Annotated in this window: 54 protein-coding genes (1 of these 54 cut by a window edge); 17 read left to right on the plus strand and 37 right to left on the minus strand. The window is 56.6% G+C overall.

Annotation, left to right across the window (positions count from 1 at the left end; all coding sequences use genetic code 11):
* Positions 1–48 precede the first annotated feature (48 nt).
* From ACR0BI_RS11955 to ACR0BI_RS11990, 8 genes are all read right to left on the minus strand, one after another.
* The gene (locus tag ACR0BI_RS11955; protein WP_480562488.1) at positions 49–1,260 is read right to left on the minus strand and encodes a saccharopine dehydrogenase family protein; all 1,212 of its coding nucleotides are present in this window, start codon (positions 1,258–1,260) and stop codon (positions 49–51) included.
* Between the two features lie 22 nt (positions 1,261–1,282).
* On the minus strand, positions 1,283–3,172 hold the full coding sequence (gene speA / locus ACR0BI_RS11960; protein WP_480562487.1) for a biosynthetic arginine decarboxylase: 1,890 nt from the start codon (positions 3,170–3,172) through the stop codon (positions 1,283–1,285).
* Between the two features lie 102 nt (positions 3,173–3,274).
* Positions 3,275–4,360, minus strand: a complete 1,086-nt coding sequence (locus ACR0BI_RS11965; protein ID WP_480562486.1) for a DUF1513 domain-containing protein — start codon at positions 4,358–4,360, stop codon at positions 3,275–3,277.
* 3 nt (positions 4,361–4,363) lie between these two features.
* Complete coding sequence (locus ACR0BI_RS11970; RefSeq protein ID WP_170392568.1) at positions 4,364–5,374, minus strand: imelysin family protein; 1,011 nt, start codon at positions 5,372–5,374, stop codon at positions 4,364–4,366.
* A 3-nt stretch (positions 5,375–5,377) separates the two neighbouring features.
* On the minus strand, positions 5,378–6,868 hold the full coding sequence (locus tag ACR0BI_RS11975) for a di-heme oxidoreductase family protein (RefSeq protein ID WP_480878719.1): 1,491 nt from the start codon (positions 6,866–6,868) through the stop codon (positions 5,378–5,380).
* A gap of 16 nt (positions 6,869–6,884) precedes the next feature.
* Positions 6,885–7,370: a bacterioferritin gene (gene bfr / locus ACR0BI_RS11980; protein WP_170392566.1), complete on the minus strand. Its 486-nt coding sequence runs from the start codon at positions 7,368–7,370 to the stop codon at positions 6,885–6,887.
* On the minus strand, positions 7,318–7,611 hold the full coding sequence (locus ACR0BI_RS11985) for a (2Fe-2S)-binding protein (protein ID WP_170625132.1): 294 nt from the start codon (positions 7,609–7,611) through the stop codon (positions 7,318–7,320). The genes bfr and ACR0BI_RS11985 overlap by 53 nt, the downstream gene beginning before the upstream one ends.
* 128 nt (positions 7,612–7,739) lie before the next feature.
* Positions 7,740–9,008, minus strand: coding sequence for an imelysin family protein (locus tag ACR0BI_RS11990; RefSeq protein WP_170392564.1), 1,269 nt, complete (start codon positions 9,006–9,008; stop codon positions 7,740–7,742).
* Positions 9,009–9,239: 231 nt separating this feature from the next.
* Here ACR0BI_RS11990 and ACR0BI_RS11995 point away from each other — a divergent pair, with 231 nt between their 5' ends.
* Positions 9,240–9,779 carry a ZrgA family zinc uptake protein gene (locus tag ACR0BI_RS11995; protein ID WP_170392563.1) on the plus strand — a complete coding sequence of 180 codons (540 nt, stop codon included), beginning with the start codon at positions 9,240–9,242 and terminating at the stop codon, positions 9,777–9,779.
* Between the two features lie 34 nt (positions 9,780–9,813).
* On the opposite strand, the gene ACR0BI_RS12000 is transcribed toward ACR0BI_RS11995, so the two are convergent.
* Positions 9,814–11,133: a GH1 family beta-glucosidase gene (locus ACR0BI_RS12000; RefSeq protein ID WP_480562484.1), complete on the minus strand. Its 1,320-nt coding sequence runs from the start codon at positions 11,131–11,133 to the stop codon at positions 9,814–9,816.
* Position 11,134: 1 nt separating this feature from the next.
* On the minus strand, positions 11,135–12,166 hold the full coding sequence (locus ACR0BI_RS12005) for a substrate-binding domain-containing protein (RefSeq protein ID WP_170392561.1): 1,032 nt from the start codon (positions 12,164–12,166) through the stop codon (positions 11,135–11,137).
* A 214-nt stretch (positions 12,167–12,380) separates the two neighbouring features.
* Between ACR0BI_RS12005 and ACR0BI_RS12010 the strand changes: the two genes are divergently transcribed.
* The 5 genes from ACR0BI_RS12010 (at position 12,381) to ACR0BI_RS12030 (ending at position 18,721) form a co-directional block, all read left to right on the plus strand.
* Positions 12,381–13,736 (plus strand): ABC transporter substrate-binding protein, encoded by a 1,356-nt coding sequence (locus ACR0BI_RS12010; RefSeq protein ID WP_170733081.1) that lies wholly within the window; start codon positions 12,381–12,383, stop codon positions 13,734–13,736.
* A gap of 65 nt (positions 13,737–13,801) precedes the next feature.
* Positions 13,802–14,809, plus strand: a complete 1,008-nt coding sequence (locus ACR0BI_RS12015) for a carbohydrate ABC transporter permease (protein WP_170402173.1) — start codon at positions 13,802–13,804, stop codon at positions 14,807–14,809.
* 12 nt (positions 14,810–14,821) lie between these two features.
* Positions 14,822–15,970 (plus strand): carbohydrate ABC transporter permease, encoded by a 1,149-nt coding sequence (locus ACR0BI_RS12020; RefSeq protein ID WP_170392558.1) that lies wholly within the window; start codon positions 14,822–14,824, stop codon positions 15,968–15,970.
* A 9-nt stretch (positions 15,971–15,979) separates the two neighbouring features.
* A complete protein-coding gene (locus tag ACR0BI_RS12025; protein ID WP_480562483.1) occupies positions 15,980–17,635 on the plus strand; it encodes an alpha-glucosidase in 1,656 nt (551 codons plus the stop codon).
* Positions 17,636–17,638: 3 nt separating this feature from the next.
* A complete protein-coding gene (locus ACR0BI_RS12030) occupies positions 17,639–18,721 on the plus strand; it encodes a sn-glycerol-3-phosphate ABC transporter ATP-binding protein UgpC (RefSeq protein WP_170636789.1) in 1,083 nt (360 codons plus the stop codon).
* On the opposite strand, the gene ACR0BI_RS12035 is transcribed toward ACR0BI_RS12030, so the two are convergent.
* From ACR0BI_RS12035 to ACR0BI_RS12050, 4 genes are all read right to left on the minus strand, one after another.
* Positions 18,718–19,839: an aminotransferase gene (locus ACR0BI_RS12035; RefSeq protein ID WP_480562482.1), complete on the minus strand. Its 1,122-nt coding sequence runs from the start codon at positions 19,837–19,839 to the stop codon at positions 18,718–18,720. The genes ACR0BI_RS12030 and ACR0BI_RS12035 overlap by 4 nt on opposite strands.
* Before the next feature lie 107 nt (positions 19,840–19,946).
* The gene (locus tag ACR0BI_RS12040) at positions 19,947–21,053 is read right to left on the minus strand and encodes a mandelate racemase/muconate lactonizing enzyme family protein (protein WP_480562481.1); all 1,107 of its coding nucleotides are present in this window, start codon (positions 21,051–21,053) and stop codon (positions 19,947–19,949) included.
* Between the two features lie 25 nt (positions 21,054–21,078).
* On the minus strand, positions 21,079–21,657 hold the full coding sequence (locus tag ACR0BI_RS12045; protein ID WP_170802069.1) for a dimethylsulfonioproprionate lyase family protein: 579 nt from the start codon (positions 21,655–21,657) through the stop codon (positions 21,079–21,081).
* Positions 21,654–22,736: an alcohol dehydrogenase family protein gene (locus ACR0BI_RS12050; RefSeq protein ID WP_480562480.1), complete on the minus strand. Its 1,083-nt coding sequence runs from the start codon at positions 22,734–22,736 to the stop codon at positions 21,654–21,656. The genes ACR0BI_RS12045 and ACR0BI_RS12050 overlap by 4 nt, the downstream gene beginning before the upstream one ends.
* A gap of 130 nt (positions 22,737–22,866) precedes the next feature.
* Here ACR0BI_RS12050 and ACR0BI_RS12055 point away from each other — a divergent pair, with 130 nt between their 5' ends.
* Positions 22,867–23,754: a MurR/RpiR family transcriptional regulator gene (locus ACR0BI_RS12055; RefSeq protein ID WP_170392553.1), complete on the plus strand. Its 888-nt coding sequence runs from the start codon at positions 22,867–22,869 to the stop codon at positions 23,752–23,754.
* Positions 23,755–23,782: 28 nt separating this feature from the next.
* Here ACR0BI_RS12055 and ACR0BI_RS12060 read toward each other — a convergent pair whose 3' ends face one another.
* Both ACR0BI_RS12060 and ACR0BI_RS12065 read right to left on the minus strand, forming a co-directional pair.
* Positions 23,783–24,523 carry an SDR family oxidoreductase gene (locus ACR0BI_RS12060; RefSeq protein ID WP_480562479.1) on the minus strand — a complete coding sequence of 247 codons (741 nt, stop codon included), beginning with the start codon at positions 24,521–24,523 and terminating at the stop codon, positions 23,783–23,785.
* A gap of 37 nt (positions 24,524–24,560) precedes the next feature.
* Positions 24,561–25,556 (minus strand): zinc-binding dehydrogenase, encoded by a 996-nt coding sequence (locus ACR0BI_RS12065; protein WP_170420453.1) that lies wholly within the window; start codon positions 25,554–25,556, stop codon positions 24,561–24,563.
* Between the two features lie 91 nt (positions 25,557–25,647).
* On the opposite strand from ACR0BI_RS12065, the gene ACR0BI_RS12070 reads away from it, so the two are divergent.
* Positions 25,648–26,484, plus strand: coding sequence for a LysR family transcriptional regulator (locus ACR0BI_RS12070; RefSeq protein ID WP_170420455.1), 837 nt, complete (start codon positions 25,648–25,650; stop codon positions 26,482–26,484).
* Between the two features lie 3 nt (positions 26,485–26,487).
* Here the strand turns inward: ACR0BI_RS12070 and ACR0BI_RS12075 are convergent, their stop codons facing one another.
* The 15 genes from ACR0BI_RS12075 to ACR0BI_RS12145 form a co-directional block, all read right to left on the minus strand.
* A complete protein-coding gene (locus ACR0BI_RS12075) occupies positions 26,488–27,180 on the minus strand; it encodes an SDR family NAD(P)-dependent oxidoreductase (RefSeq protein WP_480562478.1) in 693 nt (230 codons plus the stop codon).
* 111 nt (positions 27,181–27,291) lie between these two features.
* Positions 27,292–27,798, minus strand: a complete 507-nt coding sequence (locus ACR0BI_RS12080) for a nuclear transport factor 2 family protein (protein ID WP_170392548.1) — start codon at positions 27,796–27,798, stop codon at positions 27,292–27,294.
* A gap of 53 nt (positions 27,799–27,851) precedes the next feature.
* Complete coding sequence (locus tag ACR0BI_RS12085) at positions 27,852–28,346, minus strand: nuclear transport factor 2 family protein (protein WP_480439098.1); 495 nt, start codon at positions 28,344–28,346, stop codon at positions 27,852–27,854.
* Positions 28,347–28,404: 58 nt separating this feature from the next.
* The gene (locus ACR0BI_RS12090) at positions 28,405–29,358 is read right to left on the minus strand and encodes an alpha/beta hydrolase (protein WP_480562477.1); all 954 of its coding nucleotides are present in this window, start codon (positions 29,356–29,358) and stop codon (positions 28,405–28,407) included.
* 113 nt (positions 29,359–29,471) lie between these two features.
* Positions 29,472–30,359, minus strand: a complete 888-nt coding sequence (locus ACR0BI_RS12095; RefSeq protein WP_170609667.1) for a helix-turn-helix transcriptional regulator — start codon at positions 30,357–30,359, stop codon at positions 29,472–29,474.
* A gap of 155 nt (positions 30,360–30,514) precedes the next feature.
* A complete protein-coding gene (locus ACR0BI_RS12100; RefSeq protein WP_170402133.1) occupies positions 30,515–30,931 on the minus strand; it encodes a universal stress protein in 417 nt (138 codons plus the stop codon).
* Between the two features lie 208 nt (positions 30,932–31,139).
* Positions 31,140–32,318, minus strand: a complete 1,179-nt coding sequence (locus ACR0BI_RS12105; RefSeq protein WP_170392544.1) for a UxaA family hydrolase — start codon at positions 32,316–32,318, stop codon at positions 31,140–31,142.
* Positions 32,319–32,330: 12 nt separating this feature from the next.
* Positions 32,331–32,636, minus strand: coding sequence for a UxaA family hydrolase (locus ACR0BI_RS12110; protein ID WP_170392543.1), 306 nt, complete (start codon positions 32,634–32,636; stop codon positions 32,331–32,333).
* 18 nt (positions 32,637–32,654) lie between these two features.
* Positions 32,655–33,617 carry an alcohol dehydrogenase catalytic domain-containing protein gene (locus tag ACR0BI_RS12115; RefSeq protein WP_480562476.1) on the minus strand — a complete coding sequence of 321 codons (963 nt, stop codon included), beginning with the start codon at positions 33,615–33,617 and terminating at the stop codon, positions 32,655–32,657.
* The gene (locus ACR0BI_RS12120) at positions 33,614–34,351 is read right to left on the minus strand and encodes an SDR family oxidoreductase (protein ID WP_170392541.1); all 738 of its coding nucleotides are present in this window, start codon (positions 34,349–34,351) and stop codon (positions 33,614–33,616) included. Before ACR0BI_RS12120 ends, ACR0BI_RS12115 begins: the two co-directional genes overlap by 4 nt.
* Before the next feature lie 8 nt (positions 34,352–34,359).
* Positions 34,360–35,667: a histidinol dehydrogenase gene (gene hisD / locus ACR0BI_RS12125; RefSeq protein ID WP_480562475.1), complete on the minus strand. Its 1,308-nt coding sequence runs from the start codon at positions 35,665–35,667 to the stop codon at positions 34,360–34,362.
* A 36-nt stretch (positions 35,668–35,703) separates the two neighbouring features.
* A complete protein-coding gene (locus tag ACR0BI_RS12130) occupies positions 35,704–37,035 on the minus strand; it encodes a TRAP transporter large permease (protein ID WP_170402124.1) in 1,332 nt (443 codons plus the stop codon).
* A 15-nt stretch (positions 37,036–37,050) separates the two neighbouring features.
* The gene (locus tag ACR0BI_RS12135) at positions 37,051–37,566 is read right to left on the minus strand and encodes a TRAP transporter small permease (RefSeq protein ID WP_170392538.1); all 516 of its coding nucleotides are present in this window, start codon (positions 37,564–37,566) and stop codon (positions 37,051–37,053) included.
* A 102-nt stretch (positions 37,567–37,668) separates the two neighbouring features.
* Positions 37,669–38,814, minus strand: a complete 1,146-nt coding sequence (locus ACR0BI_RS12140) for a TRAP transporter substrate-binding protein (RefSeq protein ID WP_170392537.1) — start codon at positions 38,812–38,814, stop codon at positions 37,669–37,671.
* A gap of 31 nt (positions 38,815–38,845) precedes the next feature.
* On the minus strand, positions 38,846–39,037 hold the full coding sequence (locus tag ACR0BI_RS12145) for a hypothetical protein (protein WP_170392536.1): 192 nt from the start codon (positions 39,035–39,037) through the stop codon (positions 38,846–38,848).
* A 171-nt stretch (positions 39,038–39,208) separates the two neighbouring features.
* On the opposite strand from ACR0BI_RS12145, the gene ACR0BI_RS12150 reads away from it, so the two are divergent.
* Entirely contained in the window at positions 39,209–40,246 is a 1,038-nt protein-coding gene (locus tag ACR0BI_RS12150) for a LacI family DNA-binding transcriptional regulator (RefSeq protein ID WP_170392925.1), read from the plus strand.
* A gap of 271 nt (positions 40,247–40,517) precedes the next feature.
* Here the strand turns inward: ACR0BI_RS12150 and ACR0BI_RS12155 are convergent, their stop codons facing one another.
* The 4 genes from ACR0BI_RS12155 to ACR0BI_RS12170 all read right to left on the minus strand — a co-directional run bounded on the left by ACR0BI_RS12155 (position 40,518) and on the right by ACR0BI_RS12170 (position 44,637).
* Positions 40,518–41,297, minus strand: coding sequence for an IclR family transcriptional regulator (locus ACR0BI_RS12155; protein ID WP_170661686.1), 780 nt, complete (start codon positions 41,295–41,297; stop codon positions 40,518–40,520).
* Positions 41,298–41,308: 11 nt separating this feature from the next.
* The gene (locus ACR0BI_RS12160) at positions 41,309–42,667 is read right to left on the minus strand and encodes a TRAP transporter large permease (protein WP_170594355.1); all 1,359 of its coding nucleotides are present in this window, start codon (positions 42,665–42,667) and stop codon (positions 41,309–41,311) included.
* Entirely contained in the window at positions 42,667–43,332 is a 666-nt protein-coding gene (locus ACR0BI_RS12165; protein ID WP_170392533.1) for a TRAP transporter small permease, read from the minus strand. The genes ACR0BI_RS12160 and ACR0BI_RS12165 overlap by 1 nt, the downstream gene beginning before the upstream one ends.
* 66 nt (positions 43,333–43,398) lie before the next feature.
* A complete protein-coding gene (locus tag ACR0BI_RS12170) occupies positions 43,399–44,637 on the minus strand; it encodes a TRAP transporter substrate-binding protein (protein WP_170402109.1) in 1,239 nt (412 codons plus the stop codon).
* A 109-nt stretch (positions 44,638–44,746) separates the two neighbouring features.
* Here ACR0BI_RS12170 and ACR0BI_RS12175 point away from each other — a divergent pair, with 109 nt between their 5' ends.
* Positions 44,747–46,342: a GMC family oxidoreductase N-terminal domain-containing protein gene (locus tag ACR0BI_RS12175; protein WP_170564322.1), complete on the plus strand. Its 1,596-nt coding sequence runs from the start codon at positions 44,747–44,749 to the stop codon at positions 46,340–46,342.
* Positions 46,343–46,669: 327 nt separating this feature from the next.
* Here the strand turns inward: ACR0BI_RS12175 and ACR0BI_RS12180 are convergent, their stop codons facing one another.
* Positions 46,670–47,287 carry a TetR/AcrR family transcriptional regulator gene (locus ACR0BI_RS12180; RefSeq protein WP_170420473.1) on the minus strand — a complete coding sequence of 206 codons (618 nt, stop codon included), beginning with the start codon at positions 47,285–47,287 and terminating at the stop codon, positions 46,670–46,672.
* Between the two features lie 101 nt (positions 47,288–47,388).
* Between ACR0BI_RS12180 and ACR0BI_RS12185 the strand changes: the two genes are divergently transcribed.
* Genes ACR0BI_RS12185 through ACR0BI_RS12200 form a run of 4 tightly spaced genes read left to right on the plus strand, consistent with a single transcriptional unit; the run spans position 47,389 to position 52,940 of the window.
* A complete protein-coding gene (locus ACR0BI_RS12185; RefSeq protein ID WP_480562474.1) occupies positions 47,389–48,537 on the plus strand; it encodes an efflux RND transporter periplasmic adaptor subunit in 1,149 nt (382 codons plus the stop codon).
* Positions 48,538–48,540: 3 nt separating this feature from the next.
* The gene (locus ACR0BI_RS12190) at positions 48,541–51,669 is read left to right on the plus strand and encodes an efflux RND transporter permease subunit (protein ID WP_480562473.1); all 3,129 of its coding nucleotides are present in this window, start codon (positions 48,541–48,543) and stop codon (positions 51,667–51,669) included.
* On the plus strand, positions 51,666–52,085 hold the full coding sequence (locus ACR0BI_RS12195) for a DUF2141 domain-containing protein (protein WP_170512800.1): 420 nt from the start codon (positions 51,666–51,668) through the stop codon (positions 52,083–52,085). The genes ACR0BI_RS12190 and ACR0BI_RS12195 overlap by 4 nt, the downstream gene beginning before the upstream one ends.
* Before the next feature lie 6 nt (positions 52,086–52,091).
* Complete coding sequence (locus tag ACR0BI_RS12200) at positions 52,092–52,940, plus strand: ABC transporter six-transmembrane domain-containing protein (RefSeq protein ID WP_480562472.1); 849 nt, start codon at positions 52,092–52,094, stop codon at positions 52,938–52,940.
* Between the two features lie 127 nt (positions 52,941–53,067).
* Here the strand turns inward: ACR0BI_RS12200 and ACR0BI_RS12205 are convergent, their stop codons facing one another.
* Entirely contained in the window at positions 53,068–54,345 is a 1,278-nt protein-coding gene (locus tag ACR0BI_RS12205; RefSeq protein WP_480562471.1) for a tetratricopeptide repeat protein, read from the minus strand.
* A gap of 241 nt (positions 54,346–54,586) precedes the next feature.
* On the opposite strand from ACR0BI_RS12205, the gene ACR0BI_RS12210 reads away from it, so the two are divergent.
* The 3 genes from ACR0BI_RS12210 to ACR0BI_RS12220 form a co-directional block, all read left to right on the plus strand.
* The gene (locus ACR0BI_RS12210; protein WP_170392524.1) at positions 54,587–54,931 is read left to right on the plus strand and encodes an adenylate/guanylate cyclase domain-containing protein; all 345 of its coding nucleotides are present in this window, start codon (positions 54,587–54,589) and stop codon (positions 54,929–54,931) included.
* 285 nt (positions 54,932–55,216) lie between these two features.
* Positions 55,217–56,332, plus strand: coding sequence for an MHYT domain-containing protein (locus ACR0BI_RS12215; RefSeq protein WP_170420487.1), 1,116 nt, complete (start codon positions 55,217–55,219; stop codon positions 56,330–56,332).
* A 111-nt stretch (positions 56,333–56,443) separates the two neighbouring features.
* A protein-coding gene (locus ACR0BI_RS12220) for an FAD binding domain-containing protein (RefSeq protein WP_480562470.1) crosses the window boundary here: on the plus strand, positions 56,444–57,133 show its 5' portion. It continues 165 nt past the right edge of the window; only the first 690 of its 855 coding nucleotides appear in the window; its start codon is at positions 56,444–56,446; its stop codon lies off the right edge, out of view.

Here is a 57,133-nt window from a genome sequence, read left to right on the forward strand (position 1 = left end):
CCCTCCGGACCCCCCGAGATATTTATAGCCAGATGAAGCTGATGCGGATCAGAAATCGACGGGGCCGTCGAGTTCGTGGACCTGCCACGGCAGGCCGTGGGTGTTCAGCATGTCCATGAAGTCGTCCGGGTCGAGCTGTTCCATGTTCCACACGCCCGGCTGGGTCCAGTTGCCCTTTAGCACCTGCGCCGCACCGATCATGGCGGGGACGCCGGTGGTGTAGCTGACGGCTTGGCTGCCGACCTCACGGTAGCATTCCTCGTGATCGCAGATGTTGTAGATATAATAGGTCTTTTCGCCCGAGCCGTCCTTGGCCTGACCTGTGGCGATGTCACCGATGCAGGCTTTGCCCTTGGTCTCCGCGCCCAGATCGCCGGGATCGGGCAGCAGGGTTTTCAGGAACTGAATCGGGATGATTTCCTTGCCGTCATGCATCACCGGGTCAATGCGAGTCATACCGACGTTTTCCAGCACCTTGGCGTGGGTGATGTAGGCGTCACCGAAGGTCATCCAGAAGCGGGCGCGCTCAATCTCGGGGAAATGGGTGCTGAGCGACTCCAGTTCCTCGTGATACATCAGGTACATGTTCTTGGGGCCGATGGCGGGGAAGTCGAACTCGACCTTGTGGGTCATCGCCGGGCTGTGCTGCCATGCGCCGTTTTCCCAATGGCGCACCTCGGCCAGCACTTCGCGCAGGTTGATTTCCGGGTTGAAGTTGGTGGCGAATTCTTGATCGTTGCTGCCGCCATTCGCGTCCAGCACATCGATCTGACGGATCGTATCCAACTTGTGCTTCTTCAGCCATTTGGCGAAGACGGATGTAACACCCGGATCGAAGCCCGAGCCGAGGATGGCAGTCAAACCAGCCTCTTTGAACCGCTCTTGATAGGCCCATTGCCAGTGGTATTCGAACTTGGCCTCGTCCTCGGGCTCATAGTTCGCGGTGTCGAGATAGTGGATGCCGGCCTCAAGACACGCGTCCATCAGAACCAGATCCTGATACGGCAGGGCCAGGTTTACGAGGATTTCTGCACCCGTTTCTTTGATCAGTTTGACTGTATCTTCAACCTTGTAGGCGTCCAACTCGGCAGTCGCGATGTCCACACCGACGCGGTCCTTAACGGCCGCTGCGATGGCGTCGCATTTCGATTTCGTGCGGCTGGCCAGCGTGATCTCGGTAAAGATGTCCGAATTCATCGCCATTTTGTGCACGGTTGCGTGGGACACGCCGCCCGCGCCGACAACCAGTGTTTTGCCCATGGGATAGTCTCCTCTCAAGGGGTTATTCGTAATAGGTGTAGCCGTTGATCGAGTCGCGATAGGCGCTCATCAGGGTTTTTCGGTCCTTGGCTTGCAGAGTACCGGTCGAAATCGCCTCGTCCACCATTTTGCGGAACGCGGCGACACAGTCTTGCGGGTCGAATTCCACATAAGACAAGACTTGAGAAATTGTGTCGCCCTCTTGTTCATGCAGCAAGTCGAAGCCACCGTCGGTGCGCAGGTCGATGGTGACAACATTGGTGTCGCCGAACAGATTGTGTAGGTCGCCAAGTGTTTCCTGATAGGCGCCAACGAAGAAGACGCCCATGAAATACTCGCCTTCTTCGGGCAGCGAATGCACCGGCAGGCTGGGGGACACGCCGTGGGCCAAAATGAACCGGTCAATCTTACCGTCGCTGTCGCAGGTAATGTCGGACAGGACCGCGCGGCGGTCTGGTGTTTCATTCAAGCTTTGCAGCGGCACGATCGGGTGTAATTGGTCGATGGCCCAGACATCGGGGAGGGATTGGAACAGCGAGAAGTTGCAATGGTAGATGTCTGCGACCTTCTCAAGCTGGTCATCCACTTCCGTGTCCAGATCATCACTTGCCGCCAAGGCCTTGAGACGGGCCATAAGGGACAGGTAGATGCGCTCGGCTCGGGCCATCTGGCGCAGGTCGACATACCCGCGCCTGAAAAGCGCGCGCAATTCATTGCGATAGAAAGTTGCGTCGTTCCAGCATTCCTGCAGCCGATCCTTGCTGAGATAGCCGTGTACTGCGGCGAGGTCCGAAACCATGTGGTGGTCATCGGGCTCGGCCATTGGTCCGTCCGGGGCGTCGTAGAGTGTGCTTTCCAACACGTTGAAGACCAGCATGGACGACGTCGCAACCACCGCACGGCCGCTTTCGGTGATCAGTGTGGGGTGGTCGATTTCAGCCTCGTCCATGGCGTAAGCCACGGTTTCGACTACGTTGGCGCAATATTCCTCGACCGTGTAGTTGATCGAGTTTTCCGCGGCCTTTTTTTCGCCCGTGTAATCCACCCCCATGCCGCCGCCGAGATCCAGATAGCTGAGTGGTACACCTTCACGCGAGAGTTCGGTGTAATACCGGCATGCCTCGCCAACAGCGCGGCGCACATCGTTAACGTCTTGCACCTGTGAACCCAGATGCGAATGTTGCAGCTTGAGGCAGTGCAGCAAACCCGCCGCTTTGAGCTTGTCCACGGTGGCAACAAGCTGGTCGGTGTTCATTCCAAAGGCGGAACGGTCGCCCGAACTTTCTTCCCATTTGCCGCTGATCTGATTGGTCAATTTGACCCGAACGCCTATTAGGGGCTCGATCCCCAGTTGGTTATAGACCTCGATGACGGTATTGGCCTCTTTTGGGCTTTCCAGAACGATGACGGTGTTGAACCCGATCTTGCGAGACAGGATCGCCAATTGGATGAATTCAGCATCCTTGACGCCATTGCAGACGATCAGCGCTTGGGGGGCCAGGCGATGGGCCAGGGCCACCACCAGTTCAGGTTTTGATCCTGCTTCAAGGCCATAATTGTATTTCTTGCCGAACTCGACGATCCGGTCGACCACCTGCGCCTGTTGGTTCACCTTGATCGGAAAAACACCGCGATAGTGGCCCTTATAGTTTACGCGCGCGATTGCCTCGGCAAAGCTCTCGTTCAGGTGCGCGATTTCATGCTCTAGATAAGACGCAACACGCAAGACCATCGGGGCTTTGATCCCCCGGTCGTCCAGATCGCTGAGGATGCCCGGCAGGCTGATTGCCTCGGCCTCGGGGGCCATCGGATTGCGCAGAGCTATCTCGCCCCTTTCTGTCACCTCAATGAGGCCATGGCCCCATTTCTCAACCCCGTAGATGGAATGCGGTGCGTCGGGCGTCTGTTTCAATCAGATCAGTCCTTAACTTGGGTGTGCTGGTTTAGCGCCTGCCAATACGGCAGCGGTTTGATTCGTCCAAGTGTAAACTGTGAGAGGGTTCGCCGCCGAATTCTAGCCGTATGTACGGATCGGGATCAGGTGGTTGTCCCACTGGCAATCCGACCGCGCGGTGATTTCGGCGCCGGTGGTCGTCAGAGTGCCAAATGCACCGGTTCCGGTGGTAAACGCCAACCCAGCCTTGCCGGCGCCTAAACCGCAAACATCTTCGAACACTAAAGCTTCGATGAATGCTCCGCTATTTACGTCGAAACGGTGCAATGCATCGCCTCGCGGACAGGTGATCGCAACCGATTGGCCATCGGTGGAAAAGGCAATGCTGCCAGCATACCCTTGCAACTCTCTTTGCTGCGTTTCGGGCGCTGACAAAAGGCGAGGCTTTTCGCCCCTTTGGTGAAGCCCCAGAAGGGCAGGGCACTTGGTCTGGCTGCCTTGCCATTGCATTGCAAAACCCACTAGACCATCGTCACGCACCGCAAGATGGCGGATCGAGTTTTTGTGCAGCGCGCGGGGTAGCTCCACTTGCTCCAAAATCGAACCCGAAATGTCGAGATAGCTCAGGTTGGGCTGCATCGTTGGCAGATTTAGCTTGGTCCGACCGCTGTCGGGGTGTGTCTCGATGCCACCATTGGCGACGACCAGTATGTCGCCACCGGGCAGCAAGCGCATGTCGTGGGGGCCTATCCCACCTGACGAGAACTCTCCCAGCCGTGCGAAGCTGATCGCGTCCCAGACGCCAACCACACCTTCTGCGGCCTCATAGTCGTTTTCGGTTGTGAAAAACTGTGTTCCATCAGCCGAGAATGCACCATGCCCGTAGAAGTGGCGGCCATTGGGTGCCTCCAGCCGCTTTAGGACAGAACCATCTGTACAATCAATTACAATTGCAAAGGTCCCGGGGCGGCGGGCAAAGGCGACCGCTTGGGCTTTGAACGGATGGGCCGCGGCGGCGTGCCCGCGCGCGGGTAGCGGTATAGCGAACAAAATTGCACCCGAGTTATCCAGGCCGGAAAGGCGGTAGCTACCATCTGGGAATAAGGCAGCGGCCAGATAGCGGGGCGCGCCGACGGACGCCCAGCCCGGCACCGAAGCAAGACTGGCGGCACCAAGGCCTGCAAGAAATTCGCGGCGGTTCGTCAATGGTCAATCCCCATCCAGTGAGTTGAATCCGGCGCTGATGCCGAGCGTCGGGCCAAGCTCGGTCGCGGCGATCTCGCGAATGTCGTTGATCGATTGCTGCAGCGCTTCGATGCGGACGCGACCTTGCGGTGTCGCAACACCGGCGAGGGCGGGGTCGTCCAGTGATTGAGCCCGGTCGATGGCCCGCGCGAAACCGGCATCCAGATCTGCAGCAATCTCGGGGTGGTCAAAGGACAGACGGGCGGCCAAGTCACGCAGGGCGATCAGAGACAGCGTGACATGATGCAACGACCGCTTGGACCGCCGCGCTTCAGCACGGTTCGGGCGCGGACGCTCGAACGTTCCTAAAGGGCGTCCAATGCGTGTGTCGGCTGTGAACTCTAGCCCCGTTGTAAGCGCCTTGAACAGCTCCTGCATCGCCTCATCGCCCGAGCGATAGGGGCTGTTGTCCCCCGGCTGCGTCAGTCGTGGTGCGTAGCTTTGCCAGTCCGCGTTGATCGCGACGGCATTTCGGTTGATATCAGTGGTGATGGCGCGGATAAGCGCGCAACGATAGTCGGCGCTTCCTTGTTCTGTCATCGCTGGATCAAAGAGCATTCGTTCCAATGCAAAAAAGCCGCGCCCGGCGATTGAGGTTTCGGCAAAGGCATCGGGGTCGTCGACGGCAGTGTCTTCACTGGCGATGTGTCGGGACAGGGTTTTGGGTGTGAATCCTTTGGTATCTGGCCAGAAAGCCAGTGCAAAAGCGCGATCGTCAGCCTCGGACGGCCCAAAACGTAAATGGCTGGCCGAAATCCAGCTATCGAATGCCGTGGCGTAATCAGCGCGCAGGTCGTCTGACTCCGGTTCGCAATCTGTTTGGGCTGTGGTCGACAAAGCTCCGGTTGCATCAGCTAGCTCTGCAAAGCGTGGCAGAATATGCGTTTCGGTCACATCCATCAAAATCGGAGCACGATCCTGTGCAAAGGCGCCCAAGGGCACCAGCAGGGCGGCGGCGAAAGTAAGGCTACGCATGGGTCAGAGGCTCCCAAGAAAGCGGATCAGGGCGTCGCGGTCGGCTTTTGGCATTGAAACAACCGTGTCACGGGCGGCCTGCGCCTCGCCACCATGCCAAAGGATGGCTTCAAGCAGGGATCGCGCGCGACCATCGTGCAGGAGTTGGGTGTGGCCCGAGACGCGCTGGGTCAGGCCGATGCCCCACAAAGGCGGCGTGCGCCATTCGCGGCCCGTTGCGCGGGCCTCGGGGCGGTGATCGGCCAGACCCTCGCCCATGTCGTGCAACAGCAGGTCGGTATAGGGCCAGATAAGTTGGAAGCTCTGTTCGGGCCTATCGGGCATCCTGTGGGTGACATAAGCAGGCGTGTGGCAGGATGCGCAGCCCGAGGCAAGAAACACTTCTTTCCCGCGCAGCACTTCAGGGTCATCGGTGTCTCGGCGCGCCGGAACACCGAGATTGCGGCTGTATAAGGCGACGAGGTCCATGCCAATTGCGTCAATCTCGAATCCCCGCGCATCATTGTCTCCGTGCGGTGCATCAATGCAGTTGGCCTGCAATTCGGTGCAATCGCCGTACGGCGCGGGGTAAAGCGGACTTGATATGCCGATATCACCTGCGAAGGCCGCCGCCGATTGCTCCATCACCGTGGGCATCCCGGCCTTGTGACCAAAGCGGCCCATCATTGGTTCGCCGAATTCCGTCGACCATACGATGTTCGGACGGCCCGAGATACCATCGCCATCTTCGTCATCAGGATCGGCTTTGGCCAGCAAGTCCTCAACCGGAATTGATTCCAGCAACCCCAGTCCGATCATCTGCGGCGCAACTCGAGGGCTAAGCATCGCGTCCGGGTGCAGCGGGCCATAGCCTAAATCGGCGGCCTTATAGCTGGGGCGGCGGAGCGAGGCCGTTTCGCCGTCGGACAGCGCGACGGGGACTTCCTCATACGTGATGTCCAGCCGATATTCTGCGGGATGGCCTGCCAGAGCGAAATCCTGCATTTGAGTGCCATAACTCGGATCAGGCAGGGTGGCGATATAGTCTTCGATCTCGGCAGGCGCGCCCTCTGGCTTGCCGGGAACCGAAACTCTCAGGAACATCGAGACGGCATTGTCATCCGGGCCGTTAGGCGTATGACCGCGCCCGTCCTTGATGTGACAGCGCTGACACGAGCGGGCGTTGTATAGCGGACCCAAACCGTCCGAAGCCAGAGTGGACGACGGAGACGAGACCCAGATCTTTTTGAACAACCCGTTGCCGACTTTGAAGTCCAGCTCCTGTTCGAAGCTTAAATTGGCGGAGGGCTGAGAAAACGCGTCCGCATCAGTGCGCGCCCGCACGGTCGCAGCACCAGCGGACAGTTCTTCGAACCGCTGCGGCACACTGAAGTCATCCGGCGTAGCTGTGACAGCGTCGATCCGGGCGCGTTCTTCGGCAGTTCTTGGAAGGAAATTTAGATGAGAGTCCCGCAGCTCGGTGGCTTGGGAAGAGGTGGCCGTGAGTGCGGCCACCGATGCAAGGGCAAGCTTACTCGCCTTCGTCCATCTTGGATGCGTTAAGTTGCGCATAATTGGCTTCGCCAATCCTTTCATAAAGGTCGAGCTGCGTTTCGAGGAAGTCGATATGTCCTTCTTCGTCGCTGATTAATTCTTCGAACAGGCCCATGGACACATAGTCGCCGGCCTCGCGGCAGTATTCCCGCGCTTCGACATAAAGCGCCCGCGCGTCTTGTTCGGCGGCTAGATCGCATTCCAGTGTTTCTTTCGGGGTCTGCCCGATGCGGAGTGGGTCAAGTTTCTGCAGGTTGGGGTGGCCCTCCAGAAAGATGATCCGCTCGATCAGCTTGTCTGCATGGCCCATTTCCTCGATGGATTCCTCACGGCTTTTCTTGGCCATATGGCCAAGCCCCCAATCCTCTTGCAGGCGGTAATGTAGCCAGTACTGGCTGACCGCCGTCAGTTCATGCCGCAGTGATTTGTTGAGGTATTCTATGACCTTGGGATCGCCCTTCATGTGCTTTCTCCTGTGATACTTCGGATCGTAACGACCGAAGCTGCATGGGGACTTTAAGATTATCGTCTGCGCGCATTGTGTCTAGGAAAAGCGGCATACATCCGCCGCAATCCGCTGACTTGCCAAGGGCATGATAGATCTTGCCGGGAGTGATGATGGTCTGTGGGTCTGCCGTGCGCATCCAATCGATCGCCGCTCGGATGTCGTGGTCAGAGATGTTGGTGCATTGGCAAACGATCATGGCGACTCAGTCGGGGTATGCTATTTCCTAGTGAAATAGTAGGTTATTGAGGGCGCGTCCAGTGCCAAGACGCCACACTCGATGTTGAGAAAGGCCGAGAGCACTAAAAATGCGCCCGGCCATGATACCTATTGGAATACCGCGTCAGGGTTATCCAAGCTGTCCGAGCCTTCGAAATCGATCTGGTCAAGCTCCAGCACGGTCACGATGCGTTCGATGGTCTTGGTCTGATCGACCAGTCCATTGACGCCACCCATAATCAGCGCTTCGCCACCTTCATTGCCGCGTTCCAGCATCTGGTCATACGCAAAACCCGCTTCGGCGGTTGATTTGATACGGCCTAGCGCCAGCATGGTGTTGGCCAGCTTGGCTTTCATCTCTGTATCAAGCGTCGGATCAGCTGCGGTCACCAGATCCGATAGGGATGCACCCGAAACAGGCGTGCCATCGATGCGGGTATAGCTGCCCAAATACACATTCTGGATGCCCAGGCCGTCATAGTAATGGCTGTTGTGGGTGTTGTCCGAGAAGCAGTCCTGCTCTTCCTCGGGGTCGTTCAACATCAGGCCGAGGCGCATACGCTCACCCGCCTGCTCGCCGTAGGACAGCGAACCCATGCCGGTTAGGATCGCACTAACGCCAGCAGTTTCATTTGCGGCAAGAGCGGCACGTGCGTCACCATCTTCGGCCCACTGGGCAGTCATCCATTCCAGATCACTAATCAGCAGATCGGTTGCCGCTTTCAGATACTGGGCGCGGCGATCGCAGTTGCCACCTGTACAGCCGTCACCAACTAGATAATCGGTATAAGGACGACTTCCTGCGCCCGTGCCGTGGCCGTTCAGGTCCTGACCCCACAGCAGGAATTCGATGGCGTGATAGCCGGTGGCGACGTTCGCCTCGATCCCGTCAGCCTCATGCAGCGTATCCGACAGCAGGGCAGGGGTAATTTCGCTGGCGTCGATGGTCTCGCCAGACAGATCAAAGCTGGGGTTGGCGATGACGTTCAGCGCGGCAAACTCGTTCTCATCGCTGGGGCCGCCGTAGGAGGAATCCACATAGTCTATCATGCCCTCGTCCAGAGGCCATGCGTTCACCTTGCCTTCCCAATCGTCGACGATGGCGTTTCCAAAGCGATAAACCTCGGTCTGCTGATACGGCACGCGCGCGGCGACCCATGCGGCACGTGCGGTGTTCAGAGTGGCATCGGATGGGCTAGCAATCAGGGCGTTGACGGCAGCTTGCAGATTCTTTGCTGCAATCAGACTGTCGTCATATTTGGCTTCGGCGATGTTGGAATATGTGGTCAGAACATCGGCTTTGGACGGGGCCTCGGCGACAGCTGTACTTGCGATACACAAGGTCAGGGCACTGGCCGCGTTGAACAATCTGGTCATGTGGAACACTTTTCTTTCTTAGCGGGATTCGGACCCCGGCAGGCACAGCGGGGCTGGACGGGGCAATTTCTTAGTGAAATAGTCGGCAATGTCAATCTGAGTTTTATTGTCGGGTATTATTCCTATTTCTGACTAACCATATCTGGGGAGCCCGATGCACCCGGCGAACATTGCGCTGAGGCGCAATTGTATTAAAATGCCCTACGGTTTGTTTGGTTAATGGTGAATAGAATGAAACGCGCGGCCGTTGTTCTTGCGCTAATACCAGCCGCGCTGATGGCGCAGGCAGAGACCGCCATCGAAGCGCATACTCATGGCGCGGGTCATATGGCAATTTCATTCGTTGAAACCGGATTTAGCCTGACGCTTGAAGTGCCAGGCGTAGATATTGTTGGGTTCGAACACACTGCCGAGAACGAAGATGAGAGGGCGGATGTTGCCGTCGCAATCTCGGACCTTTCTAAACCGCTTGAGATCTTTGAGGTGCCGCCTGAAGCGGGGTGTGTGACTACAACGGCCAATGTCGCGCTTGTTGGTGATGTCTTCGTTCAGGATGAGGGGCAAGTCAGCGATAATGCCGTGCATCACACCGAATTTCAGGCCGATTATCTGGTGCAGTGTCAGGAGCCGTCGTTAGTGAATTCAATTCAGTTCACCTATTTCGAACGGTTTGCGCGCGCCGAGCGCTTGTTTGTTGAGCTGACGTCATCCTCGGCCACACAGAACCTTACGGTGGAACGCCAAACGCCACATTTGAAGGTGCCAAACTGAACCGGCGTGTGCCCGCAGTAGCAAAGCTTGACGGTCAACCAGACTGATCCCGGACCAATGCGGCCTGCAACGCGCGGTAGGAATCCTTTGGCCTTCTTTCCAGCGTCTCAAAATCTACATCGACCAGCCCGAACCGTTTTTCATATCCCAGCGCCCACTCGTAATTGTCGAGAAGGGACCAGATGAAATATCCCTTGATCGGAACGCCGTGGTCCAGGGCATTACACACTTCGGCAAGATGCTGGTTCAAGTAGTCAATTCTGTCAGCGTCGTTTTGACGTTCTGCGCTCGCCATGCCATTTTCGGTCACGTAGATAGGCAGGTCCCCAGTATACTCTTGCGCGGTCCGGATCAGGAAACGGGACAGGGCTGCCGGATCAATTTCCCACCCCATTTGCGTTTTTAGCAAGGGGCCAGGGACGTCGGTCAAGGAAGGCCAAGGCGTATCTGCGCGCGTTATCAACTTGCGCGTATAGTAATTGAGCCCACACCAATCGACCGGCGACGCGATTGTGTCGAAATCATCCTGCCACTTGTCCGGCAGATGCGGCTCCAATCCTTCCAGAACATTCTGAGGGTAGGATTTCTTAAATGCGCCGCCCAGGAAAAAGCGGTTGTAAATCCCGTCGTAAAGCGCCGCCGCAGTCTGTGCCTCATCGCTGTCGTCAGCAGGTTCCGCCCATTCAAGGTTGAACACTGCGCCAAGGTTCGACATGCCCAATCCACGCATGGCTTCGATTGCGCGACCATGGGCCAGCAGCACGTGGTGCATCGCGCGCGCGGTCGCCCGGATGTCGCGCAAGCCGGGGGCATGTTGGCCTTCGAAATGGCTCAGCCAGCTTACACACCAAGGCTCGTTGACAGGTGCGACGCTGAACATCCGATCGCCGATGCGGCCCATGATGATCTCGGTGAAGTCTGCAAACCAATTCGCGATATCCCGGTTTCGCCAACCGCCCAGATCGGCGAGCGGTGACGGGAGTTCCCAGTGATACAGCGTTGCGCAAGGTTTGATGCTGCGTTCAAGCAGCGCATCGGTCAGGCGATCATAGAAATCCAAGCCTTGCTGATTGATCGGTCCGCGTCCTTCGGGCAGCACGCGCGCCCAACTGGTTGAAAAACGGTAACAGTCGAAGCCTGCGCCCCGGATCAGATCCAGATCCTGTTCGAACCGGTTATAGTGATCGCAGGCCAAATCTCCGTTTTCCGCATTGGTGACGTTACCTGGAGTTGCGGCGAAACTGTCCCAATGGGTCTTGCCTGCGCCCCCATTGGCGTGTCCCTCGATCTGATAGGCCGACGTCGCCACGCCAAACTGAAAATCTGGCGGGAAATCTGCGCGTTTGTACTTCATCTCACATCCTTTGTGGGGCTGGCCCCGTCGAGCTGCCGACGACAAGTTCAGCCTCCAGCAAGCGGGTTTTGGGTGGGTCATCCGGAGCGTTGATCCGCTCGATCAGCATTTCGGCAGCCACCTCGCCCGCGTGTCTGACCGACGAGCGCGTTGCGGTGAAAATTGGAACATCCATACCATTGCGCATGTAGGACAACTCGTCATCATGAGCGATCACCGAGATATCGCGCCCCATTTTCAGGCCGCTTTCTTCCAGTGCGCGCCGGACTCCAACCGCAGAGATAATCGAAGAGGCCAAAATTGCTGTTGGCGGGTCGTCGAGCTTCAGCATGTCGCAGGCTGTCTGATGCCCATAAATCTCGGTCATCTCAGCGCTGCGCAGCAGGTTTGGATCAGGCGAGATCCCGGTTTCTTTGAGCGCCGCCAGATAGCCGTTCCTCCGCCGACGCGCGAAATCCATTTCCTCGAGCCCGTTGATCAAGGCGATGCGCCGATGGCCCAGATCGATCAAAAACCGAGTAGCGCGTTCGAATGAACGCTGGTTGTTCACATCGATCCAATCATAGGGCTCTTTGGCGTAGGTCGACCGGCCATGAACAATGAAGGGCACGCCGAGGCGCGATAATACCGAGATGCGCGGCTCTCGTACCTTGGGGCCTTGCAGGACCACGCCGTCTACGACGCCCCGATTGAACAGGCTGCGATAGGATTCTTCAATTGATGTGTCCGGCGCGTGCGTGAACATCATGTCATAATTGTTCGCCGCATAGGTTTTGGCTGCGCCTGCCACAAAATCTCCGAAAATCGGATTGACCATTTCGTGCCGGGACGAGGTGGGAATCACATGGCCGATGACCATAGACCGCCCTGTCGCCAGCCCCTTTGCGCGGCTGTTGGGGCGGTAACCATGCTTGTTCGCAGCAGCCTGAACCCGGATGCGCGTCCCTTCGCTGACCTCCGGGTAACCGTTCAGCGCGCGGCTGACGGTTGTTTGTGAAAGGCCGAGGATCTCAGAGAGTTGCTTTAGGTTCATTTTACTCAAAGCGCCTTCAAATTGATGCCCATTTGTTTTGTTGTGAAAACCTGGCTCAGTCAACATGTTTCGAGAGAATGCCTAAGAATAGCAATTTTTTAGGTGTCAGTAGGCGAGATATTGACAGGGTCTGAATGTTAGCGGATAAAGTATCGCATCCAAAGCGCTTTGAAAACGAATCTCGTTTGCGCCGAAAATATTGGGAGGAGAACTCATGAGACACGCACTTTATTCGGGTGCGGCGGCGATCGCTCTGCTGGCCGGGTCGGTACAAGCACAAGATTTGGTCTTCGCGCCGGGCGAGGGGCCGTTCAACTGGGACAGCTATAATGCCTGGGCCGAAAGCGCCCCGGATCTGAGCGGTCAGACGGTCACGATTTTTGGTCCGTGGCTGACCCCGGAAGACGGTTACTTCAACAACATGATTGCCTATTTCGAAGAGGCGACTGGCGCAGATGTGATCTATACCGGTTCCGACAGTTTCGAGCAGCAGATCGTTATCGATGCCGAGGCAGGATCAGCCCCCAATATCGCGGTCTTCCCGCAGCCAGGACTGGCGGCGATCATGGCATCCAAAGGGCAGCTGACGCCGCTGGGTGAAGATATGGCGGCCTGGGTTGGTGGCAATTATGCGGCTGGCGATTCCTGGGTTGATCTTGGCACTTACAAAGACGCTGACGGCAATGACCAGATGTATGGCTTCTTCTACAATGTGAACGTCAAGTCTCTGGTCTGGTATAACCCGGAAAACTTCGAGGATGCCGGATACGAAGTGCCGACGAGCATGGAAGAACTGAAGGCCCTGACCGAGCAGATCGTCGCCGATGGCGAAACCCCGTGGTGCATTGGCCTGGGATCGGGTGCCGCCACCGGTTGGCCGGCGACCGACTGGGTTGAAGACATGATGCTGCGGACTCAGCCGCCCGAGGTTTACGACCAGTGGGTGACAAACGAGATCCCGTTTGACGATCCGCGCGTTATCGCCGCAATCGAAGAGTTTGGCTGGTTCGCGCGTGATGACGCCAAGGTCTCGGGTGGGTCAGATGCTGTCGCCTCGACTGACTTCCGCGACAGCCCCAAAGGCATGTTCTCATCGCCGCCGCAGTGCTACATGCACCGTCAGGCATCCTTCGTTCCGGCTTTCTTCCCCGAAGATGTCGAGTTCGGCCTGGATGCAGATTTCTTTTACATGCCGTCTTTCGCAGACAAGGACTTGGGTAACCCGGTTCTGGGTGGCGGTACTCTGATGGCGGTAAGCAATCCATCGGATGCGACCAGCGCGTTCATGGAGTTCCTCAAGCAGCCGATTGCACATGAAGTCATGATGGCACAAACCGGATTCCTGACCCCGCATAAGGGCGTGAACACCGAAGCCTATAAGGATGATACTCTGCGCGGTCTGGGTGACATTCTACTGGGCGCGACCACCTTCCGCTTCGACGGCTCGGACCTAATGCCGGGCGCCGTGGGTGCGGGTACGTTCTGGACCGGCATGGTTGACTATACTGGCGGGAAATCCGCCGAAGAAGTCACCGGCGAAATCCAGTCATCTTGGGACGCAATCAAGTAATCCGCTGAACCTTCGGGCAACCTTTCAATCAGGTTGCCCGAAACCCTAGCAAGGGAGAGGACGCCATGAATCCGGCAATTCAGGGCCTGCTAACAATCGTAATCGGTGTGTCGGGATGCGTGGGCTATTTCTACCTGTCCAACCAATTTCTGGATAAAGTCCTGTTCCCTGCGCGTGGACCGAACGCGGGTCGCAATATCAACCGCGCGAATATGATCCGGCCCTGGCTGTTTCTGCTTCCCGCGATCCTCGCCCTTGGGGTCTATCTTGCCTATCCGGTGTTTGAGACGCTGCGCCTGTCGCTGACTGATCGGGTCGCCGGTGGTGGATATGAATGGGCGGGTTTTGACAACTATACCCAGATGGTAGCCGAGCCGAAATTCTGGGAGGCGATGCGCAACAACATGCTTTGGCTGATTGTTGTACCTGCCATGTCCACCGCATTTGGCCTGCTCGTGGCGCAGCTAACGGATCGCATCCGCTGGGGTAACGTCGCCAAGTCGCTGATCTTCATGCCGATGGCGATTTCTTTCGTTGGCGCCTCGGTAATCTGGAAATTGGTCTATGATGCGCGTCCGGCCGATCAGGATCAGATCGGCGTCCTGAACGCGATCTACATCTTCTTTGGTGGAACCGAAACACACACCTGGCTGACCCTGCCTTTCTGGAACAATTTCTTCCTGATGATCGTGCTGGTCTGGATACAAACCGGCTTTGCCATGGTCATTCTGTCCGCCGCGCTGCGCGGCATCCCGGAAGAAACCATCGAGGCCGCCATTCTGGACGGGGCCAATCCGTTCCAGATTTTCTTCAAGATCAAAGTGCCGCAGATCAAAACCACGATCATGGTGGTCTGGACCACCATCACCATCGTGGTCCTCAAGGTCTTTGACATCGTATTTGCGATGACCAACGGCCAGTGGGAGACGCAGGTTCTGGCCAATTACATGTACGACAAGATGTTCCGCGCCAATGACTGGGGCGTGGGATCGGCATCGGCCATGGTGATCATGTTGCTGGTGACGCCGATCCTGATCTGGAACGTGCGCAATGCGCGCAAAGAAATGCAGTAGGAGGACGGGGTTATGAGCGATATTGCAGGAACCCGCCCAGCCCTAAGATGGGTCGTTCACGCCTCGGTCGTGCTGCTTGTGGTGCTTTGGGTTTTCCCAACACTCGGTTTGTTGATCTCGTCATTCAGAACAGCGGACCAGATTTCCAGCAGCGGCTGGTGGCGGGCGCTCTTCCCGTCGGAACAAAACCTGACTCTGCGCGCGGCGGCACCTGAAACGCAAGTTTTGCAGGATGGTCTCTATGTGATCGAAGGCAATATCTTCGATGGTGATCGGGCCTCGGACATTTCGCGATGGGGTGTGAATTCCCGTGCGATTGATGCCTTTGCTCCGGGCGAAACGGCTGAGCTTCGTCGTGGCGGGACGATCACGGTTCAGGCCAACGGTGACTATCGGATGGAAAACGCAGAAGAGTTTTCGGGCAAGCGCGGCCCTCGCGTGTTTGTGACGACTACTCTGCCGCCTGAATTCACCTTGGAAAACTATGCCCATGTTCTGTTCAACGAAAGCAGTTCCGACAGTATGGGCAAGGCGTTCTTCAATACCCTGACGGTGACGATCCCGGCGACGATTATCCCGATTCTTGTCGCAGCATTTGCGGCTTACGCGCTGGCATGGATGGATTTCCCGGGGCGTGCCCTGCTGATCGCTGCGGTGGTTGGCCTATTGGTGGTGCCATTGCAGCTGGCGCTGATCCCGTTGCTGAAACTGCATCTCAATATCGGGATCGGCAAAGGATACCTGGGGGTCTGGATGGCCCATACCGGGTTCGGGATGCCATTGGCGATCTACCTATTGCGTAACTACATGGCCGGGCTGCCTCGTGACCTGATTGAGAACGCCCGGGTAGATGGCGCAACCGAGTTTCAGATTTTTACCAAGTTGATCCTGCCGCTTAGCTTTCCGGCACTGGCATCCTTTGCGATCTTCCAGTTCCTCTGGACATGGAACGATCTGCTGGTTGCCAAAGTCTTCCTGATCGATGCCAGCGGCCAGACAACGGTAATGACCAACCGTATCGTCGAGCTGCTGGGTACGCGGGGCGGTAACTGGGAAATCTTGGCCACGGCGGCGTTTGTCTCAATCGCGGTGCCGTTGGCAGTCTTCTTTGCAATGCAGAAATATCTGGTTCGCGGCTTGCTGGCCGGTTCCGTAAAATAAGGGCGTGTGATGAACGTGCAGACCAACGCGACAGCATTCGAAAAAACCAAGTCGGCGTCAGATTGGTGGCGGGGCGGGGTGATCTATCAGATCTATCCGCGCAGCTTTCAGGACAGCAACGGTGACGGGATCGGAGACTTAAAGGGTATCACCCAGCGGTTAGGCTACATCGCCTCGCTGGGGGTTGATGCAATCTGGATTTCGCCGTTCTTCAAATCTCCGATGAAGGATTTCGGTTATGATGTCAGCGACTATCGCGATGTCGATCCAATGTTCGGCACCATGGGAGATTTCAAAGAGCTGCTGGATCAAGCCCATGCGCATGGGTTGAAGGTGATGATCGATCTGGTGCTATCCCACACCTCAGATCAGCATCCATGGTTCAACGAAAGCCGCGCCAGCCGCGAGAACCCGAAATCCGATTGGTATGTCTGGGCTGATCCCAAACCCGACGGGACACCTCCGAATAACTGGCTTTCGATCTTTGGCGGCTCGGCGTGGCAGTGGGATGCGCGGCGGTTGCAGTATTATCTGCACAACTTCCTGACCTCGCAGCCGGATTTGAACTTCCACTGCAAGGAAGTTCAGGATGCGCTGCTGGATGTGGCGCGCTTCTGGCTGGATATGGGGGTCGACGGGTTCCGTCTGGACACCATCAATTTCTATTTCCACGACGCCCAGCTGCGTGACAATCCCGGCCTGCCGATGGATCAGAGGAACTCATCAATTGCGCCGATGGTGAACCCGTATAACCATCAGGATCACCTCTATTCCAAAAGTCAGCCCGAGAATATCGCCTTCCTGGAAATGCTGCGCTCCCTGACTGACGAATACGAGGGCCGCGCCTGTCTGGGTGAGGTCGGCGACGCGCAGCGCGGGCTTGAGATTATGGGCGAATACACCAGCGGCGATAAACGGATGCACATGTGTTATGCTTTCGAGTTCCTCGAAAAGCGGGCTTTGACGGCAGCTTACGCAAAGCAGGTTTTTGACCAGCTTGAGGACAAGGCAGGTGATGCATGGCCATGCTGGGCCTTCTCAAACCACGACGTGCAACGCCATGCTTCGCGTTGGGGTTTGGACGATGCAGCTGTCCGGCAGCACGCCGTTCTCATGATGTGCCTGCGTGGCTCAGCCTGTCTTTATCAGGGTGAGGAACTGGGCCTGCCCGAGGCAGATGTTGCGTTCGAAGATTTGCAAGACCCCTATGGCATTGAATTCTGGCCTGAATTCAAAGGTCGCGATGGCTGCCGTACTCCGATGGTCTGGACCGCACAGGACGAACAATCCGGGTTCAGCACGAGCCGTCCCTGGTTGCCAGTCAGCGCTGCGCAGGCCGAGCGGGCGGTGGATCGGTTGGAGAAAGATCCAGCGTCGATGCTGCACCACTACCGCCATGCGATTGCATTGCGTCATGCGCACTCAGCGCTGATGTCCGGCGCGCAGACAGGGATGTCACAAATCGGTTCGGTATTGACCTTCACCCGAGAGGATGAAGCCGAGCAGGTCTTCTGCGCCTTCAATCTGGGTGACTGTCCGGTTGACGTGACCCTGCCAGAAGGTGACTGGCAAGTGATCGGGGAGGAGTTGGGCGGCGTTCGCGGGGAAAGCAACGTGACGCTGGATGCCGCTCAATTCTGTCTATTGGCTCGGGAAAAGAGGTAAACCATGTCGGAACTCAAGCTTACGGATGTGGCCAAATCCTATGGTCCTGTCGATGTTCTGAAACATATCGATCTCGAGATCGAGCAAGGCGAACTGATTGTCTTTGTCGGCCCGTCAGGTTGCGGAAAATCCACTTTGCTGAGGATGATCGCGGGCCTTGAAAAGATCACTGGCGGTACGCTTGAGATCGAAGGGCAGGTGGTGAACGATGTGCCACCTGCGCAACGCGGCATCGCGATGGTGTTTCAGTCCTATGCGCTTTACCCGCATATGACGGTGCGCGAAAACATGGCCTTCGCGCTCAAGATCGCCAAGATGCCGAGCGCTGAGGTTGATGCCGCCGTGGAGCGCGCGGCCCAGATTCTACAGCTCGAACCCCTGCTGGATCGCCTGCCCAAGGCATTGTCTGGTGGACAACGCCAGCGCGTTGCCATCGGTCGCGCCATCGTGCGCGACCCCAAAGTATATTTGTTCGACGAGCCGCTTTCGAACCTCGACGCTGCCCTGCGCGTGGCGACGCGGATCGAGATCGCACGCCTGAAAGAGGCGATGCCCGACAGCACGATGATTTACGTTACCCACGATCAGGTCGAGGCGATGACACTCGCCAGCCGTATTGTGGTTTTGGCCAATAAGGGAATTGCGCAGGTCGGCACGCCGCTGGAACTCTACGAGACGCCAGATAACGAGTTTGTTGCGCAGTTCATCGGCTCACCAGCAATGAACCTGCTGCCCGGGACCATTACCGCGACAGGAGAGACAACAACCGTCACGCTGGATGATGGCGGCGTGGCAATCTCATCAATCCCGACGGATGCCGCTGACGAAGGCAAAAAGGTCAATATCGGTGTCCGGCCTGAGGACTTAAATATCACTGATGGAACACCAATTTATTCCGGCTTGGTGGATTTCACCGAAGCTTTGGGTGAGGTCACGCTGCTTTACTTTGCAGTCCCGGATGGACGGGAGGCCGTGATTGCAAAACTACCTGGTGTTCAGCGCAATCTGCGAGGAAAAACCGTCTCGGTCACGGCGGCACCCGAAAAGGTGCATCTGTTCCACAACGGCCAGTCGATGAGGCGCTAGTCGAGCTTCGCAAGGAAGGTGGAAACTTTTTCCAGCCCTTCGCGAATGATCGACGGGGTATTGGCGTAACCGATCCGAACACAGCCTTCGAGACCCAAGGCAGAGCCCGGTGTGAACATCACGCCGGTTTCCTGCAGCAGTTTCACGCAGAACTCGCGCGAGGGCATGTCGAAGTTGTAGTGCAACAACGCGGTTGTTCCGGCCTTGGGTTTGACCCAACTGATTTTGGGCTCGCTTTCGACCCATTCTTCCAGCATGGCGAGGTTGCCGCGCCTAATGGCCTGGCTGCGCGCCAGAACCTTGTCGTGGTTTTCCAGCGCAAGCGCCGCGAAATGGTCGTCGATCATGCCGACCGAGATCGTGTCATAGTCCCGATGGATCGAAACCGCCTCGATCAGTTCTGGGTTGGCCGCAATCCAACCCAGTCGCAGCCCTGCCAGCGAAAACGCCTTGGACATGCCCGCGGTTGAAATGCCTTTCTCATAAAGATCTGCAACCGCATCCGTCATGCCCGAACCTTCTTGCCCGGTACCGCGATAGACTTCATCACACAGCAACCATGCTCCAGCGGAGCGTGCGATTTCGACGATCTCAAGCAGGAACGCGCGATCCATCACCGCACCGGTTGGGTTGTTGGGGTTGTTGATGGCAATCAGTTTGGTGCCCGGAGTTACGGCGGCGCGCAGCTCCTCAAGATCGGGCAAATAAGCGTTCTCGGCCCGTAGATGGATCTGCGTCACCTCCGCGCCGATGCTGGCCGGGATGGAATAGTGTTGCTGATAGGTGGGCACGACGGCCACCACCTTGTCGCCGCGCTCGACCAGCGTTTTGTGGACCAGCATGTTGGCACCGATCGTGCCATGGGTGACGATGACATTCTCACGCTTTTGCTGGTCATACAGGTTACAAATCGCATCGCGCAGCCGGTCCGAGCCCCGGATCGCGCCATAGGTCATCTTCATCCCAAGCAATTCAGACAGATCATCCGAGTTCTTGCCCGAAAGCTTCAAAAGCTCGGCAATACTCAGGCTCTCGACGCAAGTCTCTGCAAGGTTATAGGCGCAGCGGGTTTCCCATTCATCCATCCAGATTTCGACGCCAAAGGGTTCGATCTTCATCGCGCTATCCTGTTCGACTAAGCCATCGCGCATCGTTCCCATGGCGAAGCGGCAAGGTCAACCTCGGCAGATGACCGTCATCAAACTTGCACAAGAGGCGTGTATCGTTACCGGTAGATCGCCACAGGATCACCCACCGCATCTTCATCTGGGTGAACGCCAAGGCCGGGTGTTTCGGGAAGATGCAGGTGGCCGTCCACGTTTCTCGGCCCACGCCCACCGGCGATATCGACGGTGATCATGTCCTGACAGGCCCAGACAGCATGGCAATTCGCATCCGGAATTGTCGCCGCCAGATGCAGCGCTTCGGTATCCGCCAGCACAGAACCACCGGTTGCCATTACAAACATGTCAATCCCATGCGCCAGCGCGACATCGCGCATTCGGACCGCTTTGGTCAGCCCGCCGACCCGGTTGAGCTTGATGCCAAATATTTCGGCAATGCCATCGCGGGCTATGCGCGTCGCGTCCTGAAGGGTCACAAGGCTTTCATCAACGGAAACAGGCGAAGCATGTTTGCCTGAGATCGCGGCAATGTCATCCAGTGTTTCGCAAGGCTGTTCGATCATGACATTGAGGTCTTCGACCGCACTCATCACGCGTAATGCCTGCTGCCGCGACCAGCCGCGATTGACGTCATAGAGGATGATGTCTTCGGGATTGCGCAGGCTTTCCATGTCACGGATTCGGGCGATATCACGGGCCACATCGCCGCCGATTTTGACGGAATGGGCGATATAGCCGCGCTGCCGGTATCGTTCGATGACGGCGCGGGTTTCTTCGATTGTCTTGGCTCCTACGGAGGATGCGATTGGGCGGGGCGTACGCGACCCTCCCCCCATCAGATCAGCAATCGGAAGACCAGCAACCTGACCGGCTATGTCCCAGCACGCCATGTCAATCGGGCTTTTGGAGTAGAGATGTCCGGGTAGGGCCTGATCCATCGCGCGTTCAACATCCAGAACTCGCCGCGGGTCGAGGCCTAGAACAAACGGTGCCATCGTCTCGATCCCGGCCCGTATGCCGGGGCCGTGGGCGGGTACATAGGTATGCCCCCAGGGCGTGCCTTCGCCCCAACCAACAAGCCCTTTGTCGGTTTCAATCTTGACCAGCGTCGCATCCAGCTTCTCAAACTTCAATCGCCCGCCTGACAGCCAGTATGGATGCTCCAATGGCAGGTCGATTTGAAAGACAGAAATCCCGGTAATTTTCATTTTGGTTTCACCTCGACGCAGTATGTCATGCGGCATCCATCCGAGGCAGATCATCCATTCCATCGCCCCGCCACAAGACAAAGGTTAGGATTGAATGATCGCTTGTAGTCATGGCGTGACTTTGCCAACTTTCATGCTGGCGGGTCTGGCCCGGCCCGACAAGCTGTGCATTCCCTTCAACCTTAAAACAGGCTTCTCCAGCGAGCGTCAGGTATAGCTCTTCAGCCTGATGGCTGTGCCAGTCATACTGCAGACCTGCGCCCCAATAGGCGACATAACCGCGTAGTTGGGTCGAATGGAAATGCCCGCTGGGTCCGAACAGTTCGTAATACCCGTATCGAGACAAGAAATCCGCACCGACCTCGGATTCGGAATATGTCAGTTTCCAGTGCGCTTGCTCAGCAGTTGCTGCAATAGCCGTAACCAATGCCTGTGTTTCGGGCGTACCGCTCAGACCAAATTTGCTGACAAGCCGGGTTGCCGGAATCTGTGCGGGCTGTAAGTCCGTTCTGGATAAATCTGTTGGCCAACCCCCAAAACCCGCCAAATCCGGGTGGTTCTGATGCAATCGCCTGGCGGCCATTAAAACATCATCCAACGTCATGGGATCACCACGATGTTTCCGGTGTGTTTCTTCGCGATGAAGGCGGTTTGTGCCTCATGCAATTGGCTTAGAGGGTAGGTTGCGGCCAGGGCCGGTTTTACTTCGCCCGCTTCGATATAATGTACAAGATTTTGCATTACTTCGGGGTCGATGACGGTCGAGCCTGTAAAGGTCAGATCGCGCAAGTAGAACGTCCGCAAATCGAACTCGACCATAGGGCCCGCGATGGCGCCCGAGCAGGTATAGCGTCCGCCGCGTTCAAGAATGCTGATAAGCTGCGGCCAGTATGACCCGCCCACCACGTCGGCAACGACCGTGATCTTTTCGTCTCCCAACGATTTGCGCAAATCATCGGGGGCGCGGGACAGGATGACATCTGGACCCAACAGGGCCACGTCGTCGTGCTTAGCCTCCGACGCCATCGCAATGACCCGCGCATTTCGGCGCTTGGCCAGTTGAACCAGAGCGCCACCGACGCCGCCAGATGCGCCCGGAACAAGAACAGTGTCAGCCGCGGTGACCTTGGCGCGGGTCAGCATACCTTCGGCGGTTGAGTAGGAACAGGAAAAGGTTGCCAGCTCAGCATCCGAAAGTGTTGATTGGATGGCTATCGCATTGACGGCCGGGATCGTTGTGTATTCGGCAAAGCCGCCATCTCGCTCTGATCCGAAGTAGCCGGTTTTGTCCTTGTTCACCGGATCGGTCGGATCGCGCAACCAGCAATCGGTTATCACACGCTCGCCCAAGCGGTTTGGATCCACGCCGTCTCCAACTCCAACGATCTGTCCACAGACATCCGCCCCTTGAATGCGTGGAAAGGCCAGTGGCGCTCCGCCCCAGGTTGGGTCATCAGTGCCGACCTCTTCAAACGCGCCACCGGTGGTCGCATCGCTGACGGTTTTAGAATACCAGCCGGACCTAGTGTTTACGTCGGTATTGTTCAGGCCACAGGCACCGACCTTGATCAGAACTTCGCCCGGTTTGGGAGTGGGACAGGGCCAGTTTTCGTGCCAGACCATCTGATCAAGATCACCGTGCCCCATGGTGACCATCGCCTTCATTGTCTCGGATTGGGCCATGCGGCAAACTCCGTCGATGCATTTACGGTGACCTCAATCAAGCGCGGGAGTGAGCTGAAAGACATCGGTCCGGCCCCCTGAGTCGATTTGGTCTCGACACCGTATGCAAACAAAAATACCATCGTCAATCATGAATGGGACAGATGTATCAAATTTAGTTTTGGAGCGGCTGGCGGAAGAACTGTCTCAGTTGACACCCGAGGCACGCAAGGCTGCGACCTATGTGCTTGAGAACCCGCGCGACGTGGGCGTATCGACTGTGCGCGAAATTGCTGAAGCCGCCAATGTGAAACCCAATACCATTGTCCGAATGGCGCGGCAGGTGGGGTTCGAAGGCTACGAAGATTTCCGGGTTCCCTTCCGCGAGGCGATCCGGCGCGGGCAGGCCGATTTCCCGGAACGCGCGCGTTGGCTGCAGGATATTCGTAAGTCCGGCAATATGGGTGGGCTTTATGCGGATATGGTTCAGGACGCCCTGCGCAATGTCGAGGAGACGTTTGCCAATATCTCGTCCGAACAGCTGAAAGCCGCCGCAGAAGATATCTGGAATTCGCGTAACGTGTTCGTGCTGGGCGTTGGTGTGAACAATTCGAATGCGCGAAACTTTGTTTATCTGGCCTCGACGGGCATGGTGCAGTTTCATGCTATCCCGCGCGCCGGATCAAATCCGATTGACGATCTGGCATGGGCGGACAAACGCGATGTGCTAATTGCGATGACCTGCAAACCTTATCGGAATGAAGTGGTCGAGGCGGTGCAAGTTGCCCGAGAGCAGGGCATGACGGTGGTCGGTCTTTCTGACAGCCCAGCCAGCCCTGTTCTGCGCAATGCACAACACGGGTTCGTCATCTCGGCGGATACGCCGCAATTCTTCCCGTCATCAGTAAGTACTATCGCATTGCTCGAAACGCTTTTGTCCTTCGTCATTGCAGTGGCCAGCGACGAGATCGTCGAAAGAGTGGCGACCTTTCACAAGCGTCGCCATCAGCTAGGTCTGTATCACGCGGAAGAGCCCTGATTGGATCAGGCCAATCCGCATTGGCCATTCAGCCACGCACCAGGTGACCACCATCCACATCCAGCACAGCGCCTGTGAGATAGCCATTTGTCATTGCCATTATCACAGCTTGGGCGATGTCCTCTGCCTCACCAATGCGTCCGATGGGCAGGCTGCTACCAACCTGAGCGTACATGGCCTCGCGAGCCTCATTCGACATTGCCGCGTAAGCCTCGGTCGCAACCATTCCAGGGCTGATGCAGTTCACGCGCGCACGGCCTGATAGCTCTAGTGCCAACCCCTTGGACAGGGCTTCGACCGCCGCGTTCACGGCCCCAAGACCCGTTGCACCGGCAGAGGGTCGGCGGCTGAGGACGCCAGAAAAGAGGGTGATGGAGCCGCCTTCAGTCAAGACAGGCAAGACTTCACGCGCCGCCACATAGGGCCCGATAAATTTAGCCTCGAACATCGCGCGCAGGTCAGTGGTTGGCAATTCGGCGAAGGCCCCACGCGCTGCGCTTGAGGCAGAGATGACCAGATGATCTACTTTTTCAAGGCCGCTGGCCCAGGACTTCATGCCAGTTTCGTTGGTGGTATCGACCGGTGCGATCTGAACTTCGCCTCCGATGTCTGCCGCTGCTGCTTCCAGCTTGGCGGGACTCCGGCTGGCGATGGTAACTTTCGCACCAAGCGCCACCGCCAGCTTTGCGGTGGCCTTACCCATGCCGCTGCTGCCGCCAATGATAACAACGTGTTTGCCGATGAGGGCCGTTTCGAAAACCGAGTTCATTGCTTTGGTTCCTTGCTTGTCGTGTTTGTTAAATGAGTCAATCGATGCTGAGCACCAACTTGCCGGTGGTTTCGCCCGCCTCTAGGCGGCGATGCGCTTCCGTGGCCTTGGCGATTGGGTATGTGGTGATCTGAGGACGCAGAATGCCAGTTTCCAACAGCTTGAATACCTTGGTCATGTCCGCGCCGAATGCAGTTGGTCGGTTGGAAAAATACGTGTAAATATCGCTGACCCGCACTGAGACAGATTTCTGGAAGTGTTTCGCCAGATCCTCGGCAAAATCGCCAGCTGGCGGCCCGGCAAGGAATCCGAAGAGCACAGCCGTTCCAAGGGGAGCCAGCGCATCAAGGTCTGATTTCAAGGAGTCACCGGAAACCGGATTCAACGTCAGATCAACACCGCGCCCACTTGTGATCTCTGACACCAGCGTGGCCACGTCCTGAGTACGATAGTCGATGACAAAATCTGCTCCTTGCGCCTGGGCGTATCCGACCTTTTCAGTGCTGACCGAAGCGATCACAGTCATACCCAGATGCTTGGCGATGTGGAGGGCCATCGTGCCCACTCCGCCTGCAGCCGCATGCACCAGTACGGATCTTCCGGCCGCCGCACCGCCCAGATTGACCAGCATGTGATAGGCCGTCATTGCGTTGACAGGGATTGCTGCTGCGGTTTCAAAGGCGATGGTATCGGCAATTTTGGTTACATAAGGTGCACTTATTACGGAATGCGTACCGTAGCCGCCCGCACCAATCGGGCCCATCCATGCGACGCGATCACCCACGGCGAAACCAACGGCATCTTTGCCCGTCGCTTCGACGATTCCGGCACCTTCAACGCCGGGTACATGGGGCAGGTCTGGCATCATGCCCTCTGGCATTTCGCCACGGCGAATAATCGTATCGATAAAATTCACCGCCCCGGCATGATTACGGATCAGGATTTCTCTGGCACCGGGCTGTGCGACAGCTTGGTCAACGCTTCGCAGAACTTCGGGCCCGCCAGTTTGGGTGATTTCTATTGCGTACGGCATCATGCATCTCCTTTAGTTTCGCAGAAGATAGCGATGACGCCATTTCGTGATAATAGTTGAATTTGGAAGGTATTATCTCATAAATAGAATTATGATCTACAACGACCTTGGCCTGTTTACTGTTGTCGCCCACCACCTCAGCTTTTCCAAAGCTGCAGATCGGCTGGGTATTCCGCTTAGCAGGATTAGTCGCAGGATTGCCATGTTAGAGGATCATCTGGGCGCTAAGCTATTCGAGCGCACGACAAGGCAGGTGCGCCTGACCGAAGAGGGGCGCCGTCTTCTGGATCGTTGCCAGGATCCGATTGAAGCGCTTCAGCGTGTTGCGGGTTTTACCGATGACACGCGGCACCACACGATCCGCATTACGGCCCCACCCTTGGCAGCTCGTACAACGATAGGGCCAAAGCTGGTGGATTTCGCGGAACAAAATCCTCAGGTCCAGCTTGAACTGACGACGACTAACATCATGCTGGATTTTTTCGCGGACAATATCGACCTCGCCTTTCGGGTCGGTCCGCTTGCGGACTCCGGTCTTGTTGCCAAGCGGTTATGGTCAGTTCCATATTGTTTTTGCGCAGGGCAGGGCTTCATTCGAGAGCACGGGCTTTCGGGTCCTTTAACGCGACCGAAGTTCCAGACTCTTCCTACGCTGATGGCGGGTCAACCTTGGGTACTGGAAACGGGAGAGACGGTGAATCCAGCCCACATAGCCCATAATATTGGCGACCTTGATGTCATAGCACAGGCCGCTCGTCGTAATCTTGGGATAGCGATGTTGCCGAAGGATATGGTGGAGGGCGATCTGCGACGACTGGAAGTTGAGAATACTGTCCCGCTGACACGAGACATGTACGCGGTTTATCCCAGCCGTCGTCTGTTGCCCGAGCGTGTCAGGAAACTGATCGATTTCATGGCACCGGGATAAATCCTACCAATCAATTTGCACCCCATCCCGAAAGAAACCACCTGTTGGACCGTTCACGGGCAGTGTTGCAGCCCACACGACGCCCTTAGCCCCTTCGGGAACCGGGCGACCACCCCCGCCCATGTCAGTGGCGACCCAGCCGGGGCACACTGCGTTAACAAGGATGCCTTCGGGTTTCAAATCAGCCGCAGTCTTGATGGTCAGTGCATTGAGCGCCGTTTTCGAGATGCCATATCCAGGAGTGCTGGAAGACATGCCTGTCAGCGCTCCTGAGCCGGAAGACACGTTTACAATCCGGGCATCATGACCATTTTGAAGTAAAGGAACGGCCGAAATGGTTGTTGCCCAGGCTCCGAAGAAGTTGGTCTCGAAAGCACGGCGTACGCGCACCAGGTCGGCGCTGAGCGAGTGCTGATCCGTGTCGTAGTCAACGCCTGCATTGTTTATCAGTATGTTGAGATATCCGTATTCGGAGTTGATCTTATCAAAGGCAGCGTTGACCGAGCTCTGATCGGACACGTCCAGTTGCAAGGCCTTAGCTCCATGCCCAATCTCTTCGGCCGTGGCTTGTCCCTTTTGCGGGTCGCGCGATGCTACCAAAACAAATAATCCATGATCGCGGGCCAGTTGTAGGGCGACTTCTCTACCGATGCCTCGATTGGCTCCGGTCACAAGTGCGATACGTTGTTCGGTCATGAGGTTTCCTTTGAATTTTCGTCAGTTAACCGAAAGCAAAGCCTAATAGTGAGATTGCCAACATCGCTCTGGCAAGGCAACCGGCGCGCAACGATGCGGCGTTAACTGATGTCAGTTGGCCCCGGCCCCGCGTTCACCGGCGAGGGCGACTAGACCACGGTCGCCGGTTTCCCAAAGAGCGGTCATTGTCATCGCTGTTACAACCCAGCGGTCACCTGTTTTTTCCAGCACATAGTCATAACGGCCGCCCAATACCCATAGGCCATCGTCAAGCCGGTGGGTAGCGGTGAAATCAGCCTGCGCCGTCGCGGCGGTTTCTGAAACTGAGGTGATTGCGTGGTTGGTCACCATGTGATGCGTGCTGTCGAACCCCGGCAAGAAGGCGGCCCAGCCCGCAACAAGTTCATCGGCGGGTTGGGTTGCCGGGTCTCCACCCCAAAGGCTCGTGTAGTCAATGGTGACGTGATCGGCGAAGGCATCCCTTACACGGGTCCAATCATGCCGGTCTGCGCCTGCAGCGATATCCGTTAGGGTGCGGGTGATGTCGGTTTGATCGGCCAATGCAGGGCCTCCAATCATTGTTATGGCGGTGAGCATGGCGATGAGGGATCGTTTCATATCCGGGTCCTTTGTCAGAGTTGGACAAACCAACGTACGTTGCTGCGCCTGCTTCATTCATTAGCCAAGCGTTCAGGCACGGGCGCTAAGGTGTATTGCGACCAAAAAAACGTATTCGCCGCATCCTGATCGGCACTGAGATTGGTGGCCTCGACGATCTTTCCGTTCTCGATCCGGTAGACCAGCGCCCAGATGGTATCGACATTCGGCTTACCTTCGGCGTTGGACCAGCCTCGGTGAATATCTACAACATGGGTTTCATCCGCGCCAAAGTAGATCGGGTCAGCCTGAAACCCAGCTGCGCCCAACTGGGCGAAGAAGGCCAAAACTTCATCCCGACCGTTTTTGGTGCCGCTCAGCGGATGGCGGCCGGGAATGTGCCATTGTACGTCCTCGTCCATGACAGCGGCGATTCCATCAAGGTCGTTCGAGCCGTAAGCCGCAAAAAAGTTCTGAACCACTTTCATATTGTCTTCGGGGGTATCGGCCATTGCATTGCCTCCCATAACGGTCGCGACCGCGAGTGCTAGTTGAAGTTTTCGGGTCATCGGGGTCTCCAAGGGAATGAGGCGTCGGATAGCGAGGCCCGACGCCTGATCAGCAGGATCAATTATCCAATCCGGCGCGGAAGTGGTCGGCAACGGCGTCGGCCGCCCGTGTCACGTCCTCGGGGTTGTCGTAAAAATCGAACTGCGTGACATCCTCGAGCCACTGCGCAGTCGCGTCACCGGCAAATCCGGCAAGGAAGGTCTGCACGCCCTGCGGGATCGCTGCGCTTTCAGAGTGAACAATGGTCAGCGGTTTATCCAGCCGCTGTGGGTTGTCGGCGGGATGGTAGGTCAGCCAGCCTTCCCAGCCTGCATTGTTCCATTTGTCATCATATTCCGGGATCGCCCCACGGTCAGCCTCATAGTAGTAGCCACCGATCGGCATCAGCACGCCTTCGGCACCTTCTGGACCCGCGGCAGGAATGATCTGGCCCCCGGCGGCTTCGGCAGCCCGAGAGACTTCAAGCAAGCCGGCAACACCTTCTGCGCCGCCGTAGACGGCCTCAACAATTTCGGCGTTCTGCAGCCAGGGAGCAACCAAACCAAGTCGCTGAACCAGCGGGTTGCCCGAGACGGCATCGACCATATAACCCGCTGAGGCGCAGATACCCAGCCCATTGATGTGCTCGGCGTCCACTTCTGGCAGGGTCGCTATGAATTCGATCGCTGCCTTGATGTCCGAGGTCTTGGCTTCGGGGCTTTCGACAAAGCGCGCTTGGTTCGGCAGATCGCCGGATTTACCCCAGCCTCGGAAATCGAAGGTGAAGGCGGCAAATCCGCGTTCGGCCATTTCCCGGGCATAGTTCGCCGGCATCTGTTCTTGTACCGAGGTCCAGGCCCCTGTGACCACGACCGTTGGCAAAGGTGCATCGCCGCGTACTTCGGGTAGGTACAGTGTGCCGGATAGGGTGGCACCTTCATTCTCAAAGGTGACAATGCGGGTTTCGACCTGTGCGACGGCAGCTGTCGAGGCCATTAAAGCCGCAGCGGTATTCAGAGCGAGGGTTTTCATCGCGATATCTCCCAAAGTCTGTCTGGATGGGCGCAAGCCCGATGACGAAAGAGATACGTTGCCGGAGGTTCACTTGATTGCACTGGACTGCTGTGTTTTTGAATGATCCTGCATCAAGCCATGTTGGCCGCGCGATAAGCCTTGGGGGTTTGTCCCACCACCTGTTTAAAGCTGCGCGTGAAATGAGCCTGATCGGAAAAGCCACATTCCAAAGCGATATCACCCAGAGGACGCTGCTGGTCCTGCATCATCTTCATCGCCTGTTCAATTCGGTAGGCCATGACATATTGCATCGGGGTCGTGCCCAACGTCTCTTTGAACATGCGTGCGAAGTGCGAAGGGCTCATTCCCGCCTCGGTCGCGAGTTGCTCAACGGTTATGGTCTGATCCAGCCGGTTCTGTACAAAGGTCAAAACGCGCTGGTAATGCCGGGATGTGAAGCGGGATGACAACTGAACATCTTCGATCCGGCGTTTTCCATATTTCTGGAGCAGTTTCACCAGGAATACGCGGCTCATGGCTTCGAACATCACGACTGAAGACATGTCGGTCGATTCCAATGCGTCGCGCAGTATAACGCCAGCCGTGCACAGATCAGGGTCCGAGAACTGCGGCAAATCCCGAAATTGCTGCGGGTCAAGCAGCATGCCCAGCTCGGACTGAGCAAAGCGTTCAACCTTAGCCGGGTCCAGCGTGATAACGATGACATCAGACGTCGCGTACCACTGCCAACCCGATCGCATACCAGCCGGAGTGACGATGATTTCATCCTTGTGAAACATGAAATCCCGCAACTCACCATCCCTCCAGTTCCGAACTCTGTGCGGAATGGTCTGGAGATTGAGAAGCACGTGATGCTCTTTGAAAACATCCTCGGGCATCTGATCCGGCTCAGCCCGGAAATACCGAACGGACATCAACCCTGCAGCCGAAGGCCGCTCGATCGCATCGCTGTTTAGTAAAGGTTCCGAGGGGTAAATGTCCGCATATCTCGAAGGCAATCGTCGGCTCCCATAGTGTACCTGGGCAATTCTCGCTGGCGTCGATCGCACACGGTTGAAAACATCCAACAGGGGTGCGAACCCATGGAGTGGTTCCGTGGCCACCTGCTTCTCGCAACGCAGCCGTAGCGTTCGGGTCGACGCTTAGAGAATTTTCAAGATTGCGGTCGCTGAATCAAGACGGAACACGATGCCCGACGAGAAACACGCGCTGCCGTTGATCCTAGAAAATAGTCCATTGCCGATGGGTGATGCGCTCCGACAACAATCAAATCAGCGCCGATTTCTCGCGCGAACTCGGTAATACGCAGCCCTGGCTTTCCCGTTTCTACCTGGCAGTTTATATCGGTCGCTTCTCCGGCGATCGACTTTAGGGTTCCCATGATTTTGTTGGTCAGATGGTTCTCGGATTTCACTGTCACGAACTCCGCCGTAAAACCCGGGATTTGTTCCAGAACTGTAAGTAGTGTGATCTTTCCGTCAGCTGCCAAAAGCTTGCGGGCAGTGGTGATTTTCTCGGCAACCAACTCTTCATGATCAATGGCAACGGGGATCAATATGGATTTATACATGTAAAGCACTCCCAGTGAGTTTCGGCGATGTCAACGAGCAGGGCTTGGTGCATCATAACTTGATAAGTACTTTCAGAATTAACGGTTCTGATCTGTTGCCCAGGACCCCGCCCTGCCTTAGTGGCCAAACACCTCGAGCCGCGCCCATTCTGGACCTCGGTTCAAGAGAAAGACGGCCACCGCATATGCAATGGCCGCCTTGAGGTTACTATGCGCTGCGATACAGTTTTGTCATCGAGAATTCCCGATGTCCCAGCGCCTCTGCCGCGGTGTTACGGCCGTTTGCTGTCCTGCGGATCATATCGATCAGAGCATCACCAGCCTGATCGATGGTTTGTTCGCGCCGCAAGATGCCTGAAACATCAACGTCCACATGCTCGCCCATGGTGCGCACTGTACGCGGGTTCGCGGTGATCTTGATGACCGGAACGATCGGGTTGCCCACCACGTTGCCCTGACCTGTCGGGAAGGTATGGATCACAGCACCGCCCGCCGCCATCAGCGTCACACATTCCGCCGCAGCGGATGAACTGTCCATGAAGTACAGGCCTTTGCCCGAGTTAGGTTGCTCGGCAGGTTCCAGAATGTCGATATACTGCGAAGTCCGGCCGATCTTTTCGAGGTTGCCAAGCGCCTTTTCCTCAATGGTGGTCAGGCCACCTTCGATGTTGCCCTTGGTTGGCTGGCTGTCGCTGAGGTCATCGGTCTGATGGGCAAAGATTACATCGTCCTGATAGGCCTTCCACATCTTGTACCAGCGCTCGCCGACCTCTTCGTTGATGGCGCGTTTCTGGCAGATATGTTCCGCCCCGGTGATTTCCGAGGTTTCACCAAAGAACCCGGTGATCCCTTCGGGCAGCAACTTGTCATACATGTTGCCAACGGTTGGGCAGGACCCCAGACCCGTTGTCGTGTCGCTTTCACCGCATTTGGTCGAAATCCAAAGCTCGTTGATCGAGCATTCCTCGCGCTGGACCTCGGTGGCCTTGTGGACAAAATCCTTGGCGGCCCATGAAGCGCGCCGGATGGTCTCGAAGTCACCGTTCTGTTCGATTGAGAACTCTGCCACGTCCTTGCCGGTCTCGCGGATGCCGTCGGCAATGCGCTTGGTCCAACCCGGCTCGATGCCGATCACCACCACCGAGTGGACATTCGGGTTGGCCCCTGTGCCGATCATAGTGCGGAAATGCAGCTCGAGGTCCTCACCGAACTGAAGGCGGCCATAAGCGTGTGGGATTGCCAGCGTGCCCTTGACGTTGTTGGCGACTGCCTCGCAGGCGGCGTTGGAAATGTCATCGACGGGCAGGATCAGCACGTGGTTGCGCACACCAACCCGGCCGTTTTCGCGCCGGTAGCCCATGACAGTCATGTTTGAATATTTGCTCATGGTATTAACCCCTTACCAGCGCTTGGTCTTGCAGTTTTGCGTGTGGACATGCCCGCCGCGTGGGATGTCAGCGATGATCTTACCAATGTCTTCGCCATATTTGATCGCCGTATCGCCGTTCTTGAGGTCCGTGAGCGCAATCTTGTGGCCAATCGGAACATCCGCGCCTGCGGTCAGGCGAAAGGTCGAGTTGTCATGTGTAATACAGCACAGCATGTCGGTGCCTGCAGTCAGGCCTTCAACGACCACGACACCGACATTGTCTTCCTCTTCATGCACCAAAAGGTGCGGTATTTCATTTGGGGCTGGATTTGACATGAAGGTCTCCGGTTTTTGCTATGGTTTAAGGATGGTTTTCGGCGCAAGCGTCTTGCCAGCGCGAATGTCTGTAAAGGCCGCGGCCCCGTCGGACAGGTCGCGGGTTTCAACCCAGTCAAGCGTCCCGAGGCGGCCGTTGAACATGGCATTGCATGTGTCGCGGAAGTCCTGTGCGGTATAGGTGTAGGTGCCGATCAGCCTGATTTCCTGCAGCGTGATGCGTCGGATATCCAATCCACCTTCGGAACTGCCTAGGCCGATGTGCAAAATCACCCCGCCCGGGCTGACGAGCGCCGAGGCAACCGCACGGGTAGACGAAAACCCCACTGCGTCGATCACCAATGGAATGTCCTGTTCCGGTGTGTCCACAACGGCGATTCCACAGGTGTCGCGAAGATAGGTCGCACGGGCTGCGTTGGGTTCGGATAAGGTCACCTGCTCGACCCCCATCGCAGTGAGCGCGAGAGCTGCCGCTAGCCCGATTGCCCCGCCGCCAATCACATGGGCACGCCGTTCGTCTGCCGGGTGCAGGGACGCAAGCCCCAGCCGCACCGCATGCCAGCTGACTGCAATCGGTTCGGCGAGTGCGGCCTGCTCCAGCGTGATATGCGAGGGCACTTCAATCAAATTGCGCTCTGGGATAGCGACGTATTCCGCAAAAGCGCCTTCGCGCGGCGGCATTGAGATGATCTGTCGCGAGGGGCAAAGGTTCTCACGTCCGGACCGGCTGGCCGCGCTGTTGGGGTCGTTTACCAGCGGATTGATGGTTACGCGGCGACCATCAGCAGTCACACCGGCCCCCTCATGGCCCAGGATCAGCGGTGCCGGGCGGCGATCATCATGGCCCAGATAGGCGTGCATGTCGGACCCGCAAATACCGACGCTATCGATGCGGACGAGAACCTCATCGGGGCCGGGCTCCGGGTCCGCGAAATAGCGGTATTCCAGTGTTTCGACATCAGTGTAAACCAAAGCTTTCATTTCGCTGTAAACCCTCCATCGACCATCAAAACTTGCCCGGTCACGAAGGCACAGGCATCAGAGCAAAAGAACAGCAACGGGCCGTCGAGGTCTTTGGGCTCACCGTTGCGACCGATACAGGTCTGCGCAGCATTACGGTTCGCGCGTTCAGGATCATTGAACACCGCAGCCGTCAGCTCGGTTCGAAAGAACCCAGGGCCAATCGCGTTTACGCATATTCCGCTCGATGACCAGGCCTCGGCCATTGCTCGGGTCAGCTGTGCCACGCCGCCCTTAGACGCCCCATAGCTAAGCCCACCTGGAAAAGCCCGGCTGGACTGGAGCGATGCGAAATTTACGATCCGTCCCCAGCCTTTGGCCTTCATATCGGGCACTAGGTGCTGCGACAGAAAGAAGGGAACGGCAAGGTTCAATCCCAGTGTGATGTCCCACCCCTCAGGCGATACATCATCCGCAGCCTCGCGCGTGTTGATCCCGGCGGCATGCACCAGAATATCCGGTGCCCCAAACGGCTGCGACGCGGCAACGGCCAGCTCTGCCAACCGATCGCGATCCGAAAGATCCCATGGCAGCGCATGAACCTGATCCAGCTCGGCCAACGCTTCTGCACGTCGCGCCACGCCCACGACCTTAGCGCCAGCATGCGACAGTACCTCTGCCGCTCTGCGACCAAGGCCGGAGCTGGCCCCGGTCACAAGAGCGGTATGTCCAGTGAGATCAGGATGATAGGTCACGGGTTGGGTCAGTCTTCGGCTGTCAGGTCAAAGTTTTCATCGGGGAAGAACTTGGCCAGTCGAATATCCGCGGTACGCGCGTGCCCCTCCATACCTTCAAGGCGTGAGATACGGGCCGTCGCCTGCGCAATCGGCTTCATCGCATCAGCGGTCGAGCGCTGCCAGGTCACGATCTTCATGTATTTATGGACGCTGAGGCCACCGGTGTAAGTGGCCGCCCGGCTCGTGGGCAGCACGTGATTGGTGCCCGAGGCTTTGTCGCCAAAGGCAACCGTGGTCTCTTCGCCCAAGAAAAGCGACCCATAGCACGTCAGCCGATCCAGCCACCAATCAAGATCATCGGCCATGACTGTCAGGTGTTCTGGAGCGTATTGATCCGATGTCGCCGCCATTTCTTCGCGATCCGCGCACAGGATGACCTCGGCATAATCGCGCCACGCAGCCGTAGCGTTTTCGCGGTTCACTTCGGGCAGGTCCTCGATCAGCACTGGCACCAAGCGCATAACCTCTTCGGCGAGGTCGCGATTGTCTGTCACCAGCCAAACCGGTGAGTTGTATCCGTGCTCGGCCTGCCCAACGAGGTCAGTTGCAACAACCATCGGATCAGCAGTGACATCCGCAAGGACCAGACTGTCCGTCGGGCCCGCGATCATGTCGATGCCGACACGCCCGAACAGGATACGCTTTGCTTCGGCCACAAACTGATTGCCGGGGCCCACAAGGATGTTAGCCTTGGGAAGCCCGAACAACCCGAAGGTCATCGCCGCAACCCCCTGCACGCCGCCCATGGACATGATCTTGTCGGCGCCACAGATATGCGCGGCGTAGACGATCGCAGGCGCGATACCGACATCGGGGCGCGGCGGTGAGCACGCGACAATGTGCTTACATCCCGCTACTTTTGCCGTGGTGACCGTCATGATGGCGCTGGCTATATGGCTGTATCGCCCGCCCGGTACATAACAGCCTGCCGCATCCACGGGGATCATCTTCTGACCTGCAGTCAGACCAGGGACGACCTCGACTGCGATATCGGTCATGGACGCTTTCTGTGCCTCGGCAAAGCGTTTGACGTTGTTGTGGCTGAACTCGATGTCGCGCTTCAGCTTTTCTGGCACGGCATCCATCGCGGCCTGGATTTCGGCATCGCTTAGAATGACGTTGCCTTCGTATTTGTCGAATTTGGCAGCGTACTCTAGCGCCTTGGCATCGCCGCCTGCTTCAATATCAGTCAGGATTCCCTGCACAATTTCACTGACATCTGACGCTCCGCTGCGCGCGGTCAGCGTGGCTTTCTTCAGGTATTCACGGGTCATGTATCGAGTCCTTTTCTTACCGCGTCTTTCGGCGGCTTATCGATAGACATCAGGCAACAGCGAGGTAGAGAACGCCGGGATATAGGCGATCATCAACGTCACGATCAGCATGAAGAAAACAAACGGGATGGCGCGGTAGGCGATCTTGAGGATCGACTCGCCCGTAATCCCCGACACCACGAACAAGTTCAGCCCCAAGGGTGGAGTAATAAACCCGACCCCCAGCGCGGTGATCATCATGATGCAGAACTGAATCTGGTTCATCTCAATCTCTTGCGCCAGCGGGTAGAGGATCGGTGCCAGGATCACGATGTTGGGCGTCGTTTCCATAACGCAGCCCGCAATGATCAGGATAAGGACCATCATGGCGATCAGTACGAATTCGTTACTGCTGACTGAGGTCAAAGCCCCTACAAATCCTTGCGGCACTCCAATGATCGCCAGAGCTTCGGCCAGAGGGATCGAGAAGGCGATGATCGGAAGGATCACACCGTTGACCTTGGCCGAACTGACCAGCATGGCCGGGAAGTCGGACAATTTCAGTGTGCCCAGGATAAACCCGATGACGATGGTCACGACAACCGCCACAGCGCCTGCCTCCGTCGGGGTCAGTTTTCCCGAGAAGATGCCGTAGAAAATGATGCCGGGGACAAGGAAAGCGTACCAGCCGGACTTGACCGTCTTCCACAGGTTCGCGCGCCATTCAGCTGCGGTCATCATGCCGCCACCTTCCCAAAGGTTCAGCCGGTTCATCACGACGTTGGTGATCAGGATGGCCGTCAGGATCAAAAGGCCGGGGATCAGCGCAGCAAGGAACAAGGTCGAGACCGCTATGCCCAGCACGAGGCCGATGATGATATAGGCGATAGAGGGCGGGATGAGGATGCCGGTGCAGGCTCCTGCCGCGACCAAAGCGCAGGCGTAGGGGCGGGGATAACCGCTCTCGACCAGCCGGTCGATAGTCATGCGCCCTACCGCTGCCGCACCTGCTGCGTCCGACCCGGAAATCGCTGCGAACATGCCACAGACCAAAACGGTGGCCGAACCGAAGCCACCCTTGGCCCAGCAGGTCAGGGCTTCGGCGACGTCCAGAAACTTTCGACTGAGCCCGGTTCGGACAAGCACGTCTCCGGTCAGGATAAACAACGGCACAGCTGTCAGCGCGAAGGCATCGATGCCCGAGAACAGCTTTTCGCCGACAAGGCTCAGCGGCAATGCGCCGGACATGATCAGCATTGTGATCGATGCTGCGCCGATCGCGGCCCAGACCGGAACGGCGAGCGCGACAAGAGCGACGAAGAGAATGACGGAGGCGTAGAAATCCCACCCAAGTTCAAGCGTTTGACCGCCGAGTTGTTGCCACATCATGGCTCAGGCCCTCCCTTAATCAAACAGCTTGTCGCCTTCGTAGACGGGACGGCCCGTTCGAAGGTCGGCAATATCGCGGAGGAAGGACTGCACCAGCCGAAAGATGACTAGCGCGAAGCCAAACGGCACCGCCATGAGGAAAAAGACCTGGCTGATCCGCAGGCCGTGTGTGACAGACCCGAATTTCCAGGACACGTGGACTGTCTCCCACGACCAATAGATCGCGACGAGTGCCACGATGAACATCACGATGTCGCCGAAGATATAGAGCAGCGTTTTGACCGTGCGCGGGACGTAGTGCATCAGAACATCAATGCGGATATGCCCGCGTTCCTTGACCGCAGCGGCGGCACCGATCCATGCGAGATAGATGAACGCATACCGGACGATTTCTTCGCCCCAGATGGACGAGTAGGCAAAGACCTCGCGCCGGACCACTTCGATAAACATCGTGCCGACGAGCATGACGTAGAAGACTAAAAGCAGCCAACGTTCGGCATTTTTATCAATCGCTCGAAAGAGCTGAGACATAGCATCCTCACTACCGTCACGCGGCGGCGACGTGTTCTAGCGGGTTTTTAATGGGCAAACATCGGATGAGCCGACGCTGGACGCGCCGGCCCGAAGACGCGATCAGGCGTCGTGCACGTAGTATTTCGCACGCGTGTCTGCGGCTTCTTCCAGCTTGGCGAACGCATCCATCGAGCCGGCCAGCTCAGTCTTGAAGCTGTCCCATTCGCTGCGCTGATAGCCACCGGCCTCTTTCCATTCGCCCAACTGATCTTCGCTGAGCGAGTGGAACTCGACGCCGTTCGCGATCAATTGAGACATGGCGTAGGCCCGTGCCGAAGGCACTTTGGACAGGTTCTGCTGCTGGGTGACTTCGCCCGCAAATTCGATACCTTCCTTGACGTCCATCGGCAGGCTGTCGAACCATTCAAGGTTGATCGAATAGACCTGACTGTCCGGCACCGCCTGAGTGAAGGTCACATGGCTGAGGATCTCACCAAAGCCAAAGACATGCAGCGCGCCCACCGAGGGATCAAGCGCATCTGCGACGCCTTGCCGGATCGCTGACGGAGTCTCACCCCACGCAACAGGCGTCGGGTTCGCACCCACCATGCCATAATACTGCTGCAGCATTTTTGATCCGGGTACGCGGAATTTGACACCGGACATATCGCCGGGGGTGATAATTGCGTTGCCTCCCTGGCGAACAGCGACGACGCGCGGATCGATCACGATATACATCAGCGCTTTAAAGCCGGATGCCGCGATCTTGGGGTCTACTTCCGCCTTCCAAGCTTCAGAGGAAGTTAGGTTCGTGAACCGCTGGTTGGACCCGCAGAAATATGGAAGGTTGATCAGGTCGACGACGCTTGCGAAGGGTGCGAAATTTGACAACGAGTGTTGCGCGGCTTGAATGGTCCCCCCCTGAACCGCCTGCGCCAACGCACCACCTGCACCAAGCTGACCACCGGGCGCCAGTTTCACATAGACCTTGCCATTCGTCATGTTCTGGATGTTTTCTTTCAGGTCCAGCTGCATGATCGGATAGCTGCGAGACGCGCCCAGAACATAGGCCGTTGCCAACGTCATCTTGAATTCAGCCGCGTTTTCGCGATCGCGTTCCTCGGCGGCGGTCTGTGCTGCCGCTTCGCTGGACCACAATGTCCCAGCCGCGCCGGCGACCATAGCTGCCGTGAACGAGCCGGTGCCCGCGAGTTTCAAAAAATTCCGACGCTCGGCCGAAGCCAGCTCCTGTTTAGTCTTGTCCATGTGTTCTCCTCCCGTTGGACTTTTTTCGGATTTATTCCTTTGATTTTTTCTCCGAAATTTCTTTTGCTTCGCTCCGCAGAATGCCGATCGAAAAGGCGATGGCCGCAGCAAACAAGATCAACATTTCCCAGATATTGTTGACCAAGGGCGCATTCGAGACTGCTCCGATCACTACGTTCGCTACAAACGCGAGCAGCAATATTCCAGCTATCAAGTATGGCATGCGTCCTCCCCAACCCATCCAATGTCTCGCACTGAGTCGTCCGCAATGTAAGCGCTTACATTTTGTTATGCAAGCGCTTACATTGCATATGTGCTGTAGGTTCCCGACAAATCGTGCTTTTGATAGAATTCGTCTTGAGCTATTTGCCCATCCAGAATGACAAGAAAAACCATGCCTCAAAGCGGTCACGAAAACACAGTCCCAACCCTTGCAGATGTTGCCCGACATGCGAACGTGTCCACCGCAACCGTCTCGCGGTGCCTGAACTCGCCAGAGCGAGTAGGGCAAAGCACAAGGGAACGAGTTCTGGCAGCTGTTCGAGAACTTGGGTACGCGCCGAACTTCGGAGCCCAAGCCCTTGCGGCACGGCAGACAAATACCATCGCCGCCGTGATACCGACTATGGAGAACGCTGTTTTTGCACGCGGATTACAGGCGTTTCAGGAAGAGCTGGTGAGGCATGGTAAAACGCTTTTGGTTGCTTCGTCCGCCTATGATTCAGAGCTGGAAGAACAACAGGTGCGTGCGTTGGTAGCGCGGGGTGCAGATGGGTTGCTGCTGATTGGGTACGATCGCGAACCGGAAATCTATGCGTTTCTGGAAAAGCAGCGTGTACCAACTTTGATCGCCTGGTCATTTGATCCTGACCAATCCCCGCCGGCCATCGGCTTTGACAATCGGGCTGCGATGTTTGCCCTTGCCCGGCAGGTCATTGGATATGGGCATCAGCATATCGCGTGTATCTCTGCTCCAACCGCTTCGAATGATCGGGCAAGGGAACGCGTTCAAGGTATTCGGGATGCCAAACAAGAGGCCGGTCAGGACCCGAATACAATGTTTCTTGTCGAGACCGCTTACGGCGTTGAAACTGGTGAAGTTGCTTTGCGCGAGGTCATGACAGCCGCACCAGAAACGACTGCCGTGATGTGCGTCAATGATGTTTTGGCGGTCGGAGCCTTACGTGCGGCTCGGGAAATGGGGCTTGAGGTGCCCAGGGACCTCTCAATTACCGGTTTTGACGATATCGAAATTGCAATGCTCGCCGAACCCGCTCTTACGACGGTCCATGTCCCGCATCGCGAGATGGGGCGTCGCGCTGCAGGGATGCTGATCCAGATACTCCGTGATGCGCACAGCGGTCAAAGTGTTGAGTTGCCGACAGAAATAAGACTACGTCAATCACTCGGTCCTGCCCGCACTATTGAGTGATCCCGACCTTGAGGGCTATGTCTGGAAATCTACTCGCTCGAATCTACCAACGATGTACGACCCGGATTCGGCATGCACGGCCAATCCAACTTGAACTACTGGTGTGAGTATTTCTTAGATTCAGAGTTTATGGCTAGCAGACTAAGAAAGCTGTGAGGAAGGCCTTTGTGCGCGGCTCATCCGTTGCGATGCAGAATGCCCCGAACCGGACGATGCCTGCCGTGGCAATCGGGCAAAAATTATTATGTCGCGGCTGTCTTTCAGGTTCTGGTCACGTGGTTAACAGAGCCGAAAGTTCATTTGCCCCCTTTTTCAGGATACCCAGAAACGACATCAGGCTGTTGACGTTGTGACGTTGTGTCGGTGCATGAACCGAAAGTGTGCCCACCAATCGGCCTTGCCCATCTTGAACGGGTACTGCTAGGGCCGCCATTCCACTCATGAACTCTTCATCATCAGTGGAATAACCGTTCTGAGCGATATGTTGGATTTCCGTGCGCAATGACTGCGGGTCGGTCAGTGAACTTTCAGTCTGTGGCTGCAGATTTCCTGCTGAAAGAAATCCATCCAGTGTTTTCTGCCGGAGCGTGGACAAGTACATCTTACCGCTGGCGGTGCAATGAAAGGGAACCTGTGTCCCGACCGGTAATTGAATGCGCAAAGGCCACTTCGTCTCGACCCGGTCAAGATAGATCATGCCCTCTCGGTCAGGGATGGCGAGATTGCAGGTCTCTCCAACCTGTTCGGCGACACTGCGTAAGATCGCCAAACGCGCTGTGCGCAGATGCTCGGACGACATGGTGTTGACTGAAAGCAACCGCAGACGGTGCCCAGGACCGTATGAGCGGCCATCCAGATCGCGCTGCAGGAAACCTTCGGCCTCTGCTGTTTGCAACAAACGGTGGATTGTTGGTTTCGCCAGACCGAGTGTCTCTATCAGGTCCGATGGTTTGACGGCAACCCCGCGTCGCGCCACCTCCTCAAGGATGAGGAGAAGGCGCAAGTTAGTTGGGATCTGAGTTTCTTTGTCTTGTGTTTCCGTTTCGGCCATCCCGCAACAGTCTAGTTATTTGGCAGCAGGATCAAGGCCAGATCGGGTACAAGCGAGATCAAAATCCACACTGATATCAGCGCTGCTAGATAGGGCACAGTGTACCGAAGCAGACGGAAGTAGGGAACGCCAGTCACCCCTGATGCCACGTAGAGATTGAGACCGTAGGGTGGTGTGATGAAGCCAATCGAAGCCCCCACAAGGAAGATTACCGAGAAATGGATCGGATCAATCCCGACCGAGGCCGCAATCGGTGCCAGGATCGGGGCCAGGATAATCGTGACAGGCAGGCTTTCGAGTACCATGCCCGAGAAGAAAACGATCACCATCGAAGTAAACAGAACCGCATAGTAGCCACCCATCGAGGTTACGAAATCCCCAATGGTTTGCTGAGCGCCGAGCAATGACAGGATCTGCTGCATCACCACAGAAATCGCGATCAGCGGTGCGAGGATACCTGTGATCTGGGCCGAGCGGATCACGATTGAGGGGATCTCGGGGATCGTGAAGCCTTCGACGACAAACATCTCGGCATAGCTTTTTTCGGTGGGTGAGATGTCGTTCCGCGCGCCCATGATCCGATTGATCGGATAGCTGACCAACCCCGCAATAACGCAGAAGCCGACCGTCACTCCGGCTGCCTCAGTTGGTGAGAATTTGCCTGTGTATATACCCCACAGCACCAGCCCGATGGCGAAGAATCCAAGCCAGGCACCGAATGCAGTTTTCAACACCCGGTTCAGTTGCAGCGGGATCAGATGACCCCACCCGTTCATGCGGCAGATGATCCAGCAGGCGAACTGCATGCCAAAGACCATCAGCGCGCCAGGAAGGATACCCGCGACGAACAGCTCTGATATCGGCAGGTTCATCAGGAAGCCATAGACGATGAAGATGATCGAGGGAGGAATGATGATCCCCACCGTACCGCCTGCCGCCGCCGTGGCCGCGCTGAACCGTTCGTCATACCCCCCTTTGACCATCTCAGGGTGCAGCATCGAACCGATCGTGGCGGTTGTGGCCGAGTTTGAACCTGAGATTGCTGCGAACAATCCGCAAGCCCCAAGGGATGCCATCGCCAACCCGCCGCGTATCCAGCCCAGACAGGCATAGGCGAAATCGCTGAGCCGCCGCGCGATGCCCGATTTATTAATCAGGTCGCCGGTCAGGATGAAAAGCGGCATCGCCAGCAAGGCGAAACCCTTGTTGAACACGTTCAGAAGTTCAGCACCCATATTGTCCAGCGTCAGGCCAAGAACAAACGAACAGCCGATGACCCAATAGCCGATTACCAGCAAAACCGGCACGCCCAGCATGAACAGAAAGGTGACCGCAAGAGAGATCAGTGTGACCATAGTTCCGTCTGTCATCAGTCTGCTCCGATCACGGCCTGCTTGATCAGCGGCTCGCCTGTTTTCCAGTTGTTCAGATCATCGGCAAGGTTCTGAAACACGCGCCCGACCATCAGAAAGAACGACAGCGGTGCGGCCAGAAGGAACCACCACTGCATGATATTGTCTGTACCCAGAACGATCTGAAAGTTTGATGCCGACAATGCCACCAGCCGTGTTGTGGTCACGATGACGATCACCGCAAAGATGAACCACAATATCGCGTCGAGTATCAGGCAAGCCAATTGCCCAGCCCTCGGCATTGCAGTGCGGAATTCGCTGAAGCTCAGATGTGTGCGCAGGCGGACATTGTACGACGCCCCAAACCACGCCATGACCATGAACAGCAGCGGGGGAATGGTGGTCGACCAGGGTTCCTGATCGTTGAACACAAACCGGTCGATCACGCCCCAGAAGATGATTAATGCGATCGCAAGGTAGGAATACACCATCACCGACCGTTCCAGATGACGTTCAACAAAGGGCACCGCCCGATAGATCAACATGATCACGATTCCGCCAATCGCCGAGACAATCGCGCCCAACACCCAGGCGGCGTCGGATTCCAGTGCGGATTGAATCTCGAACGAATCCTGGCTGAGAAAGGCGCTGAAAATCGCGCCGATGTCTGCCCAAAACGACATGAACCCCGTCCTCCCAGTCGGTATGAAGTTGAACCGGCCCGCTCAGGGCCGGTTCGTAACAGTCTATCAGGCTTCGCCTTTCCACCAACGGCGCGGTTCGACATTTTCCGGCAGGGTGTCAGCCGGAATCTCGCGCGCGATGTCGTAGATTTCCTGATAGGTATCAATGCCGCCTGCCCATTTATTCAGACGTTCGCGCCACTGGGCCCAAGGCTCTGGGTTGTAGTTCGGAGCGCACATCTCTTCGGCCAGCTTGATCTGATCGTCAGCCAGGAATGCCGGGCGCACGCCATTTTCGGCGAAGATAGTGTCCGGCAATTGCGGCTCCGAGAAGCCTACAGTATTCAGCAATGCGGCTTCATTCGCACCCTGGATCAACGCTTGAGTGAAGTAGGAAGATTCCATAACTGCGTCTTGCAATTCTCCACTCAGACCGTCAAAGACCTCGGCCGACATGGACGTATGTTCAGTGCCGCAGAAAAATTTCAGATTGACCGACTGCGAAACCACCGGCGCCATGTTGGCGTAAGCCACGGCCGAGGCCCAGGTTTCCGCCCCATCGATCAGACCTGTCTTAAGCGCATCCAGTGTCTCTTCCCAAGCCACCGGGACTGGGTTCAGATTCAGCAATTGCATTGCGATCCGGCCCAACTGCGTACCCGTCACGCGGTTCTTGGTACCAAACAACTCTTCCAGTTTGGTGACGGTCGGCTTGTCGGCAAAGGTCGATCCCATTTGCAGGCCGCGTAGCTCACAATGGGTAAACAGGAACTTCAACCCGTGCCGTTTTTCCAGCGGATCACGCAGGATGCGTTGGCTCGCCGGGCTATAGAAGAAGTGATACTGCGCCGCGCGGCTGGGGAACATATAGGCGTAGTCCAGCACGTTCAGATAAGGTGCGCCTCCGGCCGAGTTCTGAGTTGAGGCAGCATAAATATCGACGATTCCCTGCTGGGTCTTTTCGACACAGCTCAGCTGGCCGCAGATCTGGTTGTCGCCGATGAATTCGATGCGAATCTCGCCGTCCGTGCGTTCTTCCAGGTCGCGCGCGAACTCAATTGCGCCGGCGCGTTCAATCAACAGGTTGCGGGTGTTGAAGCCCGACGCGCCGAATTTCAGCGTGTGCTTCGGCTCTTTCGAAAAGCGCTTTTCATAGGTGGATTCGGCGGCCTGCGCCAGATTCGCCAGACTCATCGCGCCGCCGAACCCGCCCGCCGCCAGCAGTGTCGAGCTCATGCCGTAACGCCCGGCCACGCGGAAGAAATCTCGCCGTGAAATACCACTTAGTTTCCGTCCGATCTCCATTGCTTACCTCCCTGATCGCAATTATTGAGACGTTTTGTATCAAAAAAGGCTAGTATAATTCTTGCATCTTGCATAGAGTTTTTTTCAGCGACGTTGGAAGGAGGCGGTCATGGAGGTGGATTATGCAGTTGTTGGCGCAGGATCGTCGGGCTGTGTCATTGCCAATCGGTTGAGCGCAGACCCCAACACAACTGTTGCGCTGCTCGAAGCAGGTGGCCGCGATACCAACCCGTGGATTCACATCCCCGTCGGCTATTTCAAAACGATGCATAACCCCTCGGTTGACTGGTGCTATCGCACTGAGCCCGACCCCGGCCTTAACGGTCGATCCATCGACTGGCCACGGGGCAAGGTTCTGGGTGGCTCATCCTCGCTGAACGGGTTGCTCTATGTGCGTGGCCAGAAGGAAGATTACGACCGCTGGCGGCAAATGGGCAACGATGGTTGGGGCTGGGACGATGTGCTACCCCTGTTCAAACGCTGTGAGGATCAAGAGCGCGGCGAGGATGAATATCATGGTGTCGATGGCCCCTTGTCAGTGTCCAACATGCGCATTCAGCGCCCGATCTGCGATGCCTGGGTCGCGGCGGCACAGGCCGCCGGTTATCCGTTCAACCCAGATTATAACGGGGCCGAGCAAGAAGGCGTGGGTTACTTCCAACTGACCACGCGCAATGGCCGCCGGTGTAGCGCCGCCGTCGCCTATCTCAAGCCCATTCGCGGTCGTCAGAACCTCAACATCATCACCAAAGCGCTTGTGTCGCGTGTGGTTCTGGATGGGAAAAAAGTAACCGGGCTGGTCTACCGGGATCGTTCTGGTGCCGAGCAGACCCTGACAGTTCGGCGCGAGGTCATCCTGTCCGGTGGGGCGATCAACTCTCCCCAAATCCTGATGTTGTCAGGGATCGGAGAGCCGAATCATCTAAAGGAAAATGGTATCAAACCGCTGCACGCCCTGCCGGGTGTTGGCAAAGGTCTTCAGGATCACTTGCAGGCGCGGCTGGTGTTCAAATGCAATGAGCCCACACTGAATGACGAAGTTCGCAGCCTGTTCAATCAGGCGCGAATCGCGCTGAAATATGCACTATTTCGTGCGGGTCCGATGACAATGGCCGCCAGCCTTGCGACTGGTTTCATGAAAACCCGGCCCGATGTTGAGACGCCCGACATTCAGTTCCACGTGCAACCCTGGTCCGCCGACAGCCCAGGCGAAGGTGTGCATCCGTTTTCGGCCTTCACGATGTCGGTCTGCCAACTGCGTCCGGAAAGTCGGGGAGAGCTGCGCCTGAACGGACCGGACCCATCCGAGCATGTCAAGATCATCCCGAACTATCTGTCCACTGAGACGGACTGCCGAACCATTGTCGACGGCGTGAACATCGCGCGCGGGATTGCCAAACAGAACCCTCTGGCCTCGAAGATTTCAGAAGAGTTTCGACCAACGGCAGAGCTGAGCTGCGAAGATTATGAAGGCACTCTGGATTGGGCCAGATCGAACAGCGTGTCGATCTACCACCCAACCGGCACCTGCGCGATGGGGAACGCCGAGACGTCTGTTGTCGACGCAAGACTAAAGGTACACGGTATTTCGAACCTGCGGGTGGCTGATTGTTCGATCATGCCGGAAATCGTTAGCGGCAACACCAACGCACCAGCGATCATGATTGGCGAAAAGGCAAGCGACCTGATTAAGGCGGATGCTTGAGAAATCTGCCATCGTATCTGATCGCCTGATCCCTACAGTATCAATAGATCAGTGCGTCAATCGCATCAAAAACGATCTGGCGCTGTGCCGGTGGTTGGAATCTGCATTCGCTTTGCGACCGCTTTGTCTTGTGACTAAACGAAGTCTGGTAACCGAACCTCGGATGATATTGCGTTAGCCAATAGTCCCAACCGCAAATCCAACTTTCCTTTGACCTCCCCCGCGTTTTGGCCGGCTCAAAATCGGTCTTTGCTGCCTACATGAATGTCTCAGGCAGCTCCCTTTGGCTAACATTCACGAATTCCAAAACGACACGCTACCCACGTGCTAATGACGTGCCAACAGGGAACTCATAATAAAGTCTTCAGCGCACACAATGATCCCGGTCATGGGCAATTCTGACAGCACACTACGATATGCACTGCCTTCCAGAACTTCGATCACCAGTTGTGACGCCTGAAGGGGATCCGGAACGGCGCGCAATTCACCGCCAGTAATTCCTCGCTTCACTACGGCTTCCAGGGCCTCAGTCAAACTCGACCGGTTCTCGACGAACAGCTGCGCGATGTCCGGTTGACGAACTGCTTCGCTCGAAATTTCCAATGTTAAAATAACGTTTTCCGGCGCAGCAAGGTATTTTGCGTAGGCCTTGATGAACTTTCTTATGACTTTGGGCGCGGGCGCATCTGAGTTCAGGATTTTCAGAAACGGCTCCATCTCGTGGCGTTCAAGTATTGCGATTTCTACAAGCACATCATGTTTGCCGCGAAAATGATTATAGAGATTTCCAAGGCTGACGCCCGCCCGCGCAGCGATATCGCGGACGCCTGTCTGATGATAGCCCCGCTCAAGGAAACACATAACTGCGGCCTCCAAAATCTGGTTGCGACGCTTGGCTGTTGCCTTTTCCCGGATTGATTCCGGCTTCTTGGTGTCATCGGACATTTTTTCAACTTAATATTGAACGAACGATCGTTCATAATATATGACACTCTATCGAATGCCACAAGGTGCAATGGATTCGGCGGCACAGGAAAGACTGGTCTATGACAGAAAAAACTTTGGAAACTCGGCAAAGACCGACCCGGCGATGGCTTTGGATTGGACTATCGTTGGCACTGTTTGTAGCGATCGTCATCCTCCTGTTTGATACAGAGGATACAATTGATGTTCAGGCAACAACGACCTCACCTCCGCCACCGACCGTCTCGGTCGTCACGGTTGCTTCAGCAACCGTACAAGCGCGGGTTTCGGCGTTTGCCGAAGTTCGGCCTCGGTGGGATGCCAAGCTGCGATCTGCTGTGTCCGGGCGCATCATTGCAGTACACAACGCCGCTTTGGCAGGGACTAAGGTGGAACGGGGTGCCCCTTTGTTTTCAATCGAAAATGCACCTTATCAAAGCGCCGTTGCAGCCGCTGAGATGGAGCTTGAGCAAGCGGAACTGGCGTTATTGCGCGCGCAGAACAAAGTGACAGTCGCGCAACGACAGTTTGACCGGGATGAAACAGAACCGCCAAACGAACTGGCTGTGAATCTACCGCAATTGCGCATTGCCGAGAAATCCGTTGCAGCTGCGCAGGCACGGCTGAATGCGGCGCGAAATGAACTGAAGGACGCGGAGGTTGTCGCCCCTTTTTCGGGATTTGTAACCCATCGCTTTGCCAGCCTGGGCCAGACGGTCAACCCAGGCGATGCCCTGATACACCTTTCGGACGACCAGCAATTCGAACTGGTCGCCGAGTTTAGTCAGGCGGACTGGGCGTTGTTGGATCATCCGATCTCTGGCGCCACTGCTGATCTGACACAGCGCTCGGGCGGAGCGTTGGGGCGGGCTCAAGTCCGGCGTGGAGGAGGGTTTCTGGATCAAGACACACGGCAGGTGCGGGTCTTTCTGGATGTCACAAAGCCCGATGAACGCATACTCGCCGGAGACTTCCTGCAGGTTCACATTCCCGGACGCCGGATCTCGGACACATTAACCCTACCCGAAAGCGTCCTGACCCGTGCGGGATACATTTGGCTTGTAGACGATAAGGACCAATTGCAGAGGCTTAGCCCGAACATCCTGTTCCGCAGCGAAAGTACAGTGACGGTATCGGCTCCCGAAGGGACCGGCCCGTGGCGCGTGGCCAAAACACCTTTGGCCTCGTTTCTACCGGGTCAGCGGGTGACGCCGCAATCAGATGGGGGCTGAGCCATGCATGCTCTGACATCCTGGTTTATCCGAAATCCGGTCGCTGCCAATCTGATGATGGCACTGATCCTATTTCTTGGGGTGCAAACGCTGCTGAACATTCGGATCGAAGGCTTCCCCCGCATTCCGCCGGAAAGTGTTACAATCGCGATCGAGTTTCCGGACGCTACAGCCGAACAGGTTGATGAATTGGTGACCCAGAAAGTTGAGCAGGCCCTCGAAGGTTTGGAGGGCGTGCGTAGTGTGACATCACGATCCCAAAATGACCTAAGTGTCGTGACTGTCCGCCGCGCAGGTGGCCAGAAACTACAAGCCGTCCTGGATCGTGTCCGTATTCGGATCGACGGCTTGACTGATCTGCCTGATACTGCGCGCCGACCCGTGATCGAAGCCTCGGGTTTCGATTTCCCGGCGCTGTATCTGAACTTGTTCGGAGAAACAGACCCCGCCACATTGCAGAGCTTGGCGCAACGCCTGAAAGAAGAGTTGCTGGCGCAACCGGAATTGTCGCGGTTGCAAATCTGGGGCCTGATACCGCGTGAATTACGCATCGAAATCGACCCGGCGTTGCTGCGCCACTATGGGTTGACGGTTTCGGATGTGACCCGCGCCATCGAAGGGAATTCGCTGGCCTTTCAGGCAGGTCGTCTGAGGACTGATGGCGGTACGATTTATCTGCGGGCCGATGACAGGGCGAAATACGTGCCGGAATACGCAGCTCTGCCGATCATCGAACGTGACGACGGGTCCTATGTGCCTTTGGGCGATATTGCCAAAATCGAAGACGGGTTTCAGGACGGCGAGTATTTGTTTCGCCTGAACGGCAAACCAACCGTAGGGATGGAGGTTCTGGTCGGGCAGAAGGAAAACCTGCTGGAGATCAGTGATGTCGTGCGCAGCACGATTGACGAGTTCAGCCGACAGCTGCCGTCGCAGGTTCAGGTCGAGGTTTGGGGTGATAGCGCTGGCTACATCTCGGACCGTCTGGCGCTGTTGCGCTCAAACGGGGTGCAGGGTTTGATCCTTGTGACCCTGATGCTGTCGATTTTCCTGAACGTGCGTTTGGCCTTCTGGGTTGCCATGGGCATTCCCGTTTCGGTCATGGGGGCGCTTGCTGTCTCGGGCTCGAAATGGGTGGACTATTCGCTGAACGATGTCACGACTTTTGGTCTGATCATTGCCTTGGGAGTTCTGGTCGATGATGCCGTTGTAGTCGGCGAAAGCGTTTTTGAAGAACGCCGCAAGGGGAAGGACCCGATTAGGGACACGGAACGCGGCGTGCATCGCGTGGCTCTTGCGACCGTCTTTGGCGTGCTGACCACAATCGCAGCCTTTTTCCCGATGCTGTTGATCGACAATCCGCTGGGCAAGGTACTTGCCGGGTTCGCGGGCATCGTGATCCTGACGCTGATCTTTTCGCTTATCGAAAGCAAATTCATCCTGCCCGCCCATCTGGCGCAGGTTTCGATGCGGCAAGAGCGTCGATACTTGCCGACCCGCTTGTGGGGGCGGGTACAGGATTCTGCGCAGGGCGGGTTGTACTGGGTGCGGGATTGCATCTACCAGCCTTTGCTCGTCGCGGCGGTGCGTCAGCGCTACGCTGTGCTGATCTTGTTCATTGCCGCCGCAACGCTGGGGCTTGGCCTGATGTACAAGGGCAAGGTCAGGACGGTGTTCTTTCCCGAGGTGCCCGGTCAGGTCATCACGATGAACCTGGAAATGGATGCCCGCTCCCCCTTTGCACTGACCCGCACGAACGTGAATCGGATCGAAGCCGTGTTGAACGAGCTGAACGTCGAGCTTGCAGAAGAGGCGAGTATGTCTGCTCCACCCGTTCAGACAGTATTCACCATCATCAACAGCGCTGGAAATGCCCAAATTTTCGCTGAAATGATCCCGGTAGCTGAGCGTCCGAATGTCCCGATCCTTTCCGTGGTCCGCGAATGGCGCGACCGGGTCGGTGCGGTCGAGGGCGTCACCGAGTTGGAGTTCACCGGATCGGAAACGCTTGCCGGAGGGTTCCGAATCCGGTTGGCGTCAAAAGACGAAGACCTTCTGCAGCAAGCCAGCGCCGAAATGAAAGGTTTCCTGTCGAACATCGAGGGCGTGGCAAATGTAAGGGATGGGTTGGTGGGCGGCCAACCTGAACTGAAACTCCGCCTGCGCCCGGACGTGCGGCACCTTGGTTTTAACGCCGAGGCTCTGGCCAGACAGATTGGCTATGGGTTCGGCGGGGCCGAGGTGACCAAGGTCAGACGCGATGGGTCCGAAGTCCGCGTAGTCGTACAGAACGCGCGTGAAAACCGCGATACGTTGGCGGATCTGGTGCAGACCCGGTTGCGCAGCGCATCCGGCGCCTGGGTGCCGCTTGAGACCGTCGCCGAAATCGAGGGCACCTATGCCTCTGGCACTATCGATCGCCGTGACGGCAAGCGCATGAACATCGTAGCCGCGTCCATCGACCGCGACCTTGTTGCTCCCGAAGAGGTGGGGCAGGCGGTGTTCGAGCAACTGGTCCCGAAACTCCGTGCCAAATATCCCAGCGTAACCGTCCTGCCGGCCGGTGAACTGGAAGAGATGGCCGATATAAGCGATGGCCTGAAGCGCGCGCTGTTGCTGGCAGCCGTTCTGATCTATGTGCTGATGGCCGTGCCGTTGAAAAGCTATTGGCAGCCTTTTGTCATTCTGGCCATCGTGCCATTCGGCTTTATCGCAGCCGCCGTCGGGCACCTGATCATGGATGTCTCACTGTCGCTGTTTTCGTTCTTCGGCATGCTTGCTCTGACCGGTGTGATTGTGAACGACAGTCTGGTCATGATCACCCGCTACAATCAGGCGCGAGAGGAAGGTCAGCCCGTGAATCTGGCGCTGAGAAGCGCAGGCATTGGACGTTTCAAGGCGATCTTTCTGACCACCGCAACTACAGTGATTGGTCTGCTGCCTTTGCTGACCGAAACCTCTGAGCAAGCGCAGTATCTGATCCCTGCGGCAATCTCTTTAGCTTTTGGAGAACTCTTCGGCACAGCCCTCATGCTGCTGCTGGTGCCGGTGCTGATCGCCATCACCGAGGATGTCATTGCCATTTTCAAGTCACCCCTTCCGCAGCCTTCTGAAGAAAGGACAAAGCCATGATACGGAACCTTCTAGCCCCTGCATTCGCCGTAGTAACGCTTGCGACACCGGCCTCCGCCGAGGGTCTGAATGTGACTGTGGACGGCATCCGCAACGCCAAGGGCAACATCGTGATCCTTGTATTCGATAACGCGCGCGCCTTTGACAGTTTGGATGTCTGGAGCGCCATTGACTACGCCCAGATTCCGTCACGTAAAGGCAGCGTCAGCCATGAGTTTTCTGACCTGAACGCGGGCCCATACGCTGTGCTGTTGTTTCATGACGAAAACAAGGACGATGACCTGAACATGACTGAGACAAAACTGTTGGAGGGGCTGGGTTCAACAGGTGCCTCAGACCCTCAGGACGAGCCGGATTTCAAGGCTGCCTCGGTCTGGCCGGGCGATGTGCGTGTTCGCATTCACTATGATCAGTAATTCGACATGCTGACAGATCGAAAACTGACAATCGGCACGCTTCTGAGTGTGTTCCGCTGGCGCGTAGGGCTTACGTGGTTCCTGATCCTGGTTGAAACTGCCCTGACGGTTCTGATTCCGCTGTTCGTCGGCTTCGCCATAGATGGATTGCTGAGCGAAGATTTTGAGCCCTTTGTGCAGTTAGGTGCGCTCATGGTTGCCCTCACTATGATCAGCGTGATCCGGCGGATTTACGATACACGTGTCTACGGTATGATCCGTGTCGAATTGGGCAAGGCGCTTGCCGCGCGGTTTTCAAATCTTCCAATTTCGTCGCTGAACGCCCGGATCGGGATGGGGCGCGAACTGGCCGACTTTCTTGAAGAGATCCTGCCCTCGGCAATCGCGGGGGTGGTGCAGTTCGTCGTATCAGCAATTTTGCTGTTTTACTTCTCGCCAGTTCTGGCCCTGTCTGCCTGTGGGGTTCTTGTCGGAATGATATCTGTATACGCTCTGTTTCATTCAACGTTTTGGCAATGGAACCGTGCGCTGAATGAGCAAATGGAGCATCAGGTCAGTGTTCTGGAACAACGACGTGACCGTCCGGTTTTCGTCCACCTGAGTAAACTGCGCCGGTTCGAAGTAAAGCTCTCGGATACCGAAGCCGTTCTTTATGGCGTAATCTTCATTCTGTTAATAGGTCTGCTCCTATTCAACCTGTGGTTCGCGACCCAAAACCTGGATGCGACACCGGGCATGTTATTTTCGATTATCAGCTATTCGTGGGAGTTTGCGGAAGCCGCACTTGCTTTGCCCGTCACCTTACAATCCTGGTCTCGCCTGTCAGAAATTACGACCAGGTTGCAGAGCGATTGATCAGGCTTGCATACCATAAATGGCGTGATACGGGATTTGTAATCAGGAAGTAACCAGTCCATTCCGGTCGTGCGCAGCCTAGCTAAAGGAGGGGTAAGAAGAGCTGATAAACTAGAGCTTTGTGAATTCAGACAAAGCCTGCAACGGGCGCAGTATGACTGAAGATCGGGCGTCGCGCTGTAATCGTTCGATGAGCTTCTTGAATATGGCCGGATTTCAAAAGCAGATTCAGGTAAGTCAGCTCCAAAAGGTCACGCTGTGCGCGGCTGCCACCCAGACGAGCGTGATCTGCCATGACCGGAGTCAGCTGTTGCAGCGCATCCGTCCAATCTTGTCGCGCAATCGCACCCCAAGCACGTGCCACCGGGCGAACAAGATCTGCCGCAAAACCCAAGCTTGTTTCGGTCAGAACCGCAAGGCGTTCTCCTTCCCCTGCCATTGCATGAGCCAGCGCGCCATGTATGTCCGCAAAACTCATGCCTGGTTTTGGAAAAAACCGTGATGCGTATTCGCTCAGGTCGCGCCAAAGTTTGGGCGCAACTGTTAGACCCGCAATTTCAGTGCGGTGCAAAAGTGCAGCAGCATCGGTTAGAACATTTATCGGCAACGAATAGGACGCTGCGGGTGCGATAGCTCCCTCGTAAATCGTCCATAGCTCAGCCTCATCCCCTTGCTCCAAGGCCCACAGAGCGCGATGCCAACTTAAGTGGCCGTGCAATACCGAGCGCACATCATAATCCGCGATCCAGTCGGCAAGGTATGCGCGACCGGCCTCTCCATAACCTTGCTCGTAGAGCGTGTGCGCTTTGAAGTGTGACGCGTTTGCATTGGTGTTGTTCAAAGCGAGCGAGCCGTCCATCATGGACATGGCCTCATCAAGCCGCCCAACTTCGCACAGCGCCTGACCGTGTACGCTCATAACCCACCAGTCTTCGCCCAAGGCATCAAATAATTTGGTCGTGTAGGCAAGTTGCGTGCTTTCCCGACCAGGCTCACCCGATGTTCCAATCAAACCGAAAATGTTGGTACAGATCTGCGCGACAAGGACATCGCGGGGGTGATGAGCAGCGTGCTTCAGAACTGCGCTTCGTGCCTGTAAGACACGTCCCTGAAGCAAGAGATCGAATACCGCAAGATGACCCTCCTCGCGCTCAGTCAACCCAGATGCGCAGGCGCGGGCCGACGCCATTGCCTCTTGAGCGCCAGACATATCGTTTTCATACATTCGAGCTCGAGCAAGCCCAACGTGACCGAGGGCGAAGCCGGGATCGGCCGTGATGGCGGCGGAAAAAGCTTCGCTTGCACCAAACGTTGCTGCAAGGATGTGATCAAGCCCCGCGACATAGGCGTCCCGCGCCTCTGGCAGGCTGGTCGTCAGCGTCAGTCCATATCGGTCAACCAGCATCTCCATACTCCCACTTTCGTCAGCATACTCAAACGTGCGTGCTCGCAACTGCCCAACGCTAGCATAAAAAACGAAACCATAAGCACTATTGTGGATAATCGATTGCTATAAGGATCGAACCATCGGTTAACGGGCTGGCCTTCTGGCCTTCACTACTGATTGAAAAGATATTGATTGAACCAAGCGTGCCTCATAGCCTTTCTTTGCCAATAGGGTTGTCCTAAGGAGGCACAGTGATGAGGTGCACATTGCCTACCAAGTATATGGCGATGGCTTTCTCGCTACGTTTGACGGACCCGGCCAGGCGATCCATCGTGGCAAGGCGATTGGCGATGCCATTTCCAAGCTGAATCTGGAAGTTCGCATAGGGGTTCACACAGGCGAGGTCGAAGTTTCTTTGCATTATGTGCGCGGAGTTTCCGTTAACACTGCAGCGCGTATCTCTGAATTGGGCGGAGGCGGCGACATCGTCGTTTCCAGAACAGTAAAAGATCTGGTGGCTGGGTCCGGTCTGGACTTCGAAAATCTTGTAACAAAAGAACTGAAGGGCTTATCCGAAGACTGGCAAGTTTATAAAGCGGTCTAAAGGCATCTCTAGCCATTCCACCCAGCAGCTTTCGGAAGTCACAAATTAAACATCAAATGATGACGGCGGGAGGGGTCGAGCAGATCTTCATTAGCCTTAAATTGTGGTTTTCACCCAATCAATATGAACGGCGGATTTGGCCTCAAAGCCGCCGAATAGCAGCGTGCTAGCCACCTCGGAACGAATGCTTCGGAGCTGGGCATCGCCCAATGTGTAACCGCTCTTTGAACGTCCGACATCGTTGATCCATTTGCCAAACGCATACTTTTTAGCCAATTTGCGACAATGGAGTTTCTCGACGTCAGCCACAACAGTTTCCTCGTCGCCATGTCCTGCATTGTTGCCTTCGTGGCAGGGTTTACAGGATTGTCGATGACGCGAGATCTTTCGACGAAGCCGGTCTTTGAAAAGAAGGCCTCGGTGGCTCTTGCAGCTGTTTCGCTTGGCGGTGGAATCTGGGCCATGCACTTCGTGGCCATGCTCGGGCTTCAGATGCCGATCCTGTTCTATTACGACGCTGCAATCACACTTGTGTCTGCGCTTGTCGCGATCCTGCTCGTCGGAGCTGCGCTTATTCTGTTGCATTTCACCGAACGCAACCGCGCCACGATTGCGATGGCAGGAGGCGTTGTTGGGTTGGGCATCTTGGCGATGCACTATATTGGCATGGCTGGCTTGGAGCTTTGCCGGGCAGTGTATACGCCCAGTGGCGTCATCTTGTCCTCGATTGCTGCAATAGCGCTTTGTATGCTGGCTTTCGCGATTGCCTACGGGCAGCGAACAAACAGAAACATTTTGCTGGGCACTTTGTGTTTTGCAGCGGCGGTTTGCACCGTTCATTTTCTTGCTCTGGCGAGCACCCGTTTCGTCGCGGTGCCAAGTGGGGTTGAGTTTGGCCCGTTGATGAGCAATGAGACGCTGGCCATTGGCGTAATCCTGTTCAGTTTCATCATATTTGGTGCTTGCTTGTGGGTCAGCGTGACCTACCTGCCAGGACCTTCGAGGAAAGACCCGGAGCCAACAGAAGCGACCGTGGATGTAAAACCATTGCTGCAAATTCCTTGCGAACGGGATGGTGGAAAGGTCTTCATCTCTGCCGAAGATGTTCTGTTTTTGCGCGCGGATGGGCACTACACCCAAGTTTACACCGAAACGGATCGGTTGTTTTGTGTCTGGCCAGTGACCGAGGCCGCCAAGCGATTGGTGCCCACCGGATTTCTCCAGACCCACCGCAGCTACCTTGTCAATCCTCAGCGCGTGGCGCGGTTTGAGCGTACCAAAGATAAGGGTCGATGCCTGTTCGACGGGGATGGTTTGCCACCCGCGCCGGTCAGTCGATCCAAACTCAAGACGGTTCAGGATGCGCTTGCATCGCAGGTGGGCGCAATTCGTGCGACCTAGGGCGCATTTCGTGCAAAATACCTGTTTTTTGTTGATTTCCTGAAGCGTCGCCATCCAAGCGCATGCAGTGATCCTTTCAGCCAGAACATTTGCTTGAAGGGAGGAGAGCCGATGATTCCAGCGGCATTCGAATACTACAGACCCAAGGACATGGCCGGTGTGCTGTCGATCCTGGAAGAGCATGGCGATGATGCCCGCGTCATGGCCGGTGGGCACAGCCTGATTCCGATGATGAAGCTGCGGATGGCGGATGTGCCGCATCTGATCGATCTTCAGGATGTTGGCGGCATGTCTGATATCGAGATCGGAGGTGACAGTATCCGCATCGGTGCGATGGTCACCCAGCACGCGATTATTGATCACGACGCACTGGCTGAGGCCGCTCCGATTCTGCGCGAAGCTGCCCTTCAGATCGCAGACCCGCAAGTCCGATACATGGGGACAGTTGGTGGCAACGTGGCCAATGGCGACCCCGGCAATGACATGCCCGGCCTGATGCAGTGCCTGAATGCGCGCTTCACTGTCGAGGGTCCTGACGGGGAACGCGACATCGCTGCCCGCGAGTTTTACGAAGCCGCCTACATGACTGCTCGGGAAGACGAAGAAGTGTTGACGGCAGTCACCATCCCAACGCCTCAAGGCGGTTACGCCTATGAAAAACAAAAGCGCAAGATTGGCGATTATGCGACCGCTGCCGCTGCAGTCCAGATCGTGAAAGAAGGTGGCACCTGTGCCTCCGCCTCGATTGCAATGACCAATCTGAGCGACACACCGGTCTTTTCCGAGGCGGCTGGGGCCGCT

Source organism: Ruegeria sp. E5 (assembly GCF_056534105.1).

Excerpts from the sequence above, each read along its gene's own strand:
- ACR0BI_RS11955 (WP_480562488.1), bottom strand. The coding sequence starts at position 1,260 with ATGGGCAAAACACTGGTTGTCGGCGCGGGCGGCGTGTCCCACGCAACC.
- ACR0BI_RS11970 (WP_170392568.1), bottom strand. The coding sequence starts at position 5,374 with ATGCGTAGCCTTACTTTCGCCGCCGCCCTGCTGGTGCCCTTGGGCGCC.
- bfr (WP_170392566.1), bottom strand. The coding sequence starts at position 7,370 with ATGAAGGGCGATCCCAAGGTCATAGAATACCTCAACAAATCACTGCGG.
- ACR0BI_RS11985 (WP_170625132.1), bottom strand. The coding sequence starts at position 7,611 with ATGATCGTTTGCCAATGCACCAACATCTCTGACCACGACATCCGAGCG.
- ACR0BI_RS11990 (WP_170392564.1), bottom strand. The coding sequence starts at position 9,008 with ATGACCAGATTGTTCAACGCGGCCAGTGCCCTGACCTTGTGTATCGCA.
- ACR0BI_RS11995 (WP_170392563.1), top strand. The coding sequence starts at position 9,240 with ATGAAACGCGCGGCCGTTGTTCTTGCGCTAATACCAGCCGCGCTGATG.
- ACR0BI_RS12000 (WP_480562484.1), bottom strand. The coding sequence starts at position 11,133 with ATGAAGTACAAACGCGCAGATTTCCCGCCAGATTTTCAGTTTGGCGTG.
- ACR0BI_RS12005 (WP_170392561.1), bottom strand. The coding sequence starts at position 12,166 with ATGAACCTAAAGCAACTCTCTGAGATCCTCGGCCTTTCACAAACAACC.
- ACR0BI_RS12010 (WP_170733081.1), top strand. The coding sequence starts at position 12,381 with ATGAGACACGCACTTTATTCGGGTGCGGCGGCGATCGCTCTGCTGGCC.
- ACR0BI_RS12015 (WP_170402173.1), top strand. The coding sequence starts at position 13,802 with ATGAATCCGGCAATTCAGGGCCTGCTAACAATCGTAATCGGTGTGTCG.
- ACR0BI_RS12020 (WP_170392558.1), top strand. The coding sequence starts at position 14,822 with ATGAGCGATATTGCAGGAACCCGCCCAGCCCTAAGATGGGTCGTTCAC.
- ACR0BI_RS12025 (WP_480562483.1), top strand. The coding sequence starts at position 15,980 with ATGAACGTGCAGACCAACGCGACAGCATTCGAAAAAACCAAGTCGGCG.
- ACR0BI_RS12030 (WP_170636789.1), top strand. The coding sequence starts at position 17,639 with ATGTCGGAACTCAAGCTTACGGATGTGGCCAAATCCTATGGTCCTGTC.
- ACR0BI_RS12035 (WP_480562482.1), bottom strand. The coding sequence starts at position 19,839 with ATGAAGATCGAACCCTTTGGCGTCGAAATCTGGATGGATGAATGGGAA.
- ACR0BI_RS12040 (WP_480562481.1), bottom strand. The coding sequence starts at position 21,053 with ATGAAAATTACCGGGATTTCTGTCTTTCAAATCGACCTGCCATTGGAG.
- ACR0BI_RS12045 (WP_170802069.1), bottom strand. The coding sequence starts at position 21,657 with ATGACGTTGGATGATGTTTTAATGGCCGCCAGGCGATTGCATCAGAAC.
- ACR0BI_RS12050 (WP_480562480.1), bottom strand. The coding sequence starts at position 22,736 with ATGGCCCAATCCGAGACAATGAAGGCGATGGTCACCATGGGGCACGGT.
- ACR0BI_RS12055 (WP_170392553.1), top strand. The coding sequence starts at position 22,867 with ATGAATGGGACAGATGTATCAAATTTAGTTTTGGAGCGGCTGGCGGAA.
- ACR0BI_RS12060 (WP_480562479.1), bottom strand. The coding sequence starts at position 24,523 with ATGAACTCGGTTTTCGAAACGGCCCTCATCGGCAAACACGTTGTTATC.
- ACR0BI_RS12065 (WP_170420453.1), bottom strand. The coding sequence starts at position 25,556 with ATGCCGTACGCAATAGAAATCACCCAAACTGGCGGGCCCGAAGTTCTG.
- ACR0BI_RS12070 (WP_170420455.1), top strand. The coding sequence starts at position 25,648 with ATGATCTACAACGACCTTGGCCTGTTTACTGTTGTCGCCCACCACCTC.
- ACR0BI_RS12075 (WP_480562478.1), bottom strand. The coding sequence starts at position 27,180 with ATGACCGAACAACGTATCGCACTTGTGACCGGAGCCAATCGAGGCATC.
- ACR0BI_RS12080 (WP_170392548.1), bottom strand. The coding sequence starts at position 27,798 with ATGAAACGATCCCTCATCGCCATGCTCACCGCCATAACAATGATTGGA.
- ACR0BI_RS12085 (WP_480439098.1), bottom strand. The coding sequence starts at position 28,346 with ATGACCCGAAAACTTCAACTAGCACTCGCGGTCGCGACCGTTATGGGA.
- ACR0BI_RS12090 (WP_480562477.1), bottom strand. The coding sequence starts at position 29,358 with ATGAAAACCCTCGCTCTGAATACCGCTGCGGCTTTAATGGCCTCGACA.
- ACR0BI_RS12100 (WP_170402133.1), bottom strand. The coding sequence starts at position 30,931 with ATGTATAAATCCATATTGATCCCCGTTGCCATTGATCATGAAGAGTTG.
- ACR0BI_RS12105 (WP_170392544.1), bottom strand. The coding sequence starts at position 32,318 with ATGAGCAAATATTCAAACATGACTGTCATGGGCTACCGGCGCGAAAAC.
- ACR0BI_RS12110 (WP_170392543.1), bottom strand. The coding sequence starts at position 32,636 with ATGTCAAATCCAGCCCCAAATGAAATACCGCACCTTTTGGTGCATGAA.
- ACR0BI_RS12115 (WP_480562476.1), bottom strand. The coding sequence starts at position 33,617 with ATGAAAGCTTTGGTTTACACTGATGTCGAAACACTGGAATACCGCTAT.
- hisD (WP_480562475.1), bottom strand. The coding sequence starts at position 35,667 with ATGACCCGTGAATACCTGAAGAAAGCCACGCTGACCGCGCGCAGCGGA.
- ACR0BI_RS12130 (WP_170402124.1), bottom strand. The coding sequence starts at position 37,035 with ATGATGTGGCAACAACTCGGCGGTCAAACGCTTGAACTTGGGTGGGAT.
- ACR0BI_RS12135 (WP_170392538.1), bottom strand. The coding sequence starts at position 37,566 with ATGTCTCAGCTCTTTCGAGCGATTGATAAAAATGCCGAACGTTGGCTG.
- ACR0BI_RS12140 (WP_170392537.1), bottom strand. The coding sequence starts at position 38,814 with ATGGACAAGACTAAACAGGAGCTGGCTTCGGCCGAGCGTCGGAATTTT.
- ACR0BI_RS12145 (WP_170392536.1), bottom strand. The coding sequence starts at position 39,037 with ATGCCATACTTGATAGCTGGAATATTGCTGCTCGCGTTTGTAGCGAAC.
- ACR0BI_RS12150 (WP_170392925.1), top strand. The coding sequence starts at position 39,209 with ATGCCTCAAAGCGGTCACGAAAACACAGTCCCAACCCTTGCAGATGTT.
- ACR0BI_RS12155 (WP_170661686.1), bottom strand. The coding sequence starts at position 41,297 with ATGGCCGAAACGGAAACACAAGACAAAGAAACTCAGATCCCAACTAAC.
- ACR0BI_RS12160 (WP_170594355.1), bottom strand. The coding sequence starts at position 42,667 with ATGACAGACGGAACTATGGTCACACTGATCTCTCTTGCGGTCACCTTT.
- ACR0BI_RS12165 (WP_170392533.1), bottom strand. The coding sequence starts at position 43,332 with ATGTCGTTTTGGGCAGACATCGGCGCGATTTTCAGCGCCTTTCTCAGC.
- ACR0BI_RS12170 (WP_170402109.1), bottom strand. The coding sequence starts at position 44,637 with ATGGAGATCGGACGGAAACTAAGTGGTATTTCACGGCGAGATTTCTTC.
- ACR0BI_RS12175 (WP_170564322.1), top strand. The coding sequence starts at position 44,747 with ATGGAGGTGGATTATGCAGTTGTTGGCGCAGGATCGTCGGGCTGTGTC.
- ACR0BI_RS12180 (WP_170420473.1), bottom strand. The coding sequence starts at position 47,287 with ATGTCCGATGACACCAAGAAGCCGGAATCAATCCGGGAAAAGGCAACA.
- ACR0BI_RS12185 (WP_480562474.1), top strand. The coding sequence starts at position 47,389 with ATGACAGAAAAAACTTTGGAAACTCGGCAAAGACCGACCCGGCGATGG.
- ACR0BI_RS12190 (WP_480562473.1), top strand. The coding sequence starts at position 48,541 with ATGCATGCTCTGACATCCTGGTTTATCCGAAATCCGGTCGCTGCCAAT.
- ACR0BI_RS12195 (WP_170512800.1), top strand. The coding sequence starts at position 51,666 with ATGATACGGAACCTTCTAGCCCCTGCATTCGCCGTAGTAACGCTTGCG.
- ACR0BI_RS12200 (WP_480562472.1), top strand. The coding sequence starts at position 52,092 with ATGCTGACAGATCGAAAACTGACAATCGGCACGCTTCTGAGTGTGTTC.
- ACR0BI_RS12205 (WP_480562471.1), bottom strand. The coding sequence starts at position 54,345 with ATGCTGGTTGACCGATATGGACTGACGCTGACGACCAGCCTGCCAGAG.
- ACR0BI_RS12215 (WP_170420487.1), top strand. The coding sequence starts at position 55,217 with ATGGAGTTTCTCGACGTCAGCCACAACAGTTTCCTCGTCGCCATGTCC.